Annotated in this window: 55 protein-coding genes (2 of these 55 running past the window's edge); 46 read left to right on the forward strand and 9 right to left on the reverse strand. The window is 45.9% G+C overall.

Translation table 11 applies throughout. The annotated features are described in order from the left end of the window. From rfbD to AC50Y3_RS05400, 4 genes are all read left to right on the forward strand, one after another. Window positions 1–327, forward strand: the final stretch of a protein-coding gene (gene rfbD, locus AC50Y3_RS05385) for a dTDP-4-dehydrorhamnose reductase (protein WP_494817697.1). It extends 342 nt beyond the left edge of the window; 327 of the gene's 669 nt are visible here — the last part of the coding sequence; its start codon lies off the left edge, out of view; it ends in the stop codon at window positions 325–327. Continuing rightward, entirely contained in the window at window positions 320–1,327 is a 1,008-nt protein-coding gene (locus tag AC50Y3_RS05390; RefSeq protein ID WP_494817698.1) for a glycosyltransferase family 61 protein, read from the forward strand. Before rfbD ends, AC50Y3_RS05390 begins: the two co-directional genes overlap by 8 nt. 30 nt (window positions 1,328–1,357) lie before the next feature. Then, window positions 1,358–2,605: a glycosyltransferase family 4 protein gene (locus AC50Y3_RS05395; protein WP_494817699.1), complete on the forward strand. Its 1,248-nt coding sequence runs from the start codon at window positions 1,358–1,360 to the stop codon at window positions 2,603–2,605. A 280-nt stretch (window positions 2,606–2,885) separates the two neighbouring features. Continuing rightward, the gene (locus tag AC50Y3_RS05400; protein WP_494817700.1) at window positions 2,886–4,511 is read left to right on the forward strand and encodes a glycosyltransferase; all 1,626 of its coding nucleotides are present in this window, start codon (window positions 2,886–2,888) and stop codon (window positions 4,509–4,511) included. A 128-nt stretch (window positions 4,512–4,639) separates the two neighbouring features. Here AC50Y3_RS05400 and AC50Y3_RS05405 read toward each other — a convergent pair whose 3' ends face one another. Together AC50Y3_RS05405 and AC50Y3_RS05410 are read right to left on the reverse strand one after the other, a co-directional pair. Then, window positions 4,640–4,945 (reverse strand): hypothetical protein, encoded by a 306-nt coding sequence (locus AC50Y3_RS05405; protein WP_494817701.1) that lies wholly within the window; start codon window positions 4,943–4,945, stop codon window positions 4,640–4,642. Between the two features lie 5 nt (window positions 4,946–4,950). Beyond that, a complete protein-coding gene (locus tag AC50Y3_RS05410; protein WP_494817702.1) occupies window positions 4,951–6,183 on the reverse strand; it encodes a glycosyltransferase family 4 protein in 1,233 nt (410 codons plus the stop codon). Between the two features lie 201 nt (window positions 6,184–6,384). On the opposite strand from AC50Y3_RS05410, the gene AC50Y3_RS05415 reads away from it, so the two are divergent. The 14 genes from AC50Y3_RS05415 (at window position 6,385) to AC50Y3_RS05480 (ending at window position 21,743) form a co-directional block, all read left to right on the forward strand. Then, entirely contained in the window at window positions 6,385–7,662 is a 1,278-nt protein-coding gene (locus tag AC50Y3_RS05415; RefSeq protein WP_494817703.1) for a nucleotide sugar dehydrogenase, read from the forward strand. A gap of 28 nt (window positions 7,663–7,690) precedes the next feature. Continuing rightward, the gene (locus AC50Y3_RS05420) at window positions 7,691–8,665 is read left to right on the forward strand and encodes an NAD-dependent epimerase/dehydratase family protein (RefSeq protein WP_494817704.1); all 975 of its coding nucleotides are present in this window, start codon (window positions 7,691–7,693) and stop codon (window positions 8,663–8,665) included. Continuing rightward, window positions 8,662–9,828: a glycosyltransferase family 2 protein gene (locus AC50Y3_RS05425; protein WP_494817705.1), complete on the forward strand. Its 1,167-nt coding sequence runs from the start codon at window positions 8,662–8,664 to the stop codon at window positions 9,826–9,828. The genes AC50Y3_RS05420 and AC50Y3_RS05425 overlap by 4 nt, the downstream gene beginning before the upstream one ends. A gap of 12 nt (window positions 9,829–9,840) precedes the next feature. Continuing rightward, on the forward strand, window positions 9,841–10,569 hold the full coding sequence (locus AC50Y3_RS05430) for a GT-D fold domain-containing protein (RefSeq protein ID WP_494817706.1): 729 nt from the start codon (window positions 9,841–9,843) through the stop codon (window positions 10,567–10,569). A 5-nt stretch (window positions 10,570–10,574) separates the two neighbouring features. Then, window positions 10,575–11,372: a glycosyltransferase family 2 protein gene (locus AC50Y3_RS05435; RefSeq protein ID WP_494817707.1), complete on the forward strand. Its 798-nt coding sequence runs from the start codon at window positions 10,575–10,577 to the stop codon at window positions 11,370–11,372. A 17-nt stretch (window positions 11,373–11,389) separates the two neighbouring features. Continuing rightward, window positions 11,390–12,403, forward strand: a complete 1,014-nt coding sequence (gene galE, locus AC50Y3_RS05440; RefSeq protein WP_494817708.1) for a UDP-glucose 4-epimerase GalE — start codon at window positions 11,390–11,392, stop codon at window positions 12,401–12,403. A gap of 13 nt (window positions 12,404–12,416) precedes the next feature. Further along, window positions 12,417–13,184: a GT-D fold domain-containing glycosyltransferase gene (locus tag AC50Y3_RS05445; protein WP_494817709.1), complete on the forward strand. Its 768-nt coding sequence runs from the start codon at window positions 12,417–12,419 to the stop codon at window positions 13,182–13,184. Between the two features lie 145 nt (window positions 13,185–13,329). Further along, window positions 13,330–14,034, forward strand: a complete 705-nt coding sequence (locus AC50Y3_RS05450; protein WP_494817710.1) for a hypothetical protein — start codon at window positions 13,330–13,332, stop codon at window positions 14,032–14,034. Then, entirely contained in the window at window positions 14,025–14,882 is an 858-nt protein-coding gene (locus AC50Y3_RS05455) for a hypothetical protein (RefSeq protein WP_494817711.1), read from the forward strand. Before AC50Y3_RS05450 ends, AC50Y3_RS05455 begins: the two co-directional genes overlap by 10 nt. 21 nt (window positions 14,883–14,903) lie before the next feature. Then, the gene (locus AC50Y3_RS05460) at window positions 14,904–17,222 is read left to right on the forward strand and encodes a sensor histidine kinase (protein WP_494817712.1); all 2,319 of its coding nucleotides are present in this window, start codon (window positions 14,904–14,906) and stop codon (window positions 17,220–17,222) included. A 35-nt stretch (window positions 17,223–17,257) separates the two neighbouring features. Further along, window positions 17,258–17,917: a response regulator gene (locus tag AC50Y3_RS05465; protein ID WP_494817713.1), complete on the forward strand. Its 660-nt coding sequence runs from the start codon at window positions 17,258–17,260 to the stop codon at window positions 17,915–17,917. Window positions 17,918–18,100: 183 nt separating this feature from the next. After that, window positions 18,101–18,850: a CRISPR system precrRNA processing endoribonuclease RAMP protein Cas6 gene (cas6, locus tag AC50Y3_RS05470; protein ID WP_494817714.1), complete on the forward strand. Its 750-nt coding sequence runs from the start codon at window positions 18,101–18,103 to the stop codon at window positions 18,848–18,850. Beyond that, window positions 18,847–19,608 (forward strand): hypothetical protein, encoded by a 762-nt coding sequence (locus AC50Y3_RS05475; RefSeq protein ID WP_494817715.1) that lies wholly within the window; start codon window positions 18,847–18,849, stop codon window positions 19,606–19,608. Before cas6 ends, AC50Y3_RS05475 begins: the two co-directional genes overlap by 4 nt. Window positions 19,609–19,637: 29 nt before the next feature. Beyond that, on the forward strand, window positions 19,638–21,743 hold the full coding sequence (locus AC50Y3_RS05480; protein WP_494817716.1) for an AAA family ATPase: 2,106 nt from the start codon (window positions 19,638–19,640) through the stop codon (window positions 21,741–21,743). Between the two features lie 328 nt (window positions 21,744–22,071). Here AC50Y3_RS05480 and AC50Y3_RS05485 read toward each other — a convergent pair whose 3' ends face one another. The 3 genes from AC50Y3_RS05485 to AC50Y3_RS05495 form a co-directional block, all read right to left on the reverse strand. Further along, window positions 22,072–22,791 carry a glycosyltransferase family 2 protein gene (locus AC50Y3_RS05485; protein ID WP_494817717.1) on the reverse strand — a complete coding sequence of 240 codons (720 nt, stop codon included), beginning with the start codon at window positions 22,789–22,791 and terminating at the stop codon, window positions 22,072–22,074. Window positions 22,792–22,854: 63 nt separating this feature from the next. After that, window positions 22,855–23,556: a PIG-L deacetylase family protein gene (locus AC50Y3_RS05490; protein ID WP_494817718.1), complete on the reverse strand. Its 702-nt coding sequence runs from the start codon at window positions 23,554–23,556 to the stop codon at window positions 22,855–22,857. A gap of 237 nt (window positions 23,557–23,793) precedes the next feature. Beyond that, window positions 23,794–24,522 carry a glycosyltransferase family 2 protein gene (locus AC50Y3_RS05495; protein WP_494817719.1) on the reverse strand — a complete coding sequence of 243 codons (729 nt, stop codon included), beginning with the start codon at window positions 24,520–24,522 and terminating at the stop codon, window positions 23,794–23,796. A 232-nt stretch (window positions 24,523–24,754) separates the two neighbouring features. Between AC50Y3_RS05495 and AC50Y3_RS05500 the strand changes: the two genes are divergently transcribed. The 4 genes from AC50Y3_RS05500 (at window position 24,755) to AC50Y3_RS05515 (ending at window position 28,780) form a co-directional block, all read left to right on the forward strand. Then, entirely contained in the window at window positions 24,755–25,828 is a 1,074-nt protein-coding gene (locus AC50Y3_RS05500) for an ATP-grasp domain-containing protein (protein WP_494817720.1), read from the forward strand. Continuing rightward, window positions 25,800–26,528, forward strand: a complete 729-nt coding sequence (locus AC50Y3_RS05505) for a PHP domain-containing protein (RefSeq protein WP_494817721.1) — start codon at window positions 25,800–25,802, stop codon at window positions 26,526–26,528. Before AC50Y3_RS05500 ends, AC50Y3_RS05505 begins: the two co-directional genes overlap by 29 nt. A 508-nt stretch (window positions 26,529–27,036) precedes the next feature. After that, the gene (locus AC50Y3_RS05510; protein WP_494817722.1) at window positions 27,037–28,140 is read left to right on the forward strand and encodes a CapA family protein; all 1,104 of its coding nucleotides are present in this window, start codon (window positions 27,037–27,039) and stop codon (window positions 28,138–28,140) included. A gap of 22 nt (window positions 28,141–28,162) precedes the next feature. After that, the gene (locus AC50Y3_RS05515; RefSeq protein ID WP_494817723.1) at window positions 28,163–28,780 is read left to right on the forward strand and encodes a hypothetical protein; all 618 of its coding nucleotides are present in this window, start codon (window positions 28,163–28,165) and stop codon (window positions 28,778–28,780) included. Between the two features lie 82 nt (window positions 28,781–28,862). On the opposite strand, the gene AC50Y3_RS05520 is transcribed toward AC50Y3_RS05515, so the two are convergent. Then, complete coding sequence (locus tag AC50Y3_RS05520; RefSeq protein ID WP_494817724.1) at window positions 28,863–29,975, reverse strand: UDP-N-acetylmuramoyl-tripeptide--D-alanyl-D-alanine ligase; 1,113 nt, start codon at window positions 29,973–29,975, stop codon at window positions 28,863–28,865. 172 nt (window positions 29,976–30,147) lie between these two features. On the opposite strand from AC50Y3_RS05520, the gene AC50Y3_RS05525 reads away from it, so the two are divergent. The 6 genes from AC50Y3_RS05525 to AC50Y3_RS05550 all read left to right on the forward strand — a co-directional run bounded on the left by AC50Y3_RS05525 (window position 30,148) and on the right by AC50Y3_RS05550 (window position 35,548). Beyond that, window positions 30,148–31,296, forward strand: coding sequence for an aminotransferase class I/II-fold pyridoxal phosphate-dependent enzyme (locus AC50Y3_RS05525; RefSeq protein WP_494817725.1), 1,149 nt, complete (start codon window positions 30,148–30,150; stop codon window positions 31,294–31,296). Then, window positions 31,293–32,252 carry a 2-hydroxyacid dehydrogenase gene (locus tag AC50Y3_RS05530; protein WP_494817726.1) on the forward strand — a complete coding sequence of 320 codons (960 nt, stop codon included), beginning with the start codon at window positions 31,293–31,295 and terminating at the stop codon, window positions 32,250–32,252. Before AC50Y3_RS05525 ends, AC50Y3_RS05530 begins: the two co-directional genes overlap by 4 nt. Window positions 32,253–32,275: 23 nt before the next feature. Continuing rightward, window positions 32,276–32,710: a hypothetical protein gene (locus tag AC50Y3_RS05535; protein ID WP_494817727.1), complete on the forward strand. Its 435-nt coding sequence runs from the start codon at window positions 32,276–32,278 to the stop codon at window positions 32,708–32,710. Window positions 32,711–33,291: 581 nt separating this feature from the next. Continuing rightward, a complete protein-coding gene (locus AC50Y3_RS05540; protein ID WP_494817728.1) occupies window positions 33,292–33,423 on the forward strand; it encodes a hypothetical protein in 132 nt (43 codons plus the stop codon). Window positions 33,424–33,636: 213 nt separating this feature from the next. Further along, a complete protein-coding gene (locus AC50Y3_RS05545; protein ID WP_494817729.1) occupies window positions 33,637–34,584 on the forward strand; it encodes a phosphotransferase family protein in 948 nt (315 codons plus the stop codon). A gap of 508 nt (window positions 34,585–35,092) precedes the next feature. Further along, on the forward strand, window positions 35,093–35,548 hold the full coding sequence (locus AC50Y3_RS05550; protein WP_494817730.1) for a YdeI/OmpD-associated family protein: 456 nt from the start codon (window positions 35,093–35,095) through the stop codon (window positions 35,546–35,548). A 75-nt stretch (window positions 35,549–35,623) separates the two neighbouring features. Here the strand turns inward: AC50Y3_RS05550 and AC50Y3_RS05555 are convergent, their stop codons facing one another. Further along, window positions 35,624–35,755: a DUF4275 family protein gene (locus tag AC50Y3_RS05555; RefSeq protein ID WP_494817809.1), complete on the reverse strand. Its 132-nt coding sequence runs from the start codon at window positions 35,753–35,755 to the stop codon at window positions 35,624–35,626. 134 nt (window positions 35,756–35,889) lie between these two features. Between AC50Y3_RS05555 and AC50Y3_RS05560 the strand changes: the two genes are divergently transcribed. After that, a complete protein-coding gene (locus AC50Y3_RS05560; protein ID WP_494817731.1) occupies window positions 35,890–36,144 on the forward strand; it encodes a DUF7660 family protein in 255 nt (84 codons plus the stop codon). An 896-nt stretch (window positions 36,145–37,040) separates the two neighbouring features. Here the strand turns inward: AC50Y3_RS05560 and AC50Y3_RS05565 are convergent. Then, window positions 37,041–37,904 (reverse strand): YusW family protein, encoded by an 864-nt coding sequence (locus tag AC50Y3_RS05565; RefSeq protein ID WP_494817732.1) that lies wholly within the window; start codon window positions 37,902–37,904, stop codon window positions 37,041–37,043. Between the two features lie 153 nt (window positions 37,905–38,057). Between AC50Y3_RS05565 and AC50Y3_RS05570 the strand changes: the two genes are divergently transcribed. The 8 genes from AC50Y3_RS05570 (at window position 38,058) to AC50Y3_RS05605 (ending at window position 48,345) form a co-directional block, all read left to right on the forward strand. Beyond that, entirely contained in the window at window positions 38,058–41,165 is a 3,108-nt protein-coding gene (locus AC50Y3_RS05570; protein WP_494817733.1) for an efflux RND transporter permease subunit, read from the forward strand. Window positions 41,166–41,209: 44 nt separating this feature from the next. Continuing rightward, the gene (locus AC50Y3_RS05575) at window positions 41,210–42,511 is read left to right on the forward strand and encodes a VTT domain-containing protein (protein WP_494817734.1); all 1,302 of its coding nucleotides are present in this window, start codon (window positions 41,210–41,212) and stop codon (window positions 42,509–42,511) included. A 44-nt stretch (window positions 42,512–42,555) separates the two neighbouring features. Then, window positions 42,556–43,089, forward strand: a complete 534-nt coding sequence (locus AC50Y3_RS05580; RefSeq protein ID WP_494817735.1) for an RNA polymerase sigma factor — start codon at window positions 42,556–42,558, stop codon at window positions 43,087–43,089. Between the two features lie 7 nt (window positions 43,090–43,096). Then, a complete protein-coding gene (locus AC50Y3_RS05585) occupies window positions 43,097–43,585 on the forward strand; it encodes an anti-sigma factor family protein (protein ID WP_494817736.1) in 489 nt (162 codons plus the stop codon). Window positions 43,586–43,603: 18 nt separating this feature from the next. Next, window positions 43,604–44,437 (forward strand): hypothetical protein, encoded by an 834-nt coding sequence (locus AC50Y3_RS05590; RefSeq protein ID WP_494817737.1) that lies wholly within the window; start codon window positions 43,604–43,606, stop codon window positions 44,435–44,437. A gap of 186 nt (window positions 44,438–44,623) precedes the next feature. After that, window positions 44,624–45,373: an alpha/beta fold hydrolase gene (locus AC50Y3_RS05595; RefSeq protein ID WP_494817738.1), complete on the forward strand. Its 750-nt coding sequence runs from the start codon at window positions 44,624–44,626 to the stop codon at window positions 45,371–45,373. 446 nt (window positions 45,374–45,819) lie between these two features. Beyond that, complete coding sequence (locus AC50Y3_RS05600; RefSeq protein ID WP_494817810.1) at window positions 45,820–46,962, forward strand: zinc-dependent alcohol dehydrogenase; 1,143 nt, start codon at window positions 45,820–45,822, stop codon at window positions 46,960–46,962. A gap of 717 nt (window positions 46,963–47,679) precedes the next feature. Continuing rightward, window positions 47,680–48,345: a hypothetical protein gene (locus AC50Y3_RS05605; protein WP_494817739.1), complete on the forward strand. Its 666-nt coding sequence runs from the start codon at window positions 47,680–47,682 to the stop codon at window positions 48,343–48,345. A gap of 258 nt (window positions 48,346–48,603) precedes the next feature. On the opposite strand, the gene AC50Y3_RS05610 is transcribed toward AC50Y3_RS05605, so the two are convergent. Further along, on the reverse strand, window positions 48,604–48,792 hold the full coding sequence (locus AC50Y3_RS05610) for a hypothetical protein (protein WP_494817740.1): 189 nt from the start codon (window positions 48,790–48,792) through the stop codon (window positions 48,604–48,606). A gap of 539 nt (window positions 48,793–49,331) precedes the next feature. Between AC50Y3_RS05610 and AC50Y3_RS05615 the strand changes: the two genes are divergently transcribed. From AC50Y3_RS05615 to AC50Y3_RS05655, 9 genes are all read left to right on the forward strand, one after another. After that, on the forward strand, window positions 49,332–50,477 hold the full coding sequence (locus AC50Y3_RS05615) for an MGDG synthase family glycosyltransferase (protein ID WP_494817741.1): 1,146 nt from the start codon (window positions 49,332–49,334) through the stop codon (window positions 50,475–50,477). Between the two features lie 370 nt (window positions 50,478–50,847). After that, a complete protein-coding gene (locus AC50Y3_RS05620; RefSeq protein WP_494817742.1) occupies window positions 50,848–51,636 on the forward strand; it encodes a COG4705 family protein in 789 nt (262 codons plus the stop codon). 147 nt (window positions 51,637–51,783) lie between these two features. Then, window positions 51,784–52,053: a hypothetical protein gene (locus tag AC50Y3_RS05625; RefSeq protein WP_494817743.1), complete on the forward strand. Its 270-nt coding sequence runs from the start codon at window positions 51,784–51,786 to the stop codon at window positions 52,051–52,053. 83 nt (window positions 52,054–52,136) lie between these two features. After that, complete coding sequence (locus AC50Y3_RS05630; RefSeq protein WP_494817744.1) at window positions 52,137–52,814, forward strand: response regulator transcription factor; 678 nt, start codon at window positions 52,137–52,139, stop codon at window positions 52,812–52,814. Between the two features lie 4 nt (window positions 52,815–52,818). Further along, entirely contained in the window at window positions 52,819–54,219 is a 1,401-nt protein-coding gene (locus tag AC50Y3_RS05635; protein ID WP_494817745.1) for a sensor histidine kinase, read from the forward strand. A gap of 111 nt (window positions 54,220–54,330) precedes the next feature. Then, window positions 54,331–55,533: a COG4705 family protein gene (locus tag AC50Y3_RS05640; RefSeq protein ID WP_494817746.1), complete on the forward strand. Its 1,203-nt coding sequence runs from the start codon at window positions 54,331–54,333 to the stop codon at window positions 55,531–55,533. A gap of 68 nt (window positions 55,534–55,601) precedes the next feature. Continuing rightward, complete coding sequence (locus tag AC50Y3_RS05645; protein WP_494817747.1) at window positions 55,602–56,567, forward strand: glycosyltransferase family 2 protein; 966 nt, start codon at window positions 55,602–55,604, stop codon at window positions 56,565–56,567. Further along, a complete protein-coding gene (locus tag AC50Y3_RS05650) occupies window positions 56,548–57,000 on the forward strand; it encodes a GtrA family protein (RefSeq protein WP_494817748.1) in 453 nt (150 codons plus the stop codon). Before AC50Y3_RS05645 ends, AC50Y3_RS05650 begins: the two co-directional genes overlap by 20 nt. Further along, window positions 56,984–57,671, forward strand: the 5' end (the start) of a protein-coding gene (locus AC50Y3_RS05655) for a hypothetical protein (protein ID WP_494817749.1). It continues 767 nt past the right edge of the window; the window shows 688 of its 1,455 coding nt (coding positions 1–688); its start codon is at window positions 56,984–56,986; the stop codon falls past the right edge of the window. The genes AC50Y3_RS05650 and AC50Y3_RS05655 overlap by 17 nt, the downstream gene beginning before the upstream one ends.

Genomic DNA, 57,671 nt, shown 5'->3' on the forward strand with positions numbered 1-57,671 from the left:
AATCCTCTCAACGTCTACGGCAAATCGAAGCTGCTAGGAGAGCAGTTCGTGCAAGCGGTTTGCCCCCGTCATTTCATCGTGCGTACTTCTTTGTTAGACGGCAATTATGGGGAAAACTTCGTGACCAAGATATTATCGCTTGCCGAGAATCAAGAGACCGTCAAAGTGGTTGACGATCAAATCGGCTCCCCCACGTATACGCTTGACCTAGCGGAGTGTATCGGTCGACTTATCGCGACGGAACGGTACGGAACCTATTACGTTTCCAATAGCGGCTATTGTTCCTGGACGGATCCCAATCAGAGAGGAGGTATTTCGTTTGAGTGACAGGCCAACGGATTATTATTATTGGATGAAAGATTGGGCAGTCAGCTCCGGATATAACTTAGCGGATGTTTACTGCGAGGTCGCGGTGAACGCTCCATTTCCAGCCTTTGTAGCAACGATCCCCCGAGGGAGGGTATTCGGTGATAGCGGAACCGTGATTTCCCCTACTAACGTTCTGATCTGGGAAGTCTCGTATGATTGGAGCAATGATCCTCACAAGCATACGATTTTTCTCAATCATCATTTACCGCCGATCGACTATGTGCCCGGAAACATTGCGGTGCTTACGAAAATCGGCTCTTCGAACTATTATCACTGGATGTATGACGTACTGCCCCGTATCTACTTGCTTTCCTGCAGCAGAATCCCTGTAGACAAGTACATCGTGAGTCAAGAATTGCAGCCTTTTCAATCAGAAACGCTTGGGATGCTTGGTATCTCGACGGATCAATTAATTTGCAGCAATAAGCATTTTCATATCGAAGCTGAACAGCTAATTGTGCCATCCATCGGATTTGGTCAGAAATGGGTCTATCATTTCTTAAGGAGTGAATTTCTTACGCAAGAGCCCAGACCATCAAGAAGATTGTATATAAGTCGCGGGCACTCGCTCGGCAGAACATTGACGAATGAAGAGGAGGTGATCCGAGTTTTACAATCATACGGATTTGAGGTCGTCTATCCGGAACACTTGCCGGTGAAAGAGCAAATAAAACTGTTCTCGGAAGCCGGTTATGTCATTTCACCTACCGGAAGCGCGTTGACAAACCTGACCTTCTGCAGCCCGCAGACCAAGGTCCTTGAATTTTTTTCTCCGAATTTTATGGTCCATGACATTAAACGAATTTGTGAGTACGGAGGGCTGCAGCACTTTGCCTATACAGGTATCGGTTCAAGGCCTTCGAATTATGAAGGGACTCCATGGTATTGGGCGGGTCTAGACAACATATACGTATCGATCCACGACCTTAAGCATCTTTGCAAACAGATGGGCTTATAGAGAATCCGTATCGGAAAGGAAGAAACATCCATGAAAATACTCCTAGCCACCTTCTGGGGCCTGCCTCATGTTGGAGGAGTGGATCTCTATGTTCGGCAGTTGAAGCTGGGACTTGAACAACGCGGACACAAGGTGGATATTTTATGCCGGTTTCCCGATGGCAGCGGCTATTCAATCCTGAACAAAAGTAGGCATTTACCGAGAAAATCGGTTTATTCTTTAGTGGAATCGAACGTAAAGGCGTATTTCAAGGAGAATCTGCCTGGCTTAGATCCGATCATCCGGGACGCGGAGACGGAACAGTATTGCTATGAGGTAGGGGCAGCTTATTTGGGTGTGGATTCTTATGACATCATCCACGCGCAGGATGTCATCTCCGCACGGGCATTGTCCCGAATTAAAAGGCCGCTATCCGCACTGGTAACCACCATCCACGGGCACTTGGCAGGAGAATGGTTTCTTTCCCTGTTAAGACAGGGGGACCTGGATAACCCGGACCGCAGGGAGCGGCTATGGCAGTATGCTGTAATGCGCGAACAGATTGGATTGAACTGCGCAGATGCTGCTACATTGCCGACGCAGTGGATGAAAGAAATGTTGGTTGACGAATTTGCCGTTCCGTTTGATAAGTTGACTGTCGTCCCAAACGGCATCGATATTAAGGGCTTTACGGACCAGCTGCATGGCGGAGCCGATATACGTTCTTCTTCCGGGAAGAAGGTCATCATTTGTCCGGCGCGCTTCGATGAGATTAAAGGCCATAAGTATCTCATCCGGGCGCTCGCCAAATTAAGAAGGAATAGAGACGACTGGATTTGCTGGCTTGTTGGCAGCGGCGGGCTGGAATTCAAGTTGCGCGAGCTTGTGAAACTGCATGGTATCGAGGCAGACGTCGTGTTTATGGGGACGCGAAGAGATGTGCCGGCTCTACTTCGGCAATCCGATATTTTTGTCCTTCCGAGCTTGCAGGATAATCATCCGTACGCGGTCATGGAAGCGCAAGTTGCCGGAAAGGCAGTCATTGTATCCGATGCGGGAGGCATGCCCGAAATGGTCACTCACGGAGAAACGGGACTGGTGTTTCCGGTAGGAAATGACGAAGAGCTATATCGGCATTTACAGTTGCTCTTGAGCGACGAACAGCTGCGCAATCATATTGCCTCGCAGGCGAGTCATAGCGGAATGGAACGATGGTCGCTGGATGTCATGATGTCTAGGATGGACGCGGTTTACGAAATCGCGCTGAATCGGAAACGAGAAAGGATCGGCGGCATATGAAAGTGCGGTCACAAACGAGCACATCTGTCAAACGTCCATCAACGATCAACAAGCTGACTAAGCCTGTCCCAAAAAGAACAACGGCAACCAAAATTCCGGGCAAAGATGCAGGACATTTGTATGCCAGGTTGTTTCATATACCCCGAACCAAGAAGGATATTGACGTTGATCGAAGAGTATGGAAAAAAATTATAGCTTCGTTACCGGTCGGTTATCAAATGCCTGATGCTGACGCGTTGAAAAAACTGGACGCGGCCAGCCGACAACAGGAGGGGAGCTCTTGAGCGGAAAAACAGCGGCTATAAATAGAAACGGGAGGCGTAAGCGCAGAAAGAAGTTCGCGGAAAAGAAACGCTTGTCCGACTCCAACCTTTCAGGAAAAGAAGCCGGTGAAAGCCGCTTGAAGGTCATGTTATTCTCGCACATCTGCGGCAAACGGTTCATTACCGGTGCGGAAAAATATTTGTCTTTGCTCGCAAAGGAGATTTCCCTTCACACGGATTGTACCTTGGTCGTGCCTGAAGACGGAATTTTAATGCGGGAAGCCGAGGCAAACGGGATCCGAACCGTGATTGAACCTTTCTCTATACTATGGTCGATCTACCGTCCCGATGGTGAGCTTGCCCTGACGGAAACCTCCGTCTTAGGCGATGGAAGGCTTGCCATGCTCATTCAATTGTTTCAGCTTCACAGACCCGACATCGTCATTGTGAACAGCTGCGTGAATGCGCTGCCTGCCATGGCGGCTAAATCGCTAGGCATTCCGGTTGTTTGGTTGATCATGGAAAAAATCCAAGAGCATGAGGCAGCCCCTCAGTCCGCTCATTTGATTAATCGGTATGCTGACCTTATTGTAGGGGTTTCCAATCATTCGCTCGCCCTGTTTCGAGAAATCGCGCCGGATGAGAAGCTCATGCTGTTTCCGCCGTCCTCCACGCTTTGCGAATCGGGCTTGTTGCCGAGATTCCAAGCGAATGAGGAGGAAACGAAACGATTCCGATTCCCAGATTACAAGCATCTGATCGGTTTTATTTCGGCAGGCATGCAGCGGGAGAAGGGATTGGAGCATTTTCTGCACATGGCGCTAATGCTTTGCGCAAAGCGGCAGGATCTTTGTTTCCTTTGCATCGCAAGTCCCGCAGGCGATGCTGACTATGATCGATACTGCCGGTCTTTGGTCGAGCAGTCTGAATTCCGGGACCGCTTCCGGTTATTGGGCTTCCAGCCCGACCTGGAGTGTATGTACCGTCTGATGGATGTGGTTGTCGTTCCGAGCTTAATCGATGAAGGGTTCGGCATGATCGCTCTTGAGGCTTTGTTATTCGGGAAGAAGACGGTTGCTTATCGTTCCGGAGGGTTGGAGGAAGTATTAACGGCAGCAGGCCAAGAGAGCATGCTGGTTGATAAGGGAGATATCAGTGGCTTGGCCGACAAGGTACAGGAAGGGCTACAGTCCCAATCCGCATATGTAGATGTCTATCGGGTGGCGCGGTCCTTCGGTATAGAAGTCTATCGGGCCAGATTGGCCTCTTTTATAAGCAAGCTTGGTGTGTTGGCGGCAATGGCCGGTTTGCAGAAAGCTGCCGCACATCTAAGGCCTTTGAAGCCAGGCCGGTTATATCGGGGCAATCAAACCCCATCGGTGTATTTGCTGCAGCTGGGAGCAAAACGGCCTTTCTCTTCGCCGAAAGTGTTCAGGTTCTGCGGCTTCCGGCTGAGCGATGTATTTGTTGTTTCGGAGCGCAGGCTATTTGCTTACCCCGTGGGGTTGGAAATTCGGCAAGACCGTCTTTCTTTAGGCCGAGTCATAAGGAGGGGGCGTAGAAAGAAGCCAGGCAAACGGAGTCGCAAGGGTAAAACGGTACGAAGGTTCAATACGCGTAAAAAGCTGCGAACATCCGTCTAACCAGGCACCTACCTATAAGGGGAGCTTGGGAAGATGATGTCGCAGGATGGACGAGCCTGCGACATAGAGTCTGATCGGTTCCGAATCGGATGCGATGATTGCATACGATTCGGAACCGATCAGGATGATTAGGAAAACTGTTTCATATGATTCACGAAATCACTATCAGGCGCCAGGTAGGAAGAGGGGAGCTCGGCCGCGATACGATCCCAAACGCGGCGTTCCACCTTTAAACGAATCGTTCGGTGGGGGTGGAGAAAGAAGCGGTTGTATCTGTTCGCTGAGACGAGGGAAGCGAAGCGGTGCTTCTTCCTCTGTTTCTTCCTCCCAATGCGCAAGGCACGCCGGCTTTTTCTATGCGTGCTTTTACGTCGTCGTACCCGGGGTGACTTTCTCTTCACAATCCCGGTTTTTACTTTTTTCCGCACGGCCATGATGTTTACCTCCATCTCTTTTGGAGTGCTTTATCGTAGATCGCTAAGATTCTCTCCGTCATCGTTGGAAGAGACCAATGCTGCAGACCAAATGCCTTGGACTGTTCGCCAAGCCGGTTTCTAAGATCATCCTGGCTGAGAACGGCAAACAGATTTCCGTATAAATCCTCATCGTTTCCTGCAGGAAAGATCAATCCGGTCATCTCATGCGTCACCATTTCCGGAATGCCGCCGGCATTGGAAACAACCACCGCTTTCCCGGCAACATGGGCTTCCATAATGGCGAAAGGGTGATTATCCTGCAGGCTCGGAAGCACGAAAACATCCGACTTCTTTAATAGAGCCGGAATGTCATCACGTTTTCCGAGGAATACGACCTCGTTCTGAAGCCCGTAAGCTGCAGCCTGCTCCTTCATCCTTTCTTCCAATTGCCCATTTCCCGCCAGCCAGCAAACCCAATCATTTCTAACCTTCTTTAAACCGGTTAGAGCCCGAAGCAGATGAAAATGCCCTTTAACCGGATCGAAGCGGGCCGAGCATAAAATGATCTTCTTCCCACCGGTGTCGGGGGTAACGGCCGGTTTGTTCATTTCATGCAAGAACTCCTCCACATCCATTCCATTTGGGACCGTCGTCATCCGATTCTCCGGGATTAGAAAATCCCGATTCATAATGCCTTTCAGCCACTCCGTCGGCATGATGGTTTCATGGTTATGCATAATGCCGAAGTGCTCGATAAGCCCATAGTAATACCAGAGCTGAGTTTTACGAAAATCGGCGCTCGGCATGCCATCCGCTTGATGTCTTGCGAGACTTTCGGTCGAGAGGCAGCCGTGGATGGTAGAAACCAATGCGGTATGGGGGTGACGGATACGAGCGAATGCCCGGGCGGAAATGACGTCTTGCGTATGAATAATGTCATAAGTGGCCGGTCGGAAATAAGCGGCAGCTGCTTCGAAACAATATTTATCGATTTCCATATATTTCACATCTTGATCAAGTCCCGGGAGGTGGTTGGCGAAATACGTATCCGCTTTGGCGGAAATCATGGGTTGAATTTGGTTTTTATACAGAATCCAGCCCTTGTTAAGGATATAAAAGCCGGAGTCATCGGGCATTCTGCAGAAAATATCCACTTCATGCCCCCTCGCTTCTAATCCCTTCTTCAACTGTAAAACATATTTTTCCAAACCGCCTACAGAAGGAAGCCCCCAATAGGTGGCAAGCAGAATGCGCATGGTAACCTTCCTTTCTGGTCTCAAGTTTTTACATGTGTATGTGTCTTCATCTCTTTCCGAAAGGGACAAAAACCCGTTTTCATAAATATGCGGTTAGGGACAAATTCCTATTTTTCATAAAGTAAGGCAGCTATCTAGCGCTTTGCCAGATCGACATGCGTACGATGATGGCAGGAGCATTCTACTGGGAGGGACTCATATATGCAGCCTAATGAACGCTATAAGATCGCTATCATCGGGCTCGGCTACGTTGGGCTGCCGCTGGCCAGACTTTTTTTGGAGAAAGGCCACATCGTCTTTGGCGTTGATACAGACCCAAGTAAAATCAAGCAGCTTCGGAAGATACAGCCCTACTTATCCGATCTGACCCGCATGGAACTGAAAGCGATGTTTGCGGACGGACGGTTTCAAGTCGGCGTGTCATACGAAACGGTTGCCGAAGCTGACTGCGTGATTCTCTGCGTGCCGACGCCGACCAATGAAGAGGCTAAGCCTGACTTGTCCTATGTGTTGCAAGCCATGAGACAGGCGGTTCCTTATTTGCGACCGGGACATTTATTGGTTTTGGAAAGCTCTACCTATCCGGGGACGACGGAGGAAGAGCTGAAGCCGTTTATCGAAAAGCGCGGTTTTCGGGTCGGCCTAGACGTATTCCTGGCTTATTCGCCTGAACGAATCGACCCTGGCCAAAAGGGATCCGCTTTACAATCGATTCCCAAAGTGGTCGGAGGCGTTACCCCCGCCTGCACGCAATACGCGGAACGTATTTACGGGAAGGTCTTTGACGAAGTGGTCACCGTTTCCAACGCAAGAACCGCGGAGATGACGAAACTCGTTGAGAATTGTCAGCGTTTCGTGAATATCTCGTTTATGAACGATTTGGTTAAGTTATGCGAAGCCATGGAAATTAACATCTGGGAGGTGATAAAGGCAGCCCGTACAAAGCCTTACGGCTTTATGCCCTATTACCCCGGTCCCGGCGTAGGCGGACACTGCATCCCCGTTGATCCGATGTATTTGCTTTGGAAAGCGAAGCAATTTAATATCCCTCTGCCTTTCATCCAGTTAAGCCATCAAGTGAACGAAGAAATGCCCGGCTATATCATGGCTCGGATGGTCAAGAGCCTTTACCCGCTTCCACTGGACCGGTGCAGCATAATGGCGATTGGCGTAACGTACAAGAAAGATGTCAACGACCTGCGAGAATCTATGGCCTTGAAAGTGATCGAGCTGCTGATGAAGCAGGGGGCTCAAATGAGCTTCTACGATCCTTATATAGCCGAACTTCATGTAGCGGGAACAACGCTGGTACGAACCCCGCTTACGACTAGAAACGTGAAGAAGAAAGACTGTTTGCTGATTCTTACAGACCATTCTTCGATTCTTTACGACGAGCTTGCCAAGCATGCCAAGCTGATTGTGGATACGCGAAATGCGACGGAAGGCGTGAAGGACAAATCGAAAATAGTCTTGCTCTGAAGAGAGAGTCGGGAGGTGATCTGCATTCATGAACATTCTTGTAACTGGTGGTGCTGGGTTCATCGGATCCCATCTGGTGCGGGCTCTGCTGCTGCAGGGGCACAAGGTCATCACGTTGGATGATTTGTCAGCGGGCCGGATGGCGTTTCTGCATGACGTGCTTACCCACGAGAATCATAAGTTCATTCAGGGATCCGTTTTGAATCGCCCTATGATTAAGCAATGCATGGATCAAGTGGATGCGGTGTTCCATTTGGCGGCCATCCTTGGCGTAAAAAATACGGTAGAAGATCCCATAAAGGTCATCGAAGGTAATATAGACGGTACGAGGCATGTCTTAGAGTTGGCCTTTCGGAGAGGGGTCAAGGTTATCTTTGCTTCTACGTCGGAAATATACGGCAAGAATACGAATCTTCCATTCTCAGAAACGTCGGATCGCGTGTATGGAGCGCCGTCCATCCATAGGTGGTGCTATGCTGCGGCGAAATCCATTGATGAGCACCTATGCTTTGCTTTTGCCGACAAAGGGCTGCCGGTTACCGTTCTTCGTTACTTTAACGCTTATGGACCCAGCCAGATGAATTCGATGTACGGGATGGTCATCCCAAGATTCATTCATGCAGCTCTTAAAGGGGAGCCGCTCCTCGTTTATGGAGACGGGTCTCAATCCCGCTGCTTTACCTATGTGGACGATATGGTAAGAGGAACCATAAGCGCCCTTGGCCGGCAGGCGGATGGACTCGCATTCAATATCGGATCGAATCGGCCGACCACAGTCCTTCAATTGGCCCAAATGATCGTAAAAATGACGGACTCGGAATCGCCCGTTCATTTTAAGTCCTATGAAGAAGCCTTTGGAAAAGGGTATGAAGACATGCCGGCACGAATCCCGGATTTAACGCGTTCTGGCGATGTCCTGGGCTTTTCTCCTAACGTCTCATTGGAAGAGGGGCTCGAACGCACGATTCTCTGGTTCCGAGAGGAGGTCAACCTGCAGCCATGACGGATGTTCCGCTCATCAGCGTCGTCATTCCATGCTACAACTATGGACAGTTTCTGGGGGAAACGATCGATTCCGTATTGAATTCGACGTTCCAGGACGTCGAGATCATTGTGGTCGACGATGGTTCGACCGATCCGGAAACGATAGGCCTGTTGTCCGCCTTAAAGAAGCCGAAAACCCGTTTAATCAAGCAGGCCAATCAGGGGGTGGCTGCAGCCAGAAACAGCGGGATCGTTGCAGCGAAAGGCAAATATATACTTCCTCTGGATTCAGACGATTTGATTCACCCGACATTTTTGGAGAAGGCAATATGGATTATGGAACTCTTTCCTAAGGTCGGCTTTGTCTCCCCTTGGGTCAAGGCTTTCGGTACGGAGGATTGGGTGCATGATGCCCCTCAATATAACTACCATACCCAGCTGTTTCGCAATATCACGTGCGGAACTTCCCTGTTTCGAAAGGAAGCCTGCATGCAGGCGGGCGGTTATAAATCCGGGTTTGTCGTCATGGGTTACGAGGACTGGGATTTCTGGATTTCGCTCGGCGAAAAGGGTTGGTACGGGTATCAAATTTTCGAAAGGCTCTTCTTGTACCGAAGACACGGACGATCCATGGTCCATGAAGCGATCGATCATCATGATCAGCTGGTTGAACAAATCAAAGCCCGTCATCCGATGCTGTATCAAGAGGATTATTTGAAGGCACTGAAACGAAAGTGGGAGCATTCGCCGCTGCTGGATATGAGCCCAAGCATTCCGAATGGAAGTGCCTGGCATCATTATTCGACAAAACCAATGTCCACTAGGCTGCCGAAGTGGCTGCTGCTAATGCCCCAGACACGAAGAGAGCGCCTGTCCACTCGATGCTTGAATTTTATAGATGGGCTGCATGCGAACTATTACTCGGTTACCATGGTGGCTACAGAATTTGTTACGGATTCCGATATCGATGAATTCAGCTGGCTGACCTCCGATGTTTTTCATCTGTCGCTGTACGTTCCGAAGATTGAGCTGAAGCTTGATATCATGGAGCGTTTGATCTCGAAGCTGATCGTTACCCGCGGGATAGATCGGATATTTCTGCTCGGGTCCCGTCAAGGCCATTACTTAAAACCTTATATTATGAATGGGTTCCCGCATATTCCCTATGAAATCATCGAATAATGGGAGGTTGTTATGGAGTACAGAGACAATCGATATTTTACGAATGACTTCAGCTACGAGCGTTACCTCCTATCGACGGAGGAAGTAATGGGTTGTATCGATGAAGCGGTGCGGGAAGGTAAAGCGTATTCGCTGGCCCGATTCGGCCACGCTGAAATTGCCGAACTGCGGATTTTCCCCGATTTTTATAATGGCATGACCTATTACCGAAGGTATAACGGCCTAGCTGACCAGAATATACGCGCGGAGCTTATTAAGGCCTTTACCTCTGCGACGACCGTTGGCTTATTGTCGACCGGTGAGAATGCGTCAGGCGCGGAGTATTCCAAGAAGGCGTTTCTGGATCTTGGCCTAGGTTTCTATACCATTTGCTCTGCCTGGGTCACACATCATATGACGAGGGTTCCTCATTTCTGGGATTGGATGAAGCAGTACCGTGTCATTCTGGCAGGCAGAAGAGCGGAAGAGGCTGCGCCGGTTTTTCAAGCGAACGGCGTGACGGTTGTCGATACCGTGAATTTGGAAGGTTACGAACAGTTAGAGACGGCGTATACGCAGCTTTACAGTAACAAAGAGTGGCAGATCGCGATTATTGCGGCCGGCATTCCAGCGACGCTTCTGGCTCCTCGATTGGCTAACGCTACAGGCAAGGTAGCGCTGGATTTCGGTCATGCGATTGATTTAACGATCGACGGCCAAGACGGATTTGATTTTGAAGCACTAGTCAGAAATTTGAGGTGAGTGGGATGGAATCAGAAGTAACGGTACTCATCCCTACGTATAATGCAGGGGGGTTCTTGAAGGAAGCGATTGAAACCGTATTTAAACAAACCTATGTGCACTGGAAACTGATCGTCGTCGACGATGCTTCAACCGATGAAAGCATTGCACTCGCGAAGCCCTTGCTGGGGGATTCGCGCGTTACGTATATGTGTAACGAAACGAACATGGGTCAATCGAAAACGATGAACGTCGGTTTGGCTGCCGTTACAACGCCTTATGTGATCCAGCTCGATGCGGACGACTGGTTCTTTCCGTATACGCTTGAGGTATTGCTGGCTGAGGCACGCAAGCAGCCGGAGCATGTCGGTTTGATCAGCGGGAACATCAATTCCATCTCGATCAATCCGAGCGGGGGTTTATTTTTCAACATTGTAACGAAGAATCGTTCTTTCCGGGATAAATTCGATTTTCTGCTCTCCAATATGTCGCAATGGCCCCGGTTTTACCGGACTTCCACGTTAAAATCGATCGGCGGTTGGCCTACGGATGATCCTTATGAAGGCAGGTATATGGAAGACAAACGGGTGCTGATGCGGTTGATCGAGGTATGCCATTTTCATTGGATCGACGTACCGCTGTACATCCACCGCAGGCATCACCACAATCAAACGAATTTGATCGATATCTACCGCGAGATTACCGAATGGAATATTCGCAATGCCCTGAAACGCTGGGGGGACGAATATGAGCCTGTGTTTGTGAAGGATAACGGTTGGATCAAAATCGTTGATTTAAAGCCCAAATCTTCAGGTATTCGATAGAGAAAGGAGAGGAACATATGTCTATCCTACTGACCGGTGGAGCAGGCTTTATCGGGAGTCATACTTGCGTGGAGCTGCTGCATGCAGGTTACGACGTCATTGTAGTTGACAACTTGTCGAACAGCAATCCAGAGTCGCTGGGCCGTGCACAGGAAATTGCAGGCAAGCCGCTGCGATTTTACAATGTCGATCTGTTGGACAGTGAGGGGCTGAGCAACGTGTTCGCTGAGCATGACATCGAAGCGGTCATTCATTTTGCAGGATTTAAGTCCGTGGAAGAATCAGTTGCGAAACCTCTGAGCTACTACCATAACAATATTACCGGTACGTTGGTTCTTGCGGATATCATGCATAAGTACAATGTAAAAAAACTGGTGTTCAGCTCATCGGCGACTGTTTACGGCTTGCCGGGACATGTACCTATCCAAGAGGATGAGACGCTCAAGGCAACCAATCCTTACGGACGAACCAAGCAGATGATTGAGATCATATTGGGGGACCTTACGGTCGCCGATCCAGCTTGGAGTATCGTGTTGCTTCGTTACTTTAATCCGACAGGAGCTCACCCTAGCGGGCGTATAGGAGAGGACCCAAAAGGCCTACCCACTAATATCATGCCGTATATTACCCAAGTGGCGGTGGGAAAGCTTCAAACGCTGAGCGTGTTCGGCAGCGATTACCCGACGACGGACGGTACGGGGGTCAGGGATTATATCCATGTGGTGGATATAGCACGAGGCCATTTGAAAGCGTTGGAGCATACGCTGCGTACGGAAGGAATAGCAGCGTATAATCTGGGGACGGGAACAGGATATAGCGTGCTGGAGCTCGTGCATGCGTTTGAGAAGGCTACCGGCTGTAAAGTGCCTTATCAATTGGTGGACCGTCGGCCTGGCGATGTGGCCGTCAGTTATGCTGATCCGCTGAAGGCCGAACAAGAACTCGGCTGGAAGGCCGAGAAGGATTTGGAAACGATGTGTGCAGACGCATGGCGCTGGCAGTCGCGCAATCCCGGAGGATATGCATCATGAAGGGGGTGGACCTTTGGCCTATCAAGAACTGAATACCGGGCAAGTCATGGATCAAATCCTATATTCGCTTGATCGCCATTTACCGCTCTCCGTCATATCCGTAGGGGTTACCGAAACGCATGTCCTTGCACAATATGAGGTTTTTTCGGAAGAGCAATTTATGCGCCATCCGGAAGCACATGTTGCGAATCATTCTAACGTAACAAGAGGGCATACGCATCGCGGGATTACATTTCCAAACCTAGAGGCTCGCGATGCTGCGTTAGAAGCGGTAAGAAATGCGGATATCGTCGGTATCAACATTCGGGTATCACAGTCAGGGGAGTTGACAAGACAAGTATTCGATGTCTATGGCATCGCTCCGAGATACGTATTTGAGGCTTACACCAGACGAGTCATCATGATTTCTCAACAACGGAAATTTTATGACATGTTAAAGAACAGAAAGATTATCATCGTGTGCAGCTACGCAGACGAGGTAAAGAGAGCCTTGGAGAACAGGCTGCAGGCTAAGCTGGATTTCCAAATTACGGGCACGATCAACATCGTGCGGTATGAGGATATCCCTAGGGTAAAGCAGGAATTAAGGGATTGCGAGTTTGACTTGTGTTTGCTGGCTGCCGGAACAAATGCAGTCATTCTTGCTCCGCATATCGCCAGAGATTTAGGGAAGGTTGCGTTTGATCTCGGTCAGGGCATGGAAACGTTAATCACCGGCAAGATCGAAGGGGAGGAGTGGCTCTCCGGACAAATAAAGTTAGCTAAACTCTTGGAAATGTAGAATCACGCTGTCAGCCGGCACCGTATATGAGGTGGCCGGTTGTTTTATGCCATTCACGGAACGTTCTCGAGATTGAATTGAGGACGGCGAATTGGAGTCATGATACGTTTTTTTTCGGAGTATTCTATACGGGAGGGATGCTTAAATGGATTTTGACGCTCAGACTTTTGTGTCCCGCCTCATATTCAGCAACTTCCGGAACGTGGACTTGGAGCGGCGGCTGCGCTTGTCATCTCCTCATGAAGGAGAAGTATGCGCTTATTGCGGTAACCGTTTTGATTTCATGGTGCCGATGAAGCAGCTAGAGTTGTCACGTTATACCGATTGGCATCTCCATCAAGCCCGAGCAAGCGAATTATTCTGCCTTCCATGCACAACAATCCTTAGAACGGATGAGTTTCGGCGGAAAGCCATCGTTGCGGACGCGAATACGGTCCAATTCTTGACGATGGCAGAGCAGCGCGATAGAGAAGCACTCATCCACTCCCTATTTTATAAGCCTCCTCTCCCTCCTTTTGCGATCAGCATTCCATCCGATTATCGAAAACATATTACGCTACGCGCAAAACTTAATTACGATCAGTCACAGTTTTACGTCCAATTCGGCGAACAATCAGTTCTACTTATACCCGCTTTACATCGAAACATTTATGAATCGGTAAAGGCGTTCATTCTATCTGGTGTTTCCTCCGCTCAAATCGAGAGGGGCACGTATGTACAAGGCAAACACCTACAATACGAGTCGTACATCTCATCCCTTCGTCCGTCGCCATTATTATCGCTTGTATTGGCATTAACTAAGTTTGACCAACCGTTTTGGAAGGAGCAGGAGGGATCGACATGTCCGTAATCGAAACGATTCGAGGCAAAGTCAAATCGCTGCAGCCGATTATTCATGGAGCCGACATGCCGGACGAAGGGATAGCTGCTCAAGGGAATGAGCGATTCTTCCGTAAAATGAAAGTATGGTATGAAGGAAAGACCGTACATATTCCTGTAATCAGCGGAAACAGTATCCGCGGCATTATGCGTCGGCTTGGCGCACAATCTTTTCTGGAAATGTTGGAACTTGATCCGGAACGGATCGGACGGAAATTGCACTATTTGTTATATGCCGGAGGATCGCTCGATTCGGGTGCGGTGAAAGGACGGCAGAAAGCAAAGCAGGAACCGTACAGGCCATTCATAGAGGAGCTCCGTGAGCATATCCCGCTTGCATCCCTAATGGGTTGTTCATTTAAGCGGCAGCTGATTCATGGGAAATTGATTGCCGACTTCTTAGTCCCGATCGTAGACGAAGTCGCTGAGCTGTACGGGGAGCCGAAACCAGGCATTCGCGCCGCCGATATAACCGACTGGCTGTTCTATACCCGACAAGACCATTCGGATTCTCCGAAAACTGACCGGAACCAAATGATCTACAAAACGGAATATATCATACCGAACATGACATTTATGCATGGTTTCACTTTAATGGGGGCAAGCAGTGTGGAAACGGCTTTGTTCTATCATCTGTTGGAGGAGATGAACCGATATGGTAGAGTCGGCGGCAAAGTAGCGCAAGGCCACGGTAAAGTCGAGTTCCACTATACATTGAAGGCTGATCGTTCAGTGGATCCCTATATCAGCTATATCGATAAGAACAAAAAAGCGATACACGCATTTCTGCAATCGAATTGGAGCGATGGGGAGAACTAGAATTGAAAAGAGGGGATACCCTTGGTTGTCCGCTTTCATATTAAGTATTTGATGCTGCCTATTGTTATTTTTGTTGCATTCGTATTTATACTGACCATTCAAAAGCCCTATATCGGGATCAAGCTTCACGAGACGGCCAGCGGCGAGTGGCAAATTACGAATATCGATGCGGATGGTTGGGCGTATAAGCAAGATATTAGAGTGGGCGATTCCGTCATAAAGGTCGATGAGAATGAACCGGGGCTTGCGTCAACGGTCAAAACCTACGGCATCCTCGAGCAGGTGCGCAGCATCGCGATTGAACGAAACGGCACGGTCGAATCGCACGAGATTCCAAGCGGATTGACGGAGGATCAGTTTAGATTATTCGTTTGGTATCCCGGGTTTACTTTCCTTATTATTATGGCCATCTCGGGATTCATCGTATTTAAGAAGCCTGATCTTCCCTACTTTTATGGTCTTTTTTTCTTTCTCGTTTTAGTCGGATTAAGTTATGTTTGCGGGGGAGCATCTTCCCAGGGGCATGTTTTGCCTGAGTTATTCAGTGGAGCGGCTTTCTTATTCATTCCATATAGTTTCCTGCAATTCTTGAATAGCTACATCCAATCCATTGGCGGATCAAGCATCGTTCCCCCTTTTATTCTACGATTATTCATTGCGCTTAACGGATTGCTGATCGGCATGGAAGCTGTTTTTACGCTCCTGCGAGTAAGCTCTGCCTATGAGATCGTAACGCTTTCCCTGCTGAGCTGGTTCATCACCGAGTGCGCGGTGTGCGTACTGCTGCTGGTTATGGTCGGCGTGCGGAACCGGTCGCTAATCTATAAGACCGAGATCAAAATTATGCTCCTTGGCATATTTTTATCGTTTGGACCGTTTATCGGACTTTATGCGATTCCGAAGCTAATGGCCGGCTCCGGATGGGTATCGGTGGGACATACCGCGATTTTCCTTGTAGTGCTCCCTGCAACGTTTATTTATTTGATTACGGCCAAACGATTGCTTGATATTGATTTTTATCTCGGGCGATTTCGCTATAATGCCGGACTAGCCTTCATATTGTCGTTCATTCACTGGCTGCTGGATTCGTTACTGAGCCGTTCGCCCGATCTTCAAATCGAATCGCTGGTCTACTTTCCTCTAATTGTTATCTTAATGCTGTATCTTAAGGAAATGCTGGATTTCCGTTTTCGATCGAGGCACTTTATGATGAAGAAAGATTTTCAATTGAGAATGGACCGATTTGCATCCCGAATTTCGAAAGTTATGAAAGTAAGTGAATTAGAAGAACAGTTCATACAGGAAATCAAAGAGGGGCTTGGGATTCAAGCTATTTCCTTATTGGAGGTGGACCGGCGCGATTTCTCCATCGAGTTGATTGTCGGTTATGAGAGGTATCCGATCGAATTCGTGACGAATGCGCTGTTCATAAAACCGCTGCAACTCGGAGTGATTGAAGTATTGAATGATGGCGCGATCCTATTGGCCGGAGAGAGAATGGGGAAATGGTATATCGTATGGATTGGAGAAAAACAAAACGGCACCTCGCTCAACATCGACGAAAAAGTTTGGCTTAAAACCTTATCCCGCTACGTCAGCATCGTTTATGAGAATCTATCCCTCGTTCAAGGGCTTTCCGACGAGTTCAAGGATACCGTGAAGAAGCAGTCCGAAAGGAATACGCCGCCGTGGCTGATGCGCTTCATCTTTAATTTGCAGGAAAATGAAAGAAGCCGGTTTGCATTGGATCTGCATGATTCGGTCTTGCAAAATCAACTGTATTGGTACAGAAGAATCGGGGAAGTAACGACTGATTTCGACATGTCGGACGCGGTGCGGCAGGAAATGATCGCGATTAGAGAAGGATTGCTCGATGTCATTCATGAAACGCGTTCAACCTGCAATGAGCTTAGGCCGTCTTTACTGAAGGAGATCGGGCTAGTCGAATCGCTAAAAGAGTTGTTCCATACGATACAGATGCGCGAAAATTTTACGATTGAGTTCGATTACGATGAATTCGATACGGAATTGGACTATGAATATACGATTGCGATGTACCGCATTATGCAAGAGCTCCTCGGAAACGCCGGGAAGCATTCTAAAGCATCGAAGGTGAAGGTTCACATCTCTATCATGCCACAGGAAATCTCGTTGTTATATAGTGACAATGGAGTAGGAATAGGCAATGCAAAGAAACATGGCGACTTAAGCCGTATCGGACTTACCGGTATTAAGGAACGCGTGTCCAGCCTAGAAGGCAGGATCCAATTTAGCGGAAGTATGGGGAAAGAGACCGTAGTCAGGATATGGCTGCCGCGCATGTTTGCTCCGGTAGAATGAACTTCAGCCTAAATATAAACGAAAGGAGCGCCCCCATGATCAGCATATTGCTTGCAGACGACCATCCGTCGGTCCGAGAAGGGACCATACATATGCTTGAAAGGGAAAGCGATATGTCCATCACTGCCGTATCTTCGGGAGCGGAAGTACTGGAGATGTTTAAGCAGGCTACGTTTGACATCCTGCTGCTTGATCTGATCATGCCCGGCATGAACGGACTTGAGGTAGCCCGCAGCATCAGCGAACAAAACCTCGATGTAAAAATACTCATCTATACCGGTTACGATATTGAACCTCATTTTAATTTATTGATAGAGAACGGAGTATCCGGATTTATCAGCAAACTGTCGACGCGTGAGCAAATGATCCAATCTTTGAGATGTGCCGTGAACGGGGAGGCGTTGCTCCCGATTAGGCTTCTTAAGCAACTCAGAAGAACCGACATCCAGGTTCTGCACGCCAAAGGGGAGAAATCGCTTGATCGAATATCGATCAGCTCCAAAGAACAAAGCATCCTGAATGAAATTCTCAACGGAAAAAGCAATAAAGAACTGGCCCAGATTTTTTTCATGAGCCAGCGAACGATCGAGTATCATTTGACCCGCATATTCGAGAAGTTGAATGTGAGCTCCAGAGGGGAAGCCATTGCAGAAGCGCAGCGGCTGGGATTGATTTCTGATTTGGACTTGCGGTAATGGACTTGCGGTAGGCGTACGAGGCAGCGCAAATTTAATACGGTAAATAGCATGCGTGTTGGCGTTCGGAAACTGGAAGCGAATTACATATCCTTTAGATTATACGGAAGATTATGCGGCACCTAAGGATGTGTTGTCTTGATCGCAAATACGATCTTGCTTTTGCGGAACAGGCGGAGGTGCGTGGTCCGCAACGTTTACCCGAATTACATTCATGGATGGGTGTACAACGAAATCCGCCATACTCCGGTCGGCCGCTACTATCATGAAGCGCAGAAATCTCCTTTCTCGATTAAGGAAATCGAGAAGGAATTCGATGGCTCGCTTATGATCCATTTCGTATTTTTCGATGCAAGGGTGATGCTGACATTCTTTCGTCATGTTGAGAAGGGAAAGGAAGTCCGCTTAGGCCAGGACTATTATATGGTGGATGAGATTATCCTACACCATGATGATCACCCGAAAGCGGGAATCGTCAGCTATGATGTCTTTTACAGCCTTCCTATAGCCGAAAGCATAGAGATGAATTTCCAATATACGGCGTTCAATAGCGGACGACAGACGGTGACGCTACCGTTCCCGGACAAAATTGTGAACAGCCTCTTGAGCAAATGGAATGAAGCTGCACCAGAATCGATCGAATCGACCGCGGAGTATAGAAAGCGCCTGGCATCCGGCTTGCTGATTACCTCCCATCACATTCATTCTGTTATTTATCCGATTCGCAAGGAAATAACCTTGAACACCTTTTCCGGAAAGGCAGTATTTAGTAATGTGCACGAAGCCGGTACCTTAAGGGGAGTTCTGAATCGGCTGCTTCATTTCTCGCACTATTCCGGTGTTGGCTGGAAGTGTTCATTCGGTATGGGACGCGTGAATCTGAACCCAAACTCGCTGAAGCATGCATTCGGGGAGAGGAGGCTGCTCCTATGATCAGCTACAAAAACCTTCAGGTCACATTTACGTTAAACTCGGAAATGATTATTCCCGACTATCCCATTGGCTTTGATGCACTGCTAATGAAGGCGTTAGCCTTGAAGGAGAATCACCCGCTGGAACCAAGCAAAGGGACTCCTCGTTCGTTGGAGCTGCCGATTGAACGTCATCAAGACTCTTTGTTGTATTTGGCTAGCGTAGGTTTCACTCGTTCAAAGGGGAGAAATGTACAATTTTATACGAAACGCTATTCAGGCGACCTCCCGGATGACCTGGACTTGAGCGGTGGCTATTTCAAGGCGTACCACCGGAATGTCTATACATTGGCTTGCCCAGTGGAAGTCACGTTCTATTGTAGGGGAGTGCCATCTGAGATAAAGGAGCTGGCAGTCTACATCCCTGCTTTAGGAGCGAAACGCTCGCAAGGGTATGGAAAGGTGGCAGACGTTCAAGTTGAAGAAATCAAGGAGGACAGGAGCTGGATTTATCGAAATGAACCGATGAGAGCCATTCCCGTCCGATATTACGAGGATAAATTACAACAATGGTATTATGCATTAACGTCACCTATTCCTCCCGGTTTCGCTCCGGAATCCAAGGAAGTTTGTTACCTGCCGCGCCCGAGTTTATGGCTCCATATTTCTTCCTGCAGCGATAAGGAACAGAGCAAGCCCTATACGGATTCAAGAGGATCTGCGACTTTTAAGAAGAAGAAAAGCCTGAGAAATATATGGAGTGAGCGGGGCGAAGAATGAAGGGGAACCAAATCTACTCAGGATGTCTGATGAAGATCAAGTCCAAGGGGCAGGAGAAGGCAGGGTGGTTTCAGACCCATCAGGGTTCGTCGTTCCGTATTCGTGCAAGAGCGCTCCCGACAGCCTTCCAGAACCTTATTATAGAAGGACAGTACACAACGGAGCATATATTTATCGTCAATCGTTACCGTCTCCTTGCGACTATCTCTGAGGTGCTCCCGAGTCATTTCGCAACTCGCCATCCCATTACTTTTAAACGCATGCATCCTCATCTTGACGACGATATCCGGACACTGATCGAACACCCGGAGTTGCTGGACCGATGGACGGCTGGTGACAGATTGGCATGTGAACTTATTAAAAATAGCCTGATTGAGCAGTACACCTTGCCGAATCTGCTTAATCATCTACAACGGTTCGAGCTTTCTCGTAAGATGTTTCACGAGATCTGTGAAATATTAGGCTTTTCGGCCATTGACTTCATCGAAGGGCAGCCGTATCTATTGAACCGCGTCCCATCCGTTCCCTTCCGGGTTGCCGATACGCTTGCGCTGGAGGCCGGGATCGAGGCGAACAGTCCCTACCGGATCGGGGCGGCCGTCCAGTATGTGTACATGCAATATTTAAACGGAGGAAACAGCTACATTAGCGGTGCCGAATTCGAGAATAGGGTCAATGCCTTGCTGGGAAAGTCGCTGCCGAAGGATAAAATCCGCAATGAAATCGAACGATTTGCGCAGGAACAGGATCATGAGCTCATTTGCAGAGGGAATTTATTTTTTGACCGGCACTTATATTTTGCGGAAATTCAAATTGCACAGCGCTTAGCCGACTTAATAGCGTGCCCTACATCTAAACCGGAAAGTTTAAGCGGAACGATTCGGACCTTAATTAGCGAAGGCAGGCTTCCTAATCTGGATGAGGATCAAGAGAGGGGGATCGAACAATTTTTTGAACATCCGGTTCTTCTGGTTCGAGGAGAAGCAGGCACTGGGAAAAGCAGCTGGATCGCGTATTTGCTTATTGTCTTACAGACCCTGCTGCCGGGCATTCAGATTAAGTTGGCTGCACCTACCGGAAAAGCCGCGAGGCAGTTGGAAGTGGTGACCGGTTATCCGGCGCAGACCATTCATGCGCTGCTTGGAAAGGGAAGAGACAAAGCCAGCCGCATTTGGTATCACTATAAGAAAAATCCGCTGAATACGGACGTGTTAATTATTGACGAAGCCAGTATGGTCAACGAGTATCTATGGCGTGACTTGCTCTGGTCTGTGGAGCGTGGGACGCGGCTCGTCTTTGTTGGCGATTCGAACCAATTGGAACCGATCGGCCCGGGGCGGCCGTTCCTGGACATGATTTCTCTTGGATTTCCGACAGTTACATTAAAACGAAATTATAGGAATGATAGCTCGATCCTCTCGTTGGCACGGGCCGTCCTTCTAGGCGCGGTCGATTATTCGCACTTGGAAGCGGAGGGCATCCAGACGATTCCTACTGAAACAGTAGAGGAAACCAAAGAAAACATCGTCCGGATTTATCAAGATAAAGCAAAACGGTATCCGGTCATTACCATGTACAGGGAACAATACAGTCTCGGTACGGACCGTTTGAACCTATATATTAAGCAGCGAATCAACCCTGTGAACATGGAAGAAGGGATGGGGGCAGGAGATCCCGTCATTCAAATGACCAATACATCAAGAGCAGACAATGGCGAAGTAGGATTGATTCGATCATTCCATCCATCCCAGAGCAGCTGCATTTTTTTTGAACCGGATAAAGAAGTTCTCTACACATTTCCGGAGCTAATGAGTGAGATGGAGCTTGCCTATGCCATTACAACGGCTAAGACACAAGGTAGTCAGTATGAGGGAGTCATTATTCCGCTAACTGAAATCGGCCTTGAAATCCCTCATCGGCAATCCATGTGGTATAAAAATTCATTATATACAGCGCTAACGAGAGCTCGGAAAGAGTTGGTTCTAATCGGTGACCCCCGTATTCTGATAAACGGGGCTGTTCGCAAAGGTTTGGCACGTAAAACGATGCTTGTGAAACGAATAAAGCATGTATTCGAAGGAAGCGGGATCCTCCCGGACTCCAATGCCCCTGCCAAAGGGATGACAGACAATTAAAACTAGAGAAGGTTCTAGTATCGATTCAATTCCCTGCCATAAGGGATGGCTTTTCATACGAAGGCAGCCGGTGAAAAGGGTGCCTTTTTTGTTATGCCAAAACGGCTGAATAGCATGATGGCTACCGCATTCTCAACGAATAGGCTGAATAGTTAAATCACTCATTGACAAATGAAAACCTTTGTATTGGTTCATGGCGCATGGGGAGGGGGCTGGAACTGGCGCTGTGTTGCCAAGGCTCTCCGAGCAGCAGGCTATGAGGTACAACACTCCAACACTTACAGGAATGGGTGATCTTGCCCTAATAGAAGGCATACTGACCGAGTGGTTATTTCACCGGCCGATCCGCCCATTTGCGGTAATAAATTGTTCTTGCAACAAATAAACTTCCTTTCAACACATTTTTGTCGCTTTCTCTCCAGGTATGGCTCTGCTTATTTTTTCTTCTAATGCCTACGAAATTGTAAGGCGAAGTGGCGAACAGTTTATATCCTTTAGCTCGGCATCTTCGCATAAAATTAACATCTTCTCCGAGCGTCAGTTTAGCAAAACGAATACGTTTGTGTAATTGCCTCCTGAACAATAAGGTACCCCCGGCCACATATTTCACGAATTTATTTTTTTTAGAGGGTGTCGTAATGACAAGGAGGCGTCTGCCTTCGAAAAACTTCAAATGAGCACCTTTCCCGACTATACCGGCTCCAGTTCGGCGCAGAGCTCTTACTTGTTCTAATAAATAATTAGGTGAATAGTAATCATCATCGTCAAACTTGGCGATGACCGGATATTTAGCTCTATTAATTCCGTAATTCAAACAACTGCCCAAAGTAAACGTTTCAGGCCTTTTAAAGACCTTGATATTTGGAAATCGAGAGGCTTTCCGACGATATTCTGTCAGGTTCATGCTGCCTTTGTTTAAAACGATGATAAGCTCCTTTGCATTGTAGCGTTGCCTTCTAAAATTATAGATTAGTTTATTGAAGAAAAGCGGACGATTCGTGCAAGTAATGACCGAGACCCCGCTTACGCGGCTGGTTTGCATACTCATAATGAACTCCTTTCCAAGATCGCACGACTTTTTTTCTTATCAACATAGAATGTGATGTGGAACTTAACCGTGCATACGGATGATTTCAAATGCTTCTGCAAATTCCACGTAAGTCTGATTTCCGCGAAATTTTGCTTTATGAAAGAGACTTTCAGGATGAACGGGGTGACGCATGGATCCGATCTGAGTCTTGTAAGCCTCCAATGCGCTCATTTTGAGGTTCATTTCCTCTTTCGTAAGCGATACATAGAGATTCGGTTGAAATGCAAGTTCTCCGTCTGTCTCATAAACCAAGACGGCTCCGTTCCAGAAATAAGGTCGCACCGCCGCTATTGCCGCTTGATGAAGAGCTTCGTGGTCCTGATGTTTGGTGATGGAGGGGATATATATTACTGTTGGACGAAATTCCTCTATATGGCGTTCGATATGTGCAACCAGCTTTGCTCGGGGGAGAAGGTCGAGTTTGCTGTCATATAACTGTTTGCCGGATTTGTCCGGGTAAAGAATATGATAGTCTACCACTCCGAGAAGACGCATCGCTTCTTTAAATTCTGATAATCTCTTCCTTCCACTATAGGTGCCGTATCCACTTTCTTCCTTGCTGTAGCGATTGGAGTCATTTAATGTTATGGAGGCTATAACGGTTCGAACCGAACTGCCCTGACTTAAATATTTTTGAATGACGCCGGCACAGCCTAGCGTTTCATCATCCGCGTGAGGGGCTAAAACAAGCGCACGTTGACCGGAGTAGGGAAAAATGCACATAATTATGACACCTCCTTCTAGTTTTTATATCGATACGACATACTCTATGAAAAAATGATAGAAGATTCCTATGCTGCGCCCTATGGATGCAAAAAAAAAAAAGGCCTTCGAGCGTACTCGAAGGCTTACTCTATTCGATCAATCAGTGCAACTCATGTAATTATGCTTTATTGCGTAGAAACGACACATGGCTCGTATGCTTATTTCCTCGCCGATAATGCTCCTAAATGATGGAGTTCAATGACGTACCACGAATTTTCTGTAGGCCGTGCAGTTCTTTCGAACAATGCGAGTGTACCGATGATTAATAAATTCCCGGTCGCTCACTTTCCAGGTGTGTGAGTTATGCTGCTTCCGCCTCAATGCACAGAAATTATATTTGTCCCCAGCGTAAAGTTTAAAGCCTTTACGCCGGCAGGCCCGGCAAAAACTAACATCTTCTCCGAGCGAGCGGTTGGCGAATTTTACTTTATTCCACACGCTTTTCTTATAGGAGATTGTTCCGCCTGCCAGAATGGTGACAAAACGATTTTCCGAATAAAAGCGCTGCAGCAGCATTTTGCTACCGCTTAAATGAATGAAATAAGCGCGTTTACCAACGAGATCCGCCTTTGATTTTCGAAAAGAACGCATGATGCCGGTCAGGTAATTAGGCGCATAATACTCATCATCGTCCATCCTGGTGATATAAGAATGCTTCGCTCGCGCGGAAGCAAAGTTTAAGCATTGTCCTAGCGACCGGCGACTGGGCAGCTGAAACACGCGGATATTTTTAAATTTGGATGCAATGGCTTGATATCGTTTAATATTGACATTATCCATATTCAATACAATGATCCATTCTTTATTCGGCCAAACTTGTCTGCGATAATTCCAAAACATATGCGTCAAAAAATTCGGTTTATTGGTGCTCGTGATTACGGTAATACCCGCTGCAGACGACTTTTGATTCCTGAGTTTGGACATGCCGGCACCTCTTTGATGTAAAATTGTCATTCGAAACTAGCCTCAGAGACGCAGGAAGCTTTGACACCCCACACTCTGCATGATTAATTACGCTATAAGTTACAGTCTATGGCTAGGGGTTGACCGATTCCTATGCTGCAGCCTATTTTGCGGCATTTCTAGATACCTGTCCGAAACAACTTATCCCGTTAACGACTATATTGATGTTAAAAAGAATAGGGGTGAGGGATAGGTGAAACCAATTGTCCGTATTCTCTTAACCGGTGCCGGATCACCTGCGGCTCCAGGTGTAATTCAATCGCTGAGAAATAGTGAGGACTACAAGTTCCACATTGTCGGCGTTGATTGCAATCCGCTTTCGGCCGGATTCCACATGACTGACTTGCATTATATAGGACCGAGGGCATCGGACGAACAATTCATTCCCTTTATCGAACAAATCTGTAGGAATGAAAGAATTGATGTGCTCTTTTCACTTGTCACGGACGAATTAATCAAGCTTTCAGAGCATCGAGATGTATTAAGTCAATGGGGTACGCACATGAACCTGTCTGCTGTCCCTGTATTACAAAACGTGATTAATAAAGGAATTCTATACACCGAACTGCAAAAGATGGGAATCGCCGTCCCCTCGTTTCAAGTAACCTCATCTGCCGAGCAGTTTGAAAAGGCTCTAACGGCGTTGGGGTATCCAGAACAACCGGTCTGTTTTAAGCCAACGATCTCTGACGGAAGCCGAGGATTCCACATCCTGGATGATCATATTGACCGCTTTGAGCTGCTGTTTCGGCATAAGCCAACGTCTGTTTATATCAGTCATTCCGAGCTCCTTCGCGTTATTCAAGGCAGAAAAGAATTTCCGGAAGTGCTCGTAATGGAATATTTGCCCCATGAGGAGTACAGTGTGGATGTGTTAGCGGAGAATGGGAAAGTCATGATTGCTGTTCCCCGTCTTCGAGAAGCGACCTTAGGGGGGATTTCGACCAAAAGTCTCATTCGTAAAGATCAAGATATTATCGACTATGCCACCGCGGTTGTGGAGCGCATGGGATTACATGGGAATATTGGGATCCAAATTAGAAGAGACCAGTCTCGCCAGCCTAAAATCGTGGAGATCAACCCTAGAATGCAGGGCACGATTGTTCATTGTACGGCGGCGGGGATCAATCTGCCGGTTCTGGGGGTTAAGCAGGCTTTAGGAGTGCTGCCAATGCATTTGGCGTCGAAAGTAATATGGGGAACCCGGATGGTTCGGCATTGGAAGGAGGTTTTCTATCATGCTGATGGATCTTCATACACACTCTAACTATTCTGATGGGAAAAATACACCTGAAGAAATGATTCAAACTGCTATCGAACTGGGGTACGAGGGAGTTGCGATCACTGACCATGTTTGGAGGACAAGCGCTTGGGTCCCGGACTATGCAGAACATCTAGAACAGCTAAAGACCAAATTCCGCGGTTTAATCCAAGTCTATTCAGGCATCGAAGCCAAGGTCTTAACTTTGGAAGGGGATATCGACGCCAACGTGTCATTCCTCCCGCTCGTGGATCTTGTCCTCGGATCATTTCACCGCATACCCAAGCCCCATGGATTTTACTCCAAAACCAACGATGCCCACATATCCAGAAACGAGATTGCGGAACATTGGTTCGTTTCCTTCTGCCGAATGTTGGATAATCCGCTGCTTGACATCATAGCCCATCCCTTATCTGAACTCAAAGGATTCGGCATTGAGAGCCGTCAACTCCCGATTAAAGAACTCGTTGACTTTATTGGAGCGTCTGGCAAAATCCTTGAAATAAACGTTCGGTACAATTCTGTCGACGAACCGATCATTCGAATGGCAGCGGAGCAGGGTATTCCAACGCTTGTCTCTTCCGACAGCCACTCTGTCTCAGACATGATCAAAAATAGTGTGTTCGTCAAAGACCTTTCCAACCGGGGGTTTCAAACGATAGACATCGAGCGGTATATTCGTAATAAAAAAGCATCTCAAAAATAGTAACCCCCAAAAAAATTGCTATCGGCTTGAATTACCGTGGCGATTTTTTTATTGCCATGATCATGTTGATATTTTCGTATGCTCATTCTTCATCCACGCTCCCACGCGGGGATTTATTACCTGGGACAAGTACTTTTACATAGTCTAAGCCGACTTCTATGAGGTCACCTTCAAATGATACAATTATTCGCTGAGGGCGAGACCGAATTTGCGGACGGTTTTGAAACCAGTTCACAAACAGCAGCCTTTTTGGCTTTATTACCAGTAATAGATACGTTCTAAGGTATAATCAAGTGACCAATGTGCTCGAAATTCGTAGTGCTGGCGGGAAATAGAAGCTGCCTTGTCGGATGACAAGAATATTTTTTCATTAAAGGCCGCGAAATTCGCGGTCTTTTTCATTTACGAAACCCGCTCTTCCTCAATTGCGCTGTACGCAATCCAATCCCACTCGGCTGACATATAGTAGCATATCGGATTTAAGCCCAATCAATCGGAGGAAGATGGAATGTCGAAGGAAATTGTAATTGCGGCAGTCGGCGATCTGCTGATGAAGCCGCTGCTCATCCAATTGCTTCGTAATAGCGGGCAATCGGGCGACACGGACGTTCAAAGAGGGACGACCTACGCGTTCGGGCAGATGTTTGAACCGGTTGCCCGTTATTTGCAGGATGCGCATTTGACGATCGGCAATTTGGAAACTACCTTCGCCGGAGGATCGGATGCTGGCTTCAGAAAGACGCGTCGCAATCCAAAAAACCGCAATCCGATATTCAAAAGCCCGGATGCTTTTGCGCCGGCTCTGTCGGCGGCCGGCTTCGATGTGGTCGCTACAGCCAACAACCATTGCGCGGATTACGGCGTTCGCGGACTCAAACGGACGCTGGATGTGCTCGACAAGAACGGTCTCGACCACGTCGGAACGTACCGGACTGAGAAGGAATCGCGGGCGCTCTGCGTGCGAAATGTCGAAGGCGTCAGGATTGGCATCTTGTCGTATACGCGAGATACGAACGGCATGTACGTACCGGAGAGCCAGCCAGCAGGCGTTAAAAAGCTCGTACGCGCGAGGATAAAGAACGATATGAAACGGCTTCGTGCAGCCACGGATTTTATTATCGTGTGCATGCATTGCGGATTCGAGTACGAGCATGACCCCGCCAGCCACCAGAAGCAATGGGTCCGCTTCCTGTTCCGGAACGGCGCGGACGTGGTGCTGGGCTCGCATCCGCATGTCCTTCAGCCGGCAGTGACGCAAATCGTGAAGGACGTCTCAGGGCGGACGAGAAAACGATTCGCCATCTACTCGCTTGGCAACTTTATCTCCACCCGGTTGCATGGCAAGGATGAGGCTCTAACCGGTATTATAGTTAGACTTAAGCTGCGCAAAAATATCAATGGCCAAATCCGGCTAGACGGCATCGAGGGCGTCCCAACCTGGGTAAGCATCAATAAGAACGGCAAGCCCGCAAATTGCCGCATCGTGCCTTTGCATGAAGCGATCAGAAAACCGGATGAATTTCCGAAGGAACAGCTAGTCCGAATGAAACGTGCCTTTCAAGGCACGCTGCGCATGTACAGAGGGGAATTGTCATTTCCAAAAGACAAGTAATAATTTTGAAGGGATGATTCCATTGATCATCACGGGAAACGTTTACGTCGAGGTTTCAGCAACGCGTAGAGATAACGAGCTTTTTTTGAATGGGTGTGCTCAAGGCGGAAGTCCCCTTAGTCAAATCCATAACGGAACTCTCGCGCTATTTCGAAGGAGAGACATTCAAAAACGCGTAACGATTTTGGCTGAAGAGGATTGCCAGGGCGAACAAGATAATAATTTCTTGATTGTCAGTCCTGCGACTGCAGAATTGTTTCGATTAAAGGGTGGATTTCTGTATTTTTTAGAGTTTAACGATAATACGAACGTTTTGACAATAAATCTTAGACGGACTAGCACTACTGCTTCATTCGGAATTGAAGGCGTTGATGAACAGAGAAATGATAGGTTGTTAGTCACCTTCGACACACTCGTCGAACTAGGCTTACCGGCTGATAATACGTTGCTAACCGTCATTAGGGCAGGTAAAATAAAAAAGTTGAGATTACAATTAGTCTCTGCGAGTGATACCGAATTTGGTTTTGAAACCAGTTCTCAAACAGCAGCCTTTTTTGGCTTTATAACCGGCAATAGATACCTGCTAAGGTTTAATCAAGTGACCAAAGTGCTCGAAATTCGCAGTGTGGGCGGGAAGTAGATCATTTATTGCATGAAGAAACCAACCCTGAGGAGAGTTGGTTTCTTTTATGCCTATCCCTATCATTTCGCCACGCACATAATCACATCCATCCTTTTAGGGATAGACTGCGTTTTAGATATGAAACGGTCTTCTCCAGCTGCAACAAATGGGTTCCTTTAACCAGTATTGCGGTATCCGGCTTAATTGTCCCTTCGAGCGCTTTATGAAGCTGCGATCTGGAAGCGAAGCTGCGAATGCGGGCTGCAGGGAAACCGGCCTTCTTGGCGCCGGCTGCAATATGCAGCGCCAGCTTTCCGACCGTGAAAAGCCGGGTGAGCTTTTTCTTGGCCGCATATTTACCCACCTCATAATGAGCTTGGCGGGCATGCTTACCCATGTCCTTCATATAACCGATGACTGCGGTTTTATGCTTGCTGCTCATTGAAGAAAGCGTATCGAGGGCGGCCTTCGTTGCATCGGGATTGGAGCTAAACGTATCGTCAATCAAGATTATGCGACTTGGAAGCTTTGTTCGCACTAATCTGCGGTACGGGATCGGATATTTATCCAGCCCTCTGCGGATATCACCCACCGTAAACCCCAAGCTGTGCGTAATTGCAATCGCATTCAGCGCGTTGTAAACATTATGAACCCCCAAACATGGAATGGAGAACGCTTCCTCCTTTCCGTTCAACGGAACCCGGAAAGCAATGCCTTGATTCGAGGAGCGAATGCCGCGCGCCTTGTAATCCGCTTTGCTGCGGACACCGACCTTTAGCAATCTTCCCTTAAAGCCTTTGACGGTCAAAAGTTTGGAATTCGCGTCATCCGCATTCAAAACGAGCGTGCCGGTCGACTTCATGTGCCTAATCAACTCTGATTTCGCTTGCGCGATGCCTTGTACCCGGTTTCCGACATTGCCGATATGCGCCGTTCCGACATTGGTAATGATGCCGTAGCTCGGCTTGATCAAGCGGCAGTGTTCGCGGATGTGGCCTTTGCGAAGCATTCCGAACTCAAGGACAGCCGCTTTGTGCTGAACATTGATTCGCTTGGCGTACTTGCGTGTACTAGTAGGCAAATTCCAGTTCGACGGCGATTTGAAAATTGTATTCTTCCACCGGCTCCGCAGGATGGAAGCGATCATTTCTTTCGTTGTCGTTTTTCCCGCGCTGCCTGTCACGGCAATGACCGGGATGTTCCGATCCGGCATGCACATTCCACCCTTTATGAGAGAATATATGCTGTAGTCTACGCCTGAAATAGATGAATGGAGTGGGTATTTCGCGGAAAATGGGCGTTTGCACCAGATCGGCGGCAGGAGATCTCCTATATAGTGTAGGATAGGTGCCACGTCATCATTCGTATAGTGGAGAGTGTGTTAAGTGAAATCACCAGAACGACTGCCCAATTTAACGAGATACGAATCAATAGGCATCAACCAGCTGTTTAATGTAGCCGACGGACATGCCCATCAACCACAAACCAAAGCGCAGCGGCAAATTATCGAACAGCTCCCCGACTTGTTTGATCAGGCGGAAGCTGCAAAGCAATCCGATTTGGAAGGCGAGTTCCGTCACTGGTTTTTTACGTTGGCCGGACAGCAAACCGCCGTTGATTTGAGTCGGACGTTATTCTGTTATTCGGCTTCATTATCGACGGATTTAATCGCTACTTTTCTAGCTTCGCGGGGGATGACCGTCGCATTGCTTCATCCCTGCTTTGACAATCTGGCGACCATTATGCAAAGGAGAAACGTAGCTTTGTCGCCGCTGCATGAGAATGAACTCAGGCTTGACCGCATGGAAGAGACTTTCGCAAGTCTCGCGGTGGATGCGGTATCCATCACGCTCCCCAACAACCCCACAGGTTTCGAATTGTCTCGGGAGGAGTGGGAGAGGCTTGTTGCGCTCTGCAGTCTATACGGAAAACTGCTCATTGTAGACTGTACATTTCGATTTTTCTCAAGAAAACCTATTTGGGATCAATATGAACTTCTGGAGAGATCGAAAATTAGCTATTTAATGGTGGAGGATACAGGAAAGACGTGGCCAACCCAGGATCTGAAATGCAGTATTCTGGCGATGAGCGAGGATCTAGCCGATGACGTGCTGGTGCTTCACAACGACATTCTACTGAACGTTTCCCCGTTCATCCTAAAGCTGCTGAACGAATATTTGAAGGATACGGCACGCGAAGGACTACAGTCCGTCATTTGGGAGCCCATCGATCGGAACCGCAACACGCTGCGAGATGCAATTCGTTCATCCGGGCTAGCCTTGAACAATCCTGATTCCACGATTAGCGTGGAATGGCTTCGTATAATGGACCCCAATATTCGCAGCATGGATTTGGTGGACAGAATGCAGAGGCTAAGACTAGGGATATTGCCGGGGGATCATTTTTATTGGCATGACCACGGTCAAGGGGAGCGATATATCCGGATCGCGCTTGCCAGAAGCCCGGGAATGTTTGCCGAGGCCTGCAAGATCTTGAAAGCGTCAGCGTCGATGAACGGGATAGATCAGGCATGAGAATCATATATCTGGATGAACCTACCTATTTGCCGGAAGACTTTGTGCGCGAAGTGGAGAAACTCGGAACGTTCGAAGTTTATTACGATAGGCCTGACCTAACGACCGCCGTTCAGAGATTGTCCAATGCAGACATTGCGATTTTGGAGTGGACGCCTCTTCGGGAATCGGCGCTGCGGAAGCTTCAGAGACTCAAACATATCGCCCTCGTCATGACCGGATGCGATTTGGTTGACATCAAGGCAGCAGGCGCCGCAGGGATCTCAGTGTCAAATTGCCCATCATATTCGGCGCAATCGGTGGCGGAGCATGTATTTGCTCTAATGCTCGCGGTCAATCGGCGTATTATACAAGCGGACCGACTTGTCCGGCAAGGGGAGAGCCATGTGTACGGTCCTTTCCTGGCAGGAGAATTGGCAGGCCAAACGTTAGGGCTGATTGGAACCGGGCGCATCGGGCAGGCCGTGGCACGAATCGCCCAAGGTTTCGGCATGCGTGTAATCGGCACGAATAGATCGGGAAAGGCAGTCCAAGGTGTGGATGTGACGGACATCCACGACGTCTTTCGGCGAAGTGACGTTATCTCGCTGCATGTGCCGTTTCAATCCGATACGAAAGGCATGATCACCTCCGAACTTCTGGCTTCGATGAAAAGGACCGCAATGTTCATCAACACAAGCCGGGGTGGACTTATAAATGAAGAAGCACTGTTCACTTTTTTACAGGAGGGGAGAATCAGAGGAGCGGGCCTAGACGACTTGAAACAAGTCGCTGGAAACCCCTTATACACGCTCGATAATGTTGTGTTTACGCCTGGAACGGCATGGTATACGGATATAGCTCGGAAAGCCAACATGACGGAATTACTTGACAACATTCGGGCGTATGCGGATAAAACTCCTCGGAACATTGTGAATGAGGGTTTTCTGGAATTAAATGAAACAGAAGAAAAGTGAATTTTGCAAGAGGAGTGGTATGATTGAAAATTTTTGCTTGTCCTGCTACAAGGAAAATAACCCTTCAACAGCGGCTTACGCAACTCCTAAACGGTTTTATTGTATTTTTGTTTGATAATGGCGGGAGAGAGCTTTTAAATCAAAATGGTCCAATTAGGAAAGTGAATGAATCGTCTCTTGTCGTAGAAGCAGAAAATGGCAGGCTAATCAAACACAATTTTTCTGATATCGGGCGATATGATTTTCCTGACTTATTGCCTAAACGAGAGCCTACTTTTCACGCTTTTATCAAGACAAAAAACCAAGGAGAATTCAACGGTCCTTTAGTTAGAATCGGAACGGATTTTGTTGAAATAACTGGAGTAGATAACAGTGGCGAACAACCGGTAGATTTCACGTTGATCATACCTCGGCGCGAAATTATTAGGATAAGATGTGAAAGTGAGGGGGGCGAATAATTTTCTCTATTAATACTTGGTAGTCTCGGAGCAAAGATCCAGGGGTTGAAAATATTTTCCAGTGTGTTTTAGATGTAATTGACCAATCGAATACACGGGAGCTTAGTGTAAGAGGACAAAAACATATATGCATTAGAATCCGCGTTTTCGCACGGATTTTATATTTTATGGATACAATTTCTTGTCCTTTCAAAAGATAAGAAGGTGTATGTTTCCCAATATAGGACACAAAGAAGATAACTTCTCCGTAGTTGCTAACTAGATAGATTCATGGTCACTTTAACATAATACAATGTATTGTTATATCCTGAAATTAGGAATTACTTACATTTGTATAATTGAGCGGATAACCATTCAAAATTCGGCATCAACAATCGGGTACCCACATTGAACGAACCGGCAGGATAGTTAGTTATCGTATAAAGTTCTTGTCATTTTGCGATGACACGAACATTATCCGATTCCCGACGAGCAGCCGGCTGGCTGTACTCTGTTAAGTCAACGTGGAACGATAGTTCAATAATCGCGACGAAGGCTGCCGGCAATACTTCCAGCAGCCTTCGTATAGTTGGAAGAAGAGGATGGAGGAGAAGCCGGTGGCTGGGGCTGACGGCAACAAGTGGGACATCTGGGAGAGGCAGACGACTGTTCTATGGCGGGAAGAAGGCGCAGCAAGCTCAGATTGGAAGCAGCGGTTTGTCAAGTCCAACTGAAAGAACTTGATCCAAATTCCGAAACTGACAAGAACTTGATCTCATTCCCAACGTTCAGCAGGATTCGCATTTTGAAGGCAGTAAGCCAAAATGACTTGTCTGCACTTTGTTGAACGAACGGGCAGGAAAGTTTAACCATTTGGAGAATGCTATTTACAGAATCAACTTTCCAAATCGACAGCAAACAATCCGTGACGAATGAGAGGACATGCCATGAAATCTATGAGGTTTGATATCTTAACGATCCAAGCTATCTTCGAGAAGCATAGTCTCGGACGAATTAATCGTATAGAATATTCGGATCGGGGAATCGTGAATCCTTGTGTTTTTATTAACGATCATTATGTAGTTAGAGTAAATGCTAGAGACGTGGATCTCCCGAAATTTGACAATGAGCAACAAGCGCTTCGAATGATGAAATCGGAAGGCATACCGGTTCCAGATGTTTATGTATTTGATAACAGTCATGAACATTTACCATATGAAATATTGATTACAAGCAAGATGCCTGGCATCGATATATGGAAATCATTAGAAACGGCTTCAGATGAATCAAAAATCAAGATGGCATACAACTCGGGCGTTTTGCTTGCCAAAATTCATGGTATTGGGCGGGATAAGTTTGGAGAGCTTGCTCTCTCGTCTAATAATAAATATGACAACTGGCAGCAATATCTAGTAGAGGGAATGAAGCAAAGAACCAATCGCTGTCTGAAGCTTGGAATTTTAAATCCTGAGGAAGCCGAGCGTTATGTCTTCGTATATAAGAGAGCAACTAGTTTGTTCAGTGGAATATCAACAGCATCGTTGGTTCACAACGACTATCACTTTGCGAACATACTGTGTGCAGATGGAGAAATTACAGCTATTCTAGATATGGAGTGGTCGATTGCCGGCGATCCGGAATTTGACTTCAAATCGCTGCATTCCAAGGATGTATTCACGGATGCATCGGAGATGCAGCAGGCATTCATGGCAGGTTATTCAGACCTACGCAAGCTGTCACCATTATTTGATATCAAGCAGTTATATTATCAGCTCTTTGAAACAGTCGAGCTCATTTCGGTGTCCTATCTGCATTGGGGAGAAGAATCCTACCAGGGGTTTAAAGCTACTGCCAAGTCATGGTTGGAGCAGATTGAAGCTGCATGGTCAACATGAGTTCGAGGGAAATAAGATAAATATCTAAGGACACAAAAGTAGTAGGGATGTCGGGTGACAAGGACATTATCTCATTAAAAGCCGCGAAAATCGCGGCTTTTATTATTTATGGGATCAAGTTCTTGTCAAAACCAATCCCATTTCCGAAAATGACAAGAACTTAATCTCATTCCCGGGAAAAGCTGGAAATCGCATTAATGAAGGAAGCAAGCCAGAAATCACCAACTAAATTTCGTTGCGCTAACGGGCAATATTGTTCAACAGATTACTCGCACCGCGGTGACTTGTTTCCGGAATTGAGATATTAGCAATTGCGACTATCACTGACTGTATCTGTCAACTATATTGAAGTACACTACAAGGAGGAGGCGATTCAAGTGATCCATAAGTCCAATGAATTACCGGTTATGTTTTTTGGCGAACAGCAATCTCTCGAGAATTGGCTTGAGAACAATCATGACACTTCACAGGGAATCCGGTTGCAAATCTCAAAAAAAAAAATTCCGGTGTGGTTACCGTATCCTACGATGAAGCACTTGAAAGTGCATTGTGTTACGGATGGGTTGACAGCCAGAAGGAAAAGTTTGATGAACAAATGTGGGTTCAACGATTTACTCCGCGTAGAGCTAAGAGCATCTGGTCGAAAGTGAATAAAGACAAAGCAGAGCTTCTCATTACAAATGAAAGAATGAAGCCTTCTGGGTTCAAAACGATTGAAGTTGCCAAAAAGAATGGACAATGGGATAAGGCCTACGAATCGCAAAGTATCGCTTCTATGCCTGAGGATTTCGCAATTGAACTTGAGCGTAATGTCAAAGCGAAGGCATTTTATGATACGTTGAATAGCCAAAATAAATATGCAATCCTGTTCAGAATCCATAATGCCAAGAAACAAGAAACCCGGGCGAAACGAATTCAACAGTTTGTAGCGATGCTTGAAAAAGGTGAAAAAATATATCCCTAATCAGTCCCTATCGATTTTGAACTAACGGGTACAATAGTGCAACCGCAATATATGTTGAGTTTTAGTTTTCATATGTTATATGAAGAGGCGGCTAAAGTAGGGGCCAAGCCAGTCTTTTTCGTTTGTTACAACATACGTCCAGCTAAAATCCACTGATACAATATAAATATCTGATTGGTCTTGTAAGTCTTGGACAAGAAGTTGTATTGTTTTCCAATTTCGGACAGTAAGATAATACCTTCTCCGTAGTTACTAAACGATACAGATTATAGCATGATCAAATTCGTGAACATAATGAAGAATATAGACGTTATGGCACAATCCTGACAAGGAGGTTTATAATGCAGCTGCATGAAATGATAAATGAAATAAAATCAAAAGATGATTTGATGAGGTTTCTTACTGTTCTTAGGATGGACTTGCTTACAAATAAGGAAGACTGGGAAAATCCAACTTTAGACAGATACCTTGAAGCAATGCTAGGATGGATACAAGATATGGATGGTTACTATTCAAACACCAACCAGACCATTCATGAACAACCAACCTGGAAGGTTTTTGCTGATATTTTATATGCAGCTAAAATTTACGAATAACTAAGGGGTAAGATTGCACTTCGAAGAACAGGCCGCCTATGTTAGGCGGCCTGTTCTCATAACGAGCGGATAGTTTAATCACTTCGCGAATAAAATCAAGCATGTATAATTTGCAAAGTTCGCAGATCAGACGCTATATGACAATCCAGGAAAGTAGGTGAGGAGTTGAAATAGCCTCGTTGCTCAATCTCGTAGGGGCACTCACAAATCCATGCTGATTATCGTGAATGTGATTGATGATGAGCATATTTCGATACCTTCTCTGTTCGTTTACTTGCATTATTTGTTGAAGAATGGCCCAGTTACCCTGGTATTCGTAAAAAGCGTGGGTGGAATACCTGCGGATGCCATCCTTGGCATAGTTCGGTCCGAAATAGGCCGCCTCTCTTGCATTTACCTGTTATGAACATCTGATTTGCGAAAGTAGAAGAGCAGGAACAGAGGGGGAGGACGAACGATATCGCTATCGTCGCGATGCCAATTTCCGTGCGGACTTACTCCGGAGTTTGATAAAACAGCAAATCTGAACGCGTGAAGCTTGAGAAATCAAGCCTATTTGTTTTTATGTCCCGATTTATTTGTCACGATTTCAAAGAATTACCACAGATAATCAAGGTTGTAGGAGCGAAACCTGCGGAAAAAGGTGTTGATTGGCTTAATTATTAATGTGCTCTTTATCATTTTACAGTTAGTTATAGGATGAGTTGGGTGATTGTCGGTTGACAAGAACATTGTCCGATTCCCAACAAGTAGCCGGCTGGCTTGTAATCTGTTGAACGAACGGGACACGATAGCTGAGGAAGTGTTAGTATTGATTTCCTTGCTATTTATGTACGACGCAACTTAAAAAACAAGCCCCGAAAAATGGGCTTGTTCTGTATTTCTTTGGGCAATAATTAGTCCTCTTCTTGGTGATCATGCTCTTCTTTATCATGGTCTTCATGATCATGACTTTCATGTTGACCGCGATCTCCATCATCATCATCATCATCTTCGTCTTCGTCACCTTGCTTGCCGTCATGATGGTCATCATCGCGGTCACCACGAGCGAATCGCGATTGCTGTTTCTTCTTTGCTTGCTGCTCTTTATGAGCTTTTTGCCAAGTTTCTTGCAACGCTTTTTTCTTCTCTTTTTGCGTTACCTGATCTTTTTTTGCGAGTAGTTCCTTCTTGTCATTTTGATCTTCTTGCACATTTTTCAGTTTAGCATTGATTTCGTCATCATCTTTTTCTTGTTCGTATCTCAACACTTCAGGTCGATTCGTGAATTTGATTTCGATATTGATTTCCACCTTAGTTGGTTCTATAGCAAAATGCTTGAACAGCGCATCCAATACCTGCTGCTTATTCATGTTTTCTTGTAATTTGACGTCATCCAGAAGCTGCTGGATAAATTGTACCGCTTCGCTGCCTGTCAGGTGGTTTTCCTCAACCTTGCTACGGTTTATTACTACCTTGGATTCGGCCTTCGCTTGTTCCCGATCGAGCTCAATTTCAATCTTTAGGCCATTGCCGGCGATTTTAATTTCCAAGTCTTTCAGTTGATCGAGTTTGATAGTTCCCTCACTAGCGCTCGGTTGAGCAGTTGAGGGGGTAGGTGTTGCAGCAGCTATCGGTGGAACTACATATGTATCGCTTGCTGCAGTCGGTTTGTTCTCTGTTGTTGCGGACGAATCACGATCCGCATAGGCGACGAATCCATATGAAAGAATGATAGAGCATAGTGCTCCTATTAACATATAAGCAATTTTCTTTTTCAAAATAAACCTCCTCTAATTTGTATGTTCTTTTGGCTCGTGGTTACCAGTATATGAATTCGTCATGCAAGTCTGGTTTTAGTCCGTACGAGGAGATGAACATTCTAGCCCAAAACGAAGTCTTTCCCTATATAGACAGGAGAGGAGACTTCAATCATGAATAGAATTATCGAATCAGTCATGCAAAGATCGACCATCATTTTAGTTTGCGTCGTACTTATATTGGGATGGGGAACAGTCTCGGCTTTACAAATGCAGAGAGACTATCTGCCTGGTATTAATAACACCACATTAATGGTGTCGTTACGTGCCTCATCTTTCCAAGCGGATCAAGTTAAGAAGGATATTACTGTACCTCTAGAAGATGTAATCCGTAAGACCAATGGGATAACCAACCTAGAGACGACCTCATATGACGGCGGGGTCTTGATGAATATCTACTACCCCATGGATTACGATATGAATAAAGCGGAAAACGCTCTTAAACAGGCATTGAATGATGCGGCAATACCCGATGGGGTCAACAAACCTGTCGTAACCCGATTAACGTCGAACACGTTTCCAGTCTTGAGTTATAGCCTGACGGCAAATAACGACAAAGTAGACGATCTAACGCTGCAATCCACCTTGCAAACCGATATCGTCAAGCAAATGAAATCCGTACCCGGCGTCTCGGATGTACAAACCGTCGGCGGTGCAAACCGAGGTTATGTTGTCGTTCTTCGCATGAAAGATCTCTTGGCGAATAACTTGACGCTGGACGATTTCAATAAATCCATCACGGCAGAAGTGCCCAGCTTGCAAGGAAGCATTGCCAATGTAAAAGCTTCGTTCCCGATTCGAGTAGAAGGATGGGATCTCACGGAGCAGCAGCTGAACAATCTTGCGATTAAGAACAAGGACGGCAACAGCATCCCGTTATCGGACATTGCTTCGGTTTCTCAATCCCTAACCGATGTGAAAACCGTCTCAAGAACGAATGGCAAAGCAAGTGTGATGATCAATGTGATCAAAACGCCAACGGCAACGATCACAGATGTAGCAAAACATGTGAAAGAACGCGTATCCGGCATTTCGGCTGTTCAAAGCGGCGATGTCGCGATGACGCTCCAAACCGACCGTGCGCAAGATCTGAATGGGTCATTAATGGGATTGATTCGTGAAGGCTTATTGGGCTGCCTATTCTCCATGCTATGTGTGTTGTTCTTCTTTAGAAATGTACGGTCCACGCTATTGATTGCGGTCACACTGCCGATTTCGCTGCTTGCTACGACAGCGATCTTGAAATCAATGGGCGTGACGCTAAACATCTTGACCGTATCCGGACTTATTGTCGCAATGGGACGTATCGTCGACGATGCAATCGTGATTTTGGACAACATGTACAGACGCGTTCAAGAAAACAAAGACAAGCCGGTTATGAGCGTGTTGTCTTCTTCCGTGGTCGAGATGCTTCCTGCCATCTTTGCTTCTACTGCGACCACGGTAGCCGTATATGTACCGATTGCTTTAGTCGGCGGAATCATTGGTGCGTCTTACTCCGGCTTTGCTTGGTCGGTCGTCATTGCTTTAGCAGTTTCCTTCCTCGTCGCCATGCTGGTAATTCCTGCATTCGCCTTTATGGGGTGGAGAGCATCGAAGGCGGATGCGGTCACGCTCGAACCGATCATGAAGCCGCTTCTTCAAACGGCGTTGAATCACAAGAAAACCGTGATCGGCATCTCACTGATTCTGTTTATAACCGCTGGGATTTTCGCAACCACGCTTCCGTTAAGCCTGCTGCCAAGCACAGCGAGTGGCCAGGTCGCCGTCAAAGTGGAACTTCCGAAAGGAACGCCATTGTCCGAAGTGGACAAAGAAGTTAAGAATGTGGAGCGTGTCTTGCAAAACAATGGTAAAATCGCTTCCTATTCCGCTACGTTCGGATCGACCTTCACGCCAACGGCAGACGACGTCTTTGACCAAGGCGGAGGGTTCATTCAACAGCCGAACGTGGCGAATCTGTCCATCCAGCTAAAATACAAAAAGGATGTCACTACCATAATTCCAGCCTTGCAAGCCGATTTGAATCAAGTGGCCAATAATTCTGCAATTACGGTAACGAATCAGAACATCGCCGGCGATGATTCCACGATCAATATCATGTTAACCGGCGCCGATCAAAACACGCTGGAAAATACAGCTCAGCAAGTCCGCACGAAACTGGTGACCATTCATGGTCTGAGCGTAACAGGGAAAACGGATCTCACGAACGGGATACCGAAATATGCAATCGCGATTGATAAAGAAAAGGCGATGCAGGCTGGCATTAAACCTGACGATATTAATAAACTGTTGGCGCGTTACACAACCAAAGCGAAAGACTTTGACATTTCAACGTCGTCAGGCACGATTCCAGTCGACGTGTATATCGATTCCGTCAAGACAGGCGTCGCGAACGACTCTATAGTACCCGTGTATACGCCTGAGCAAGTATTGGCCTCGATGGCTGCCGAAACGTTTAACGGAAGTAACGGACAGATTTATCGTCTGGACCAATTCGCTTCGATTCAGAAGAGCGACGCCGTTTCTTCTATTCAAGAACGCGACGGTCAACCATTCTCCGTCGTGCAAGTGCAGATCACGTCAAGCGACATGAGCAAGGTGTCGAAAGAAGTTTCTCAGTCCTTGAAAGACATGAAGTTCCCGAACGGAGTCTCCTATTCGCTCGGAGGCATTACCCAACAAGTGACCCAAATGATTATTGAAATTACGATCGCCGTCATAATTTCCATCCTGCTTGTATTGCTCATTACGAGTATTGTATTCAAAGGTTGGAAAGCACCATTGGCTGTATTGATCAGCATTCCACTTGCTTTGTCAGGCGTCGTACTCGCATTGTACGCCATTCACGGTCAATGGAATCTCGCCGCATTCATCGGGGTATTGATGCTTACGGGAATCGTGGTTACGAACGGAATTGTCCTCATTGATAAAATCGAACGAAATCGAAAAGAGGGCATGGGACTTCGGGAAGCCGTCATGCAAGGAAGCCTCTCCAGGGTTCGTCCGATATTTATGACTGCAGGCACGACCGTTTTGACGTTAATACCGCTGGCGTTATCGCATAGTTCAGATACCGTCATATCGCAAGTACTTGGTATTGTAGTCATTGGCGGCATGATTACCTCCACCCTCAACAGCTTTGTCGTGATACCGATTATTTATGAATGGATGCAGGGCAGGGATGTGAGGGGCGCAGATGCTGCTAATTGGATGAACTGATTATTTGAGGATAAAACTAAAGGAAGAGGAGGGGAGGAGTATCAATGGGAAATTGGACATCTTGGTTAGAACAGTACGGATACGGACTGATTTGTTTGGCTGTATTCCTTGAAATACTCGCTTTGCCTCTTCCTGGCGATATGATTTTAAGTTATACCGGACTGTACGTGTATGAAGGGAAAATGAACTGGATACTTAGTATCTTGGCCGCGGGTGCTGGCGCAGCAGCCAGCATCTCGCTGTCTTACTGGATTGGATATTGTCTGGGTAAACCGTTCATTGTCAAGTACGGTCATCGAATCCACTTGGGTGAGGAACAACTGTCACGTATTACGGCGTGGTTTGAGAAATACGGAGAAAAGTTATTGCTCATTGCTTATTTCATTCCGGGATTAAAGCATATTACCGGCTATTTCTGCGGGGTAACGAGAATGCCATTTCGCCGATATGCAGGATTTGCTTACACGGGCGGGCTATTCTGGGTCAGCTTATTCATCTCGCTCGGCTGCGTGTTAGGACCAAAATGGGAAGCGTATCATTCAACGGTCAATCGCTTTATGATTATATTTGGCATTGCGTCTGCCTTGTTGACGCTGGCGATATATTTCTATCGTAAATATAAACGAAAAGTGCTTGCTTCATTGATGGATCTGCTACTCAAAGGCGTACGCCACTTCAATTCGCTCGGTAAAATCAGATTCCTGATATTGGCTTCATTTTCATTATTAGTCCTGTTCGTCTCGCTTATGCTGGGGATGATTCAGGATTTTCTTTCACACGAATTTAGCCAATTCGATGAAGTGACTTCATATGTGATCTTAACAATATTCGGACCCGAGTGGCAGGAACAAATGCAGCTCTTCGCGAAACTGGGAACGATTTATCTCTACGGGCCGCTTATCCTGATAACATCAATTTGGATTATGTTCAGGGGCAGGAACAAGGGATTGGAGTTTTTATTTCTTCTCTGGGTTGTACTTGGTGGGGAAGTGATTGATGACGGTTTGCGAGTGCTCTTTCATCGTCCAGGGCCAGTGGTTGCCGGTATCCAACTCATCAATACATTTCCGAGTGAGGAGACTCTTACTTCAATCACGGTATGCGGTTTCTCTGCCTTTTTATTGCTAAGACATTATACCCAGAACTTGATCCGGATTTTTGTCTTTCTATTTGTTGTTCTCGTGTGCCTGCTAGTCGGCATCAGTCGTATTTATTACAATGTGCAATTTCCAAGCGATGTCGCGGCCGGTTATGTTTTCGGCGGTGTATGGATAAGTTTGAACGTCATACTACTTGAAGTGCTGAGGAAGCTTCAAGATAATGAAGCAGCGATATTAGTGAATTGACGTGAATCCTCCTGGTTCCGTTTCGGTAGGAGTTGAGTAAGCGAGTGGTGGATGAGGAACTGAAGCATATCATTCATCGTGCTAAACGTGGCGACCGGGAAGCTTTTTCAGATCTAGTCCAACGTTTTAAAGGCCATGTCTATCGATATGCAGTAGGGATGTTAGGCGATCGAATGGAAGCGGAAGATGTCTCGCAAGAGGCATTTATTAAAGCCTATTACTCCATATCAAGTTTGGATAACGAGTATGCGTTTTCTTCTTGGATCATTCGAATTGCGGCCAATCTCTGCAAAGACCGTTTAAAAAAACGCACGAAAACGCCAGAACAAGAGAGTAATGAAGAACAAAACGAATGGATAGCGGATCAACATGCAATCGACCCGTTGGAGAAGTTATCCATTGAAGAAGGACTAAGTAGACTTTCAGTGGTGCACCGGGAAGTTCTATTATTACATGAAGTACAAGGCTATAATTATGAAGAAATCGCGGAGATGATCGATGTTCCGCTAGGAACGGTGAAGTCAAGGTTGTTTGCAGCCAGGATAAACATGAGGAAAGAATTAAGAAGGGAGGACTGACTCGGCAATGACCAAACATCCAGAGGAGCAGTTGTCGGCCTACCTCGATGACGAGCTGACTCAAGACGAAAGAACTGGGATTGAAGAGCATCTTGAGACTTGCGAGTCCTGTCAGGCACTGCTTGAAGACATGGCAGCTAACAAATTTGAACTCTTTCAGACAATCAGCTTAATTGAAGCACCACCTATGGATTTTGAGGTTAGGGTTATGCAATCAATCGGAGCGAAAGAAGAACGACATTTCGCATACAAAGGGCGGATTTTGGCGCTTCTATTAGGTTTGTTGACACTTGGGGTATTTTATCTGCTAACAGGGGCGATTATCGGTAAACTCATACATGGATGGTCTAAATTGGTGATCACACTGATCTATGCCATATCTCATTTCATTCTCAGTGTACCCGCCTTAACCGGGGGAACGATTGTCCTCTCGTTAATCATCCTTGTGACTTCTTTCATTTCACTCAAGCGGTTGCTTCTCACCTCAACGAGTTGAAAGGGAGGGTGGGTCACATTGAGAAAACTAACGTACACCATTTCCATTTGCTTTTTTATGTTACTCATGCTACTCGTTCCTGGTATGGCATCAGCGAAGAGTATTTTCGAGCACCAACATACGATTGTGCCGGCAGGTCAAACCGTTGACGACGTATACGTCGTCGGGGGCGATGCCGATATCCTTGGCAACGTGCAGGGCATTATTGTTGTCATTAACGGCAATCTGCATCTGGCCAGCACGGCCAAGATTACCGGCGTGATTGTCGTAATTGGAGGGAAGGTTGACCAAGATCCGGGTGCTGTTTTAGGGGACGATATCTATAACATCTCGCTTGATAATGCTACGCAAAATAGCTTTCTGATCGGTGGCGGTCTCGTACTGAGCTTATGGGTGCTGCAACTGGCAGGAATCTTGCTCATCGTTCTAGTGCCTGTCCTGATAAGAGTCCTCGGCAAGAAAAAAATAATTGAATTTACCGATCGATATCAGCGTGTATCCATAGGGCGGCTTTTATATGCCGGTTTTCTAAGCAGCTTGGTTATCACGGCCTTAAGCGCGTTGCTGCTCGTTACCGTAATAGGCATTCCAATCTTGATTCTGATTCTGCTGGCACTACTCGTTGCATTGGCTACGGGAATTACTGTGATCGGTTATCGTATAGGAGATATGATCAAAGGTTCGGAACAAATGCCTGATTGGTTAAAAGTGCTTATTGGCGCAAGCATGTTAGCTGCGTTTTCGAGCATACCGCTGATTGGCTGGATTCTCTTGTTGGTAGCTGGATTCATCTCATTGGGAATTTGTACCCTATGGATTGCAGGGAAGCGCAAGAGAACACGAAAGAATTAATGATGTTTGAGGAAATGCCTAGAAACATTTCGTTTGACAAGAGTCTGAATGAAATCCCCGTAAATCGCGGGCTTATTTAGTAATGACTTGCTTGATGACGAATATCCCCCTAAGCTATTCGTTTCATCTGAAACTAGGTGTATAGAGTAAAGTTGGATAATCCTAACTAGAGAGGTTGATTATCTATTGGTAGAAATTTTAGGGGAAGAAAGCTTTGTCGAACTTGATGGCTTTAAGTTGTATACTAAATGCTTTGGTGTCAATAGGGGTTATCCAACTGTGGTGATGGATTCAGGTTATGGTGATTATTCTAAGGCTTGGAATGCGGTAATTCCTGATATCGCCTCAATTACGAAAGTATTTATATATGATAGAGCTGGATTAGGTAGAAGCGAAAAAAGTCCTAATCCGCGAACTAGCAAAGAAATTATTAAAGAACTTAATCAGATTTTGTTAAAGTCTAATATAACACCTCCATACATCTTAGTGGGTCATTCTTTTGGTGGCGTAAATGTTCGATTATATGCCAGTGAGTTTCCAAATGATGTAGTCGGGGTTCTTTTAGTTGATGCAACACCAGAGGAGTATAGAGAGAGGTTTTTGCCCTCAATGCCTGGTGATTTTCAAGAAGCTTATCATAAACAATTTATCAATGAATCAACATTTGACGAGTTCATGGAAAGCTTAGGTCAGTTAAAACTGAAACGACATCTTGGAAACATTCCATTAATCGTTATTTCAGCAGGTAAAAAAGACCACTATTCACCAAGTTCTCAGGAGTTGTGGCATGAGATGCAGAGAGAGACACTTTCAATTTCGGATAATAGTGAGTTTGTTATAGCATACAATAGTGCACATTATATTCAGAATTATGAACCCTCTATTATAATTGATGGAATAAAGCGATTAGTTAATAATTTAAAAAAAACACCTTAAAAAGAGCTTTTTGTTTCTCAACTAACGGGCACAATAGTGGCCAAGCAGATCGTCAAATGCTCCGTCACCCGACATTTGAATCGTTTATTTTATGAAGCTGCTGAGATGCAGCTTTTTATGTGCCCATTTGCCAGTCGGACAGGACAGATACGATCGGCTGCCTCTGGTGACCTCATAATAACGAAAGGCATGAAATAACTACTGTAACCCCCCTGGTATGAAATCCCCGCCGAGTGCGATCGATGGGCATTTGCACGGTTTAGTATTAATTATCCATTCAAGCCAATTTCGTCTCCATCCGGCGACTGCATCCTGGACTTAACATATTGGGGCTTTAATTATTGTGAATGATCTGTAAGGTACACCTGTTATGTGAAAAGTATTGAATGTCTAAAACGATTATTGGGAATGCTTCTGACGTTATTAAAAACGGATGGGGTGGTACTATGAAGGCCTTAACATATCAAGGGATGAAGAAAGTAAAGGTTAAAGAAGTGGAGGATGCAAAACTCATTAAAGCAGACGATGTTCTCGTGCGTATTACGACAACAACCATTTGCGGGTCGGATCTTCATATCTATAATGGAGAAATTCCCAATATGCCCGACAATTTCATCATCGGTCACGAGCCAATGGGGATAGTGGAAGAGGTAGGAAAAGAGGTAACTCGTGTTAAGAAAGGTGACCGCGTAATTATTCCGTTTAATGTAGCCTGTGGTCAGTGTTGGTATTGCAACCATCAACTCGAAAGCCAATGCGACAATTCAAATGAATTTCTACATGGTGACACAGGTGGTTATTTCGGTTATTCCGACACCTATGGTGGATACGCAGGCGGACAAGCTGAACTTATGCGGGTGCCATTCGGTAATTTCGTTCCTTTCAAGGTTCCTGAGGACGCGGAGATGGAAGACGAGAAGATATTATTTCTATCCGATATTGTTCCAACTGCTTACTGGAGCGTCGACAACGCCGGAGTAAAACAGGGCGACACCGTCATTATTCTTGGTTGCGGGCCGGTCGGTCTTCTGGCTCAGAAATTCGCATGGCTTAAAGGTGCAAAAAGGGTCATCGCCGTGGATCATGTAGACTATCGTTTGGAGCATGCTCGGAAGACCAATAAAGTAGAAGTTTTTAACTTCAAGGAAACGGATAATCTTCTTGGCCATTTGCAGGAAATAACAGCAGGTGGAGCGGACGTCGTGATTGATGCAGTTGGGCTGGATTCCGAGAAGACGCTCTTGGAAAAAGTGGAAACACTGCTCAAGCTTCAAGGAGGTGGACTCGGTGCATTTCGGATGGCGGCAAAGTTAGTCCGTAAAGGTGGCACAATCCAAGTTACCGGGGTGTACGGAATGAATTACAATGCCTTTCCGTTTGGTGATTTGTTCGCACGTAACATAACTGTGAAATTGGGGCAAGCGCCGGTTATCCATTACATGCCGGAACTTTATCGGCAAATCAAAGATAGCGTGTTCGATCCGACCGATATAATCAGTCACCGGATCGGCCTGGACGAAGCCGAGCATGGATACAAAGTGTTCAACAATAAAGAGGACAACGCGATGAAAATAATTTTGAAACCATAAGGTTTATTAGCGAGATTTGTTAGGTGAAAGAGCTTGATTCGAAATGTCCGCAATGGGCATTGACGAATTGTTTGGTAATCGCCAAACCTAATCCCATGTCTCGGCTGTGCCGAGATCGGTCATCACCGCGCGGTAAAACCGATCGGATAAATAAGGCGATGTATGGCGGATATCCCTGAAAAAGCAATTTCCATTATACAGGAAGTTGCTTTTTTGCTTCGCTGGAGCGTTAACTTTTTTTCAGCCTGATTTAAGAAGTATTTAATATTGCTCAATTATACTGATGCTATCGGGAAGCGGTAACAATAGAGCCGGATCGGAGGGTGGGTACAGTATGGGAAATATGAACAAAAAGTCGGTCGTCCTATGTTCTGCAGCTGTTACAGCGATATATGCCACCGGTTATTTTACTACGGGAACCCAGGAATCCATGCAACTACCACCGCGACACGCCCAAGTCAATATCCAATTAAATGAGGTCCAATCAACTGATGTGCCAACAAATAACGCCGATAGCGTCCCAACTAATAGCGTTCAACCAGAATATAGCCAAACAAATGGCCGTTGAAAGACGGTACCTACACGGGGATTGGAAGCAATAGGCGGGGAGCGATTCAAGTGGCGGTAACCCTCTAAGAACTCGCTCAGCTTCAAATGTATCCAAGAAACTTCGCCCTAATCTAAATAATGTAAAAAAAAATATCATAGGAGTTTTTTATGAGCAGAAACAAAATGATTTGGATTCCGGCTATTATCGCGGCTGTGGTAGCAATAATTCTTATGGCGTACTATTACACGGCATTTTCACACGGAGGAGGAGAACCTCGCCCGCGCCTGCCGGGAGGCGGGGAAGGAAGTTTGTACGAAGGTATGCGTCATCCCCGTGATAATAATGGAAAAGACGGCTACGGAGGATACTTTACGACATTAGGAACGCTCGCTTTGTATTCGGGAGTTGCCTGCTTTTCGTGGTTCTGGTTCAGAAAGAAGTTGAAGTCGCCTTCGACGTTGGTGCGCAAAGCCGGAAAGTTGCTACATTCCGTGCATAAATTAGTGGGATGGGTCACGCTCATTCTGATTGTGGCTCATGGCACCTATTTTTTGATTACGAAGCTTCATGAAGATAAAATTTACACGGGACTAGCGGGCTTTGCTATCTTGCTAGCGCTCGTCGGATACGGTTACTTCATCAATAAGGTTCGTAACAAATGGATGCGTACCGCGCATCGTTCACTCGGGATTCTCTGGGTTCCGGTATTACTGTTGCATGCGGGGGGATCGGCAATCATGGCGGTCATCGCATGCTTGGCAGTAGGAGGGCTCATTTGGATATTAGAAAGATTAAGTGGACTAGACAAACAACCAATCAAGGGAGACCGGTGATTTATTGTTATTGCAAGCATTTTCTGAATTAACAGGCAGATTTACTGAATGTTTTCAATAAACGCATTTCATTGAGAAATCACCCCTGAGGTTATTTTGTCCAATGGTTCATAAGACATATTCCACGATATTTGTTTAATTAAAACGTCTTGTTTTTCGGTAAGTGTGCCGTATTTCATTCGTTTCACAATACATGATCTTATTACATCGAAGATGCCCAGTCCTAGTGAGGATCTGGGCATCTTGCTTTACATTATCTTAGAATTCATCCAGGGCTTCTTTTGCTGATGCGTTCGCTGCAGTTTCGTTCGCTGCAGGGTTGTGCTTCAATACTTCAGCTGCTTCATCGGCAGAAAACTCCGTATCTGCGGCTCCTGCAACCGGAAGTTTATTTAGCTTAACGGATTGCACATCAGCTTTAGATACTTCATTTTGTTCATTTTGCATACTGCATCCCTCCTTATTAAATCTAAGTGACAACAAAATCTATGTTGCCCATGGGAGGATGCTAAATATGTATTTACATCAAGAATGTTCCGAGCAAGATGGACGAGCAAGGGAAAATATAAATTTTATGAAGCTGGATAATGCTCCAATCCAGTGTTCAATCATGTGCATAAAGTGTTTTATTTCTGGCAACTTGAGAAATAAAGAGGAGGAAAGGTAATAACGTGAATCAGAATAAAAAACGGAAACTTACAATTTACGTAAAAAACTAAAAAGAAGTCTTGAGGGCAGGAATCAAGACTTCTTTTCACTACGTTAATTGGGCAAGTTCTGAACTAAAAGTACCGTTTGAAACAATTTAGACAGCTAGCTCTTGTAGTTAAGAGAAAATTAATAATCTGTTCATGACTTGTTTAGCATTAAGGATTACACTAGCTTTGATACATTCAACTTGTCCATTTCGTATCTCAACAATCTTGGATTGTTTCGATTTTGAGAGATGTGAAACTCATTCGGGTAGTCAGGAGAGGCGGTAAGTCATGATCCAAAAAACTATACTTATTCTTACCGGCGATTACGGTGCTGGCCACCTGAAGGCAGCGGAGGCATTAGAGCATTCAATGCAGCGACTCTATCCTGATGCAACCGTTAATATTGTAGACGTCATGGCTGTCATTCATCCGATCTTCAACCCGGTCGGTAAATATATGTATTTACGTAGTATTCATCATTTTCCGCGGACATACGGCTTCTTGTTCCGCAGAACCAGAAATCGAAATGCGATATCAAACACGTTGAAATCCATTCAAAAGGTTGGACTTTATAAGCTATTAGCACTTATCGACCGACTGAGACCTTCAGCGATTGTGGCGACATTCCCACTCGCCGCTGGGGCGGTTTCTATGTTGAAAGGCGCTGGACTTGTAAATGTCCCAACTTCAACTGTAATAACCGATTTTACGGATCACAGCTATTGGCTTTATCCGAACACCGATCTCTATATGGTTGGTAGCAAATCTGTAGCGGATCGTCTGATGCTTACTGGTATTTCGCATGACCGAATTGAAATTACGGGAATTCCAGTGATGTCTACTTTCTATAACTTGCTATCGAAAAAGGAATCCAGGCAGTTGTTTGGATTTCGAACGGATTTTCCGATAATCATGATTATGGGTGGCGGAGAAGGACTACTTACTCGAAGCATCGGAGAGACGATACGTAGTATCTACCGATTAAATGAAGGCAAGGTGCAATTCATTGTCATCTGTGGTCGGAATGAGAAATTACAGACGGAGTTAACTCATCTTGTCCATGAATCTCAAATTCCAGCCATCATTACGGGCTATACCGAATACGTTCCTGAGTTTATGGCGGCTGCTGACATTCTCGTCACAAAGCCAGGTGGACTTACCTCGTCAGAGGCTATGGCAGCTGGGCTACCGATGATGATCTTCCATCCACTTCCTGGTCAGGAAGAAGATAACGCGAATTACCTCACAGCCTGTGGGGCTGCAGTAAGGGCAGAGGAACAGGATGAATTGCCAATTTTGCTTACTGCTTTGCTGAGTAACCAAGAACGGTTGAATCATATGACAAAAAAGGCACTTTTAGCGAGTATGCCAAACTCAGCTCATGTCGCAGCAATGAACATTATGAAACAAATAGCAACTGTAAAAAACTGTTAAGTGAGTATTTCACTTAACAGTTTTTTTATCTACTCAAAGTTAATTGGGCGTCGAGAAGTTATAATTCATAGAGTTATTCTGTTAACCACTCCAATGGAGTATAATTTTGGCTGTAGTAACTGCTTGGGAAAAACTATAATTGACTATAAGAAAAGGCCAATCAGAACATCTGATTGGCCTTAATACATTCAGTTACTCAGTCTATAGGTATGTATGACTACCATTAGTGGCTAACTTAGCCGGGGAATTCAATTTCTGTTTAAAGGCACGATTATAAAACTTAATAGGTAGATCACCAATTATTAATAGCATTTTAAGAACTGCTATCTATGATTAGCTCATTGAACTGTTACAGGGAAGGAGCTTGTATGTGAAAGAATTATTAGCAGTAGCCAAAAAGCATGTTTTCGGAGGAGCCGCCAAAGTTCCGGAAATCACGCTTTACTTTTGGATCACGAAATTATTGACGACGGGAATGGGCGAGGTTGCCTCCGATTATTTATTCGAGCGCTTGAACCCGTTGTTCTCCGCGCCGCTTAGCGTGCTCATTTTTATTGTCGCCATGCTATTACAATTCAAAGTTCGTCGCTACATCCCAGGTGTATACTGGCTTGTTGTAGTTATGGTCAGCATATTTGGAACCACTGCAGCAGACGTAGTCCGTGTCGGATTGGGAAATGTCGCATCCACTATCTTCTTCATCGCAGCTCTTGCAATGATTCTATTCCTTTGGCACAAAAAAGAAGGGACCCTCTCCATACACAGCATCATTACTCGGCGCCGTGAAGTGTTCTACTGGCTAACCGTCATGACGACGTTCGGACTTGGTACCGCCGCTGGTGATATGACCGCGACAAGTATGCATCTTGGCTATTTTGCCTCCGGTGTAATGTTTACGGGAATCCTTGTCATTCCTGCAATTGGCTTCTTTTGGCTCGGAATGAAAGAAATCGTTGCTTTCTGGTTTGCTTACATTTTAACCAGACCGGTTGGTGCTTCGTTCGCGGATTGGATGTCTGCGGCGCATAGTAGCGGCGGTTTGGAGCTAGGAAAAGGTCCGGTAACTTTTGTACTGACAATCCTCATTGTTATTTTGGTAATCTTCCGTGGTGGTTCTCCAGCGAAAAGTGAAGAATTTGATGCAAAATTAGCGAGTTAATTAAACACACCTCTGCCATTCATTTAGGTGGAGGTGTGTTTTTAATAAAATCTCTCATGAAATTCTAATCTGGCTCACAAGGGCATCTCATAAGCGGATGCTATAGTAATAAGTGTTATAGACAAACCATATGTAGGAGGAAAAGAAATGAATAAGAAATGGATATTAGCGATAGCTTTGTTCACAGTCGTAGTCGCAGGCTCAGGTACTTGGCTGCATGCCTCATATGCCGCATCAGGTAATGCTAAAAACGTGGAAACAACTGTTGCACCGAATGCCGCAACTACAAATTCAGGTGCTGTAACTAACGAAGCTCCCGATGGTGACGGCGAAATTGCTGACGATCAGGAGAACTCGGATAGTGGTTCAGATAATAGTGGTGAAGAGGATAATGACACGGAAACTAACGATGATTAAGAATTAAGTATAAATGCTTATTGGGCAGGAATCCTACCTATCATGGAGGGTTCTTGCCCTTTTGGAGTTAAGGGGAGGTCGCTATGCGAAGATTGCTACTTATTGAAGATGAGCCGAATTTCGCCCGATTTCTTGAATTGGAGCTGAAGCATGAAGGCTTCGATACCCTAATAGCGCACGATGGCAGAGAGGGATTCACTCTAGCGGGCGAACAGGATTGGGATATGATTCTGTTGGACTTGATGCTTCCGGGGTTAAGCGGAATCGAAATTTGCAGACGGCTTCGAGGCCAGAAAAACAAGACACCGATCATCATGCTAACTGCTCGAAATAGTGTGATGGACCGAGTGACAGGTCTTGATAGTGGAGCAGATGATTATCTACCCAAGCCTTTTGAAATCGAAGAACTACTGGCCAGAATGAGGGCACTTTTCCGTCGGGTAGATGAAGATGAAGAAGATTCGATGAACGAAGTACTTGAATTTCAAGACCTTCGCATAGAGTTGTCATCACGGACAGTGACCAGATGTGGAGAAGAAATTCTGTTAACCAAACGAGAGTACGATTTACTGCTGGTACTTGTACGCAATATAAACAACGTCCTCAGCAGAGATCAATTACTCGATCTCGTATGGGGCTTCGAGACTGGAGTGGAGACAAACATCGTTGATGTCTACATTCGATATGTTAGACAAAAACTCGGAGACGGTGACAAATATATTCAGACTGTCCGAGGGGTCGGCTATATCATGAAGGGGTGAGTGGATGCCTGTAAAGTACAAACTGGCAGTGCTGACATCATGTTTGATCATTTCGCTCTTCATCGGATACAGCTTGATTCAATATAATGCGGTGTCGCAGTGGATGATCGATGCACAGAAGGATTCGATGAGCAGGACCGCTGCGCAAATATCCGGCTATTTTTCTGAACAAGAAGAATCGCTGGATCTAGAGGGTTTAGAGGAGCGCAAGCCGTTCATGGAGCGATTTGTTCAGGCTAATCAGATGCTCAGGTTGCTTGATAAAACCGGACATGTCCAAATGGTTATCTCCAACGGGATCCCATCTGATTGGGTTCCCGTGCAAGGTGTAGCTAAAGAATCTCTCAACAGTTACGATCATGGTCAAGATCGCCTGCTCGTAATTCGCACACCGATCCGAACAGCTGCTTACTCAGGCTCCATGGAATTTGTTAATAATTTGGAAAACATCGATAAGATGAAGGATCGGTTGAAGCGACTGATGTTAACGCTTGGTACAGTCGGCATTTTCATCAGTGCAGCAGGTGGATTGATTGTTTCCTGGCGTCTGCTCAGTCCACTAAATCGTTTGGCATCCGCAATGCACGCTGCCCAAAAGAAGGGGGTTAGCGAAAGAGTCATTTACCGAGATAATGGAGATGAAATTTCGCGCTTGTCCACTATTTTCAATGAGATGATGGACGAGCTAGAACGTGCCTTCAATCGGCAACGACAGTTCGTAGAAGATGCATCGCATGAATTCCGGACGCCTATTGCGATAATAGAAGGCCATTTAAAGCTGCTTAATCGCTGGGGTAAGCATGAACCCGAAGTCCGCGAGGAGTCGCTGGCAGCCGCGCTTCAAGAAACGATTCGACTACGCAAGCTTTCTGAGCAGCTGTTGGATTTGTCAGGGAATATAGAGCTTGAAGCTCCTATTAATGTAGATATTGTCGACCCATCAACTGTCATAATGGTATTAATTAGGAATTACCAAATGCTTTATTCGGACTTTAAGTTCGATACGGAGTCGGAAGATGGACTTCATATTCAGATCGACCCGTATCATTTGGAGCAAATTTTAATCATTATAACGGATAATGCTGTACGATACTCGGGCCAAACCAAGCATATTCGATTTCAAGTTCATTCGTTTGAGAATGATGTAATTATAACTGTCGAAGATCAAGGAATCGGTATTTCGGCTGAAAAAATTCCATACGTATTTGAGCGATTTTACCGAGTGGACAGTGCAAGGGAAAGGAAAAGCGGAGGGGCTGGCCTAGGTTTATCGATAGCGAAACGTATAACGGAAGCATATAAAGGATCCATCTCATTGGATAGTGTAGTCGATAAGGGCACAATTGTGAGATTGGTCTTTGCAAAGTCCCCTAGCAATTCAAGTTCCTCAAATAATCTTTCATAAATTTAATTAATTATAATGAAAATCCACTTAAGATTTTTTTAATTTCTATAGGCTAAGATAACCGTAAAGAAAAATACAAATGAGTCACTTCAGAATAGAAAGGGGAAAACGATGCTGAACAATCAAAACAACGTAAAAAACCTATTTAGTAAGGTACCTGAAGTTACTCTTTTCTTCTGGATTATCAAGGTGCTTTGCACAACAGTAGGAGAAACCTTTGCAGATTTCTTAAACGTAAATCTAGGATTTGGGTTAACACTCACAACCGTCATTATGGGGGTAGCATTTGCTCTTGTTTTGTACCTTCAATTTAAAGTCACTAAATATGTGCCGGGTATTTATTGGCTCACCGTAGTACTCATAAGTGTATTTGGGACGCTGGTAACCGATAATTTAACAGATGCAGCAGGAGTTCCGCTAGAGCTTAGTACTCTCGTCTTCAGCGTGCTTTTGGGAATCACATTTCTCATATGGTATTGGAGTGAAAAAACGCTCTCGATACACTCGATTCACACTAGAAGAAGAGAAGCATTTTATTGGCTTACTATCTTATTCACCTTTGCACTTGGAACAGCTGTCGGCGATTTATATTCCGAGCAACTCGGACTTGGCTATCTGGATACAGGAATCATCGTATTGATCATCATTGCTTGCGTATTTGCAGCTTGGAAATTGAAGCTCAACGAGATCCTAGCGTTTTGGATCGCCTATATATTAACACGTCCACTAGGTGCTTCATTAGGGGATTACCTCTCTCAGTCCAAAGTAAATGGCGGTTTAAACTTAGGAGCGACAGGAACAAGTATTATTTTTCTGCTTGCTATTCTTGCGATCACCATATACCTTGCCATTAGTAAGATTGATACCATTCCTAAAAGTGAAGGAACTTCAGCGAGTAATTACGTTGCAAGTACTAATAAAGTATGGGGACAAACCGTTGCAGTGTTGTGTGTATTCTTAATTATTGGTATCAGCGGTTATGCTCGACTAAATCAGAATATCGCACCATCAACTAATTCTTCACAATCTACGTTATCCGGAGAATTAACGAATTTTATTACCATTGAAACGGAGATGACTAGTGCTGTGAATGCCAATGACTTTAACGCGGCAAACACAGGGGCTGATACCTTGGAGCATGATTGGGATGCTGCAGAGCCGAAGCTCAGGAAAATAGATCGGAAATCATGGACTGATATTGATGGGACGATTGATCGTGTATTAGCAGCAGTTCGTTCAAAAAGCCATGATGCCAGTAAGTGTAAATCTGCATTGGACGATTCAATCCGTGTCTTAAATGAAGCAAACAAATAGTAAGCAAGAGCACTCGTCCATTTATGGACGGGTGCTTACTCTTGTTGAACTGAGAGGAAGTGCGTCATTTGACTAAGCCGATTCTGGCTATCGTAGTTCCATGTTATAACGAAAAAGAAGTACTGAGGGAAACGGCAAAGCAATTAAAAGGTGTACTGTCTGAGCTGATTCAAGAAGATTTTGTCTCCCCGCTTAGCAAAATCGTTTTCGTCGACGACGGTAGCCAAGACGATACCTGGCGGCTGATTGAAGAGGAGCGGGCGGCCAACGATTCTATTATTGGAGTCAAGTTATCGCGAAACTTCGGTCATCAGGGGGCACTCCTTGCAGGGATTCATTCTGCAAAAGATTGGAGCGATTGCGTCATTACGATCGACGCTGATCTGCAGGATGATATCGACGCGATTCGTGAATTTGTTACTCACTACCGCCAAGGTAACGATATTGTATATGGCGTGAGAAGGAGCAGAGAGACGGACTCGTTCTTTAAAAGAGCAACGGCTCAAGCCTACTACAAGTTCATGCGGAAGGTTGGCATAGATTTAATCTATAACCATGCTGATTTTCGACTAATGAGCAAGCGAGCGGTTATCGAGCTTGAAGGTTTTGAAGAACGCAATATGTTTCTTCGCGGCATAGTGCCGATGCTTGGTTTCAAGAGTTCCGTTGTTTATTACGATCGGAAGGTGCGATTTGCCGGAGAAACAAAATATCCGTTCAAGAAAATGCTGGCATTCGCTTTCAACGGGATGACCTCCTTCAGCGTCGTACCGATTCGGTTCGTATCGATAGTAGGCTTTACTTCTTTCTGTCTGAGCTGTCTTGCTGGCGTGTATGCGCTGATTCAGAAATTTCTTGGCCATACGGAGTCAGGATGGACATCCATTATTATCTCAGTTTGGATCATTGGTGGCTTACTGTTAATGAGTATCGGATTGATTGGCGAATATATAGGTAAAATTTATTGGGAAACGAAACGCCGGCCGGTCTACATCATCGAGTCGGAGCTTAAACATGATCTCCAAGAATCGTAGGTGTTTGCTGGAGCTGCCAATCGTTCGTTTCCTGATGATCGGTGGTTTAAATACGTTAATTGGGCTTGGCTTAATGTATACGCTGCTTCATGTTTTTGCATTTTCCTATTGGAAAGCAACATGTACAGGCAACGTAATTGGAGCTGTGTTTAGTTATTTCATGAATAGAAGGTATACGTTCAGAAGCCGCTCTGCCGTATCTCATACATTCCTTGCGTTTTTGCTTGTCATGATCAGCTGTTATTTTATATCTTTCTATTCCGGACTTCGAGTTTCGAGACTGGCAGCAGCCATGTTTCCGCATGTGGCTGAAATTGATGACAAGGATGTTGCTGTCGTAGTCAGCACCGCTATTTATACGATGACCAATTATTGGGGACAAAAGCTAATCGTGTTTCGGGAAACGGAGGGACAATATGAAGCCGATGCTTAGGAAGGTACTTCCCATTCTTTATCTGCTGCTCGCTGCAATCATCATCGTTATTATGTTTCCGAAGGAAACATACAACGATCCGGATACATTTTGGCATATTGAACTTGGTACCTATATGATTGATCACCACACTGTACTGCATCATGCCATTCATACCTTCTATAATGACAAACTGCCGTATGTGCCGCATGAATTTGGTTTTCAGTTAATCGTTGCCATGCTATACAATACTTTCGGCTGGCCAGGTACATATATACTCACCGCTGTCTGTCTATTCTTACTCCTACTCGGTCTATACAGGCTTGCCTGCATTTCGCGCAAGGAAATCGGACTCAGCGAACACCATTTCCTATTGTTCCTACTTGTTCTGACGGTGGCGCCGTTTATTTTTTATTTCTATTTCAAAACTCGTCCGCAGATCATCTCATCTTTTATGATCGTGTGGTTTTTCGTATACTTGCGCGAGTTCAATATGCGGCAGTTAAAACGTTACGCATTTGCCTTGATTGCAATATCGATAGGGATTGCTAACATCCATGCCGGCGTATGGCTTGTCATAGCCGTATTTACGTTGATGGCTGTCGGGGAAGCATTTCTGGCACGAAAGCTGACCATTTATAAAGCGTTGACTTACCTAGCGATCATAGTGGTGGGTTTTGTAAATGTAGGTG

This window comes from Paenibacillus sp. J22R98 (genome assembly GCF_059383835.1).

Excerpts from the sequence above, each read along its gene's own strand:
- AC50Y3_RS05395 (WP_494817699.1), top strand. The coding sequence starts at position 1,358 with ATGAAAATACTCCTAGCCACCTTCTGGGGCCTGCCTCATGTTGGAGGA.
- AC50Y3_RS05405 (WP_494817701.1), bottom strand. The coding sequence starts at position 4,945 with ATGGCCGTGCGGAAAAAAGTAAAAACCGGGATTGTGAAGAGAAAGTCA.
- AC50Y3_RS05410 (WP_494817702.1), bottom strand. The coding sequence starts at position 6,183 with ATGCGCATTCTGCTTGCCACCTATTGGGGGCTTCCTTCTGTAGGCGGT.
- AC50Y3_RS05415 (WP_494817703.1), top strand. The coding sequence starts at position 6,385 with ATGCAGCCTAATGAACGCTATAAGATCGCTATCATCGGGCTCGGCTAC.
- AC50Y3_RS05420 (WP_494817704.1), top strand. The coding sequence starts at position 7,691 with ATGAACATTCTTGTAACTGGTGGTGCTGGGTTCATCGGATCCCATCTG.
- AC50Y3_RS05425 (WP_494817705.1), top strand. The coding sequence starts at position 8,662 with ATGACGGATGTTCCGCTCATCAGCGTCGTCATTCCATGCTACAACTAT.
- AC50Y3_RS05430 (WP_494817706.1), top strand. The coding sequence starts at position 9,841 with ATGGAGTACAGAGACAATCGATATTTTACGAATGACTTCAGCTACGAG.
- AC50Y3_RS05435 (WP_494817707.1), top strand. The coding sequence starts at position 10,575 with ATGGAATCAGAAGTAACGGTACTCATCCCTACGTATAATGCAGGGGGG.
- galE (WP_494817708.1), top strand. The coding sequence starts at position 11,390 with ATGTCTATCCTACTGACCGGTGGAGCAGGCTTTATCGGGAGTCATACT.
- AC50Y3_RS05450 (WP_494817710.1), top strand. The coding sequence starts at position 13,330 with ATGGATTTTGACGCTCAGACTTTTGTGTCCCGCCTCATATTCAGCAAC.
- AC50Y3_RS05455 (WP_494817711.1), top strand. The coding sequence starts at position 14,025 with ATGTCCGTAATCGAAACGATTCGAGGCAAAGTCAAATCGCTGCAGCCG.
- AC50Y3_RS05465 (WP_494817713.1), top strand. The coding sequence starts at position 17,258 with ATGATCAGCATATTGCTTGCAGACGACCATCCGTCGGTCCGAGAAGGG.
- AC50Y3_RS05475 (WP_494817715.1), top strand. The coding sequence starts at position 18,847 with ATGATCAGCTACAAAAACCTTCAGGTCACATTTACGTTAAACTCGGAA.
- AC50Y3_RS05480 (WP_494817716.1), top strand. The coding sequence starts at position 19,638 with ATGAAGATCAAGTCCAAGGGGCAGGAGAAGGCAGGGTGGTTTCAGACC.
- AC50Y3_RS05485 (WP_494817717.1), bottom strand. The coding sequence starts at position 22,791 with ATGAGTATGCAAACCAGCCGCGTAAGCGGGGTCTCGGTCATTACTTGC.
- AC50Y3_RS05490 (WP_494817718.1), bottom strand. The coding sequence starts at position 23,556 with ATGTGCATTTTTCCCTACTCCGGTCAACGTGCGCTTGTTTTAGCCCCT.
- AC50Y3_RS05495 (WP_494817719.1), bottom strand. The coding sequence starts at position 24,522 with ATGTCCAAACTCAGGAATCAAAAGTCGTCTGCAGCGGGTATTACCGTA.
- AC50Y3_RS05505 (WP_494817721.1), top strand. The coding sequence starts at position 25,800 with ATGCTGATGGATCTTCATACACACTCTAACTATTCTGATGGGAAAAAT.
- AC50Y3_RS05510 (WP_494817722.1), top strand. The coding sequence starts at position 27,037 with ATGTCGAAGGAAATTGTAATTGCGGCAGTCGGCGATCTGCTGATGAAG.
- AC50Y3_RS05520 (WP_494817724.1), bottom strand. The coding sequence starts at position 29,975 with ATGCCGGATCGGAACATCCCGGTCATTGCCGTGACAGGCAGCGCGGGA.
- AC50Y3_RS05530 (WP_494817726.1), top strand. The coding sequence starts at position 31,293 with ATGAGAATCATATATCTGGATGAACCTACCTATTTGCCGGAAGACTTT.
- AC50Y3_RS05540 (WP_494817728.1), top strand. The coding sequence starts at position 33,292 with ATGGAGGAGAAGCCGGTGGCTGGGGCTGACGGCAACAAGTGGGACATC.
- AC50Y3_RS05545 (WP_494817729.1), top strand. The coding sequence starts at position 33,637 with ATGAAATCTATGAGGTTTGATATCTTAACGATCCAAGCTATCTTCGAG.
- AC50Y3_RS05560 (WP_494817731.1), top strand. The coding sequence starts at position 35,890 with ATGCAGCTGCATGAAATGATAAATGAAATAAAATCAAAAGATGATTTG.
- AC50Y3_RS05570 (WP_494817733.1), top strand. The coding sequence starts at position 38,058 with ATGAATAGAATTATCGAATCAGTCATGCAAAGATCGACCATCATTTTA.
- AC50Y3_RS05575 (WP_494817734.1), top strand. The coding sequence starts at position 41,210 with ATGGGAAATTGGACATCTTGGTTAGAACAGTACGGATACGGACTGATT.
- AC50Y3_RS05585 (WP_494817736.1), top strand. The coding sequence starts at position 43,097 with ATGACCAAACATCCAGAGGAGCAGTTGTCGGCCTACCTCGATGACGAG.
- AC50Y3_RS05600 (WP_494817810.1), top strand. The coding sequence starts at position 45,820 with ATGAAGGCCTTAACATATCAAGGGATGAAGAAAGTAAAGGTTAAAGAA.
- AC50Y3_RS05605 (WP_494817739.1), top strand. The coding sequence starts at position 47,680 with ATGAGCAGAAACAAAATGATTTGGATTCCGGCTATTATCGCGGCTGTG.
- AC50Y3_RS05610 (WP_494817740.1), bottom strand. The coding sequence starts at position 48,792 with ATGCAAAATGAACAAAATGAAGTATCTAAAGCTGATGTGCAATCCGTT.
- AC50Y3_RS05615 (WP_494817741.1), top strand. The coding sequence starts at position 49,332 with ATGATCCAAAAAACTATACTTATTCTTACCGGCGATTACGGTGCTGGC.
- AC50Y3_RS05625 (WP_494817743.1), top strand. The coding sequence starts at position 51,784 with ATGAATAAGAAATGGATATTAGCGATAGCTTTGTTCACAGTCGTAGTC.
- AC50Y3_RS05630 (WP_494817744.1), top strand. The coding sequence starts at position 52,137 with ATGCGAAGATTGCTACTTATTGAAGATGAGCCGAATTTCGCCCGATTT.
- AC50Y3_RS05635 (WP_494817745.1), top strand. The coding sequence starts at position 52,819 with ATGCCTGTAAAGTACAAACTGGCAGTGCTGACATCATGTTTGATCATT.
- AC50Y3_RS05640 (WP_494817746.1), top strand. The coding sequence starts at position 54,331 with ATGCTGAACAATCAAAACAACGTAAAAAACCTATTTAGTAAGGTACCT.
- AC50Y3_RS05650 (WP_494817748.1), top strand. The coding sequence starts at position 56,548 with ATGATCTCCAAGAATCGTAGGTGTTTGCTGGAGCTGCCAATCGTTCGT.